We start from the raw sequence: 57671 nt of genomic DNA, 5'->3' as shown, positions 1-57671 counted from the left end.
TAGCCCGACCAGAATCAGAAGAAAATGTCACTGATATAGAGCCTAGTTCACCATAGTAAGCGGAATTTCTGCTTTCAGAATCAACACCACTGTCACAGGAAGTAAAAACTGCCCCCGCAAATACAAGAAGAGAAGCAAAAGGCAGGAAAAAAACTTTTTTAAGATTTAACGATTTCATTTTTTATTATTACTCCAAAACAAATTACTTTTACTGAGGGTCAAGAACTGCAAATCCGTTTGCCGGAGCCTCAAGCTTATATGAGCCGCTCACACTTACTGTCGAAGTATTCAATGTGCCGCTACCATCGCTTGTGTAAAGTGTATAAGTGCCTGCTGGAAGTCCACTGAATGAATAGCTTCCGGCACTACCTTTATGATTCAAAATAACTGCGGCAGTTTTTCCGTTCCAAGTGCGGGTAAATGCCGCAGGAATTGTATCAATGCTGACATTATTCTGAGCACCTTTCTGTATACACTCACTTGCATGATAAACTTTGTTTAAGACTTTAAGATGCTTGTACATTGAAGGTTTATTCTGCTTAACATAATTGATTCCGACATCACCAAGCATCCAGCGAGAAACAACATCATCCTTGTTTGTTGAAGGATGAGTTCCGCTCCATGAATACATTGCCTCAGTTCCGTAATATACGATTGGTACGCCACGGAAAAGATAGATGTAATTGAGCGCGTTTTTGTATTTTTCTTCAGAGAAAAGACCTTCACATCTGTAGCAGTCATGGTTATCTACAAACATTGCCGTCTTTGTATATTCGTCTTCTGTCATGCAGTCAAACTGAACATCCCCCTGAGAAAGAACATTATTGTAAACAGCCCCGATAGAATCTGCTCCATTAAAGACCTTCTGCATGTTTCCAGGATAATCAAGGCAGCTCAAATGCATATCAAGCATATGAAGTGAGTCAGTTTTATCTTCTGAATGGCGGGCAACGGCATCATAGCGACCGCACCACGCTTCACCAATCATATAGAAGTAATCATTTCCTTTTTCTTTTGCGTAATTGTACATCGCATCAGCAAATTCACCGGCAAACTCGTTCGGAATATATGCCATTGTATCGATTCGGAATGCGTCAACTCCGGCATCGATGAATTTCTTGTAAACATTAATGAGATGATGGCGACTATCCTTGCCATCTTCGCCCAAATGACCGAAGTCAATCAAATCAGCACACTGACCAAATCCATAATATGAATAGAATCCATTTTTAGAAGGAGTTGAACCTTCCGGGACCTCTTCATAATAAGGGTCAAGAATCTTCCATGCCCATTCTTTTCCATCCATGATTGTCTGAACAGGATTAGAAGCCCACAAAGTTGGAGCAGAACCAGCACCATGATTTCCGTGATTGATAACGATATCCTGCATTACGCGGATTCCTTTTGCATGGCAGGCATCGATAAATGCCTTGTAGTCAGCCCAGCCGTCACTGTCTTTTCCGCTTGAATGAAGATGCGGGTCAATCTTGTCAAAATCATATCCCCAGTAACCATGGAAAGCACTTGCCTGATAAGGATCGCCACCGCTACTTCCGTCATAGAAATAGCGGCCTTCCGGCTGTTTGACGCTCGGTGTAATCCAGATTGCAGTGAATCCCATGTCGGCAATGTAATCAAGATTATCAATGATTCCCTTAAAATCTCCACCGTGGTAGTAGCTTAGAACGCCTGTTTTATCTTCGCTATAATCGTACAGCTGACTTTCACCCTTAGGAAGATATTCGTCACCCCAGATATTGTTGTTTGTCTTGTCACCGTCTGCAAAGCGGTCAGTCATCATAAAGTAAACCGTCTCTTCTCGGAAATCGCGGTGAGTAAAACTTCCTTTCGGATTGATTGTAATTGTCTTAACTGCAACATCAGTGTCGCCCTCGTTGTCAGTAACTGTGAGTGTAACCGTATATTTTCCGCTTGCGGTGTAAGTGTGGCTCAAATTTTTGCCGCTTTCTGTTGAACCGTCACCAAAATTCCATTCATATGATTCAATCGTGCCGTTTTTGTCATAAGAAGAAGCCGCAGAGAAGGATTTTGCAATTTCTGCAGTGCCCTCATCCCCTGTAGAAATGACCGCCACAGGAGGAATATTCTTATTGCTTGTTGAAATTGTGATTTCAGAGGTTGAAGAAACATTATCCGCGCCATCATAAACTTTTGCGGTAAGAACATGAGTTCCATTTGAAAGAAGACTTGTATCAGCTTTGTAAACAGAAAGCCCCGCCGTTTCGCCCAAAAGAACTCCGTCAGCATAATACTCAATTTTAGTGATTCCGCTCTCATCTTCCGCATTAACAAAAAGATAAACGCTTCCAGAAACTTCCTCTCCGCCCAAAGGACTTACCCAGCTTACGAATGGTGACACAGCATCATTCACTGCAGAACCAGACCATTTTCCGTTTTCATAAGTCCATGTTCCGGCCGTGCGCTTCATGTCAGCAGTCTGGCTTCCACTCCAGTCAGCTTTTGTCTTAAAAAGAAGATTTATTGAAGTGTAATTCAATGTGCCCGTATACCAGCCTTCTCCCCTTTCAGAATCAGCCGAAAGCTCATAAAGTTTTCCGCCCTCGCCGTCTTCCCAGTACCAGACATACTTGTAATTTTTTACATGAAGTACAATCTGAGTTGCCTCACTGCCATTTAAGCCGATTACATAATCACTTTTATCTTTAAGACCTTCAATTCCTCCGGCCTTATAATCGTATGCAATCTGTGCTGAATTAATCCGGTCAGGACTTACGGTTTCATCAATTTTGGAAACGATTCCATTTTTATCCGAAGAAGAAATTTGTGAAATCGGGTAAGCGAGCTCCTGAAGATAGAAGAAAACATTTGCCAGTGGAGTTGTTGCTTTGCTCACTTCGACAGAATTTGCACCCGATGTAATATCAAGCACCTTGCGAATAACGATTGCATTCTCATCCAAAATGCTGGAGTCGGATTCAGAAGTGTATGCATAAACCGTAACAACACGATTTTTACCGGCAGGAATTCCGTTAATCGTAAGAGAAGATGCTTTTCCGTCTGCAACAGACTGGAATGAAGAGGCAGGTTCGCTCCCCTTTTCAATTCCCGTGCCAGAAACAAAGGCTTTTGCAAATTTTATTGAAGAAACATTAACAGAGCGTGCAGAAGAAGCAATGGTCAATGAACCGAATCCATCATAATTTTCAGAAGATTTTTCAGAAATGCCGACAGAACATGACAAAAAGAAGAAAGACGAAAGAATCGCAATGAGCGACTTTCCACGCAATTTAAGAACTTTTTTCATATTTCAATTCTATGAGGAAGATTTATCATTTCGCAAAAAAAAATTATTTAAAAAGTCAATTATGTGAAAATTTTACTAAAAAATGTGAAATTCAGACATCACAAAGGAATCAAGAACATAAAAAAAAACCGGACAGCAAGTGCCATCCGGTAAACTTATTTTAGTGCAATACGGAGAAAAAGAGGAGAAAAATCCGCATCACATTAGTTCAATTTATATCGGCCAGTAGAAATTGTGTGACCGTCATTGTAAACATCGAACCAGATTTCCTTGTTTCGGTTTAAGTCAAGTGCCTCATAGAATTCCTTGAGGTTTGAAATCTTTTTATCGTTTACAGCAGTGATTACATCACCATTCTGGATTCTGAGTGCAGCAGCTGGAGATTTTTCAAGCACATTCGAAACGGCAACACCCTGAATCTTGTCCTCAAGTTTAAGGCTTTCACGGAGTTTCTTATTGAGCGGAGAAGCAATGAAACCTGGCCAAAGTTTTGCATTGTCACTTGAAACAGCTTCAGTTCTCTCTTCAATCTTTACGGTAAGCGTAATTTTACTGCCACCACGAATTACGACAAAATCAGCATTTTTACCGGCAGGAAGATATGCAACTTCACGGACAAGCTCACTCTGAGAGTTTACATCCTTGCCGTTGATTGCAACAATAAAGTCACCTGCCTGCATTCCGCCTTTGGCAGCAGGAGAATTCAAGAATACCTGAGAAGCAAAGGCACCTTTCTGACCTTTTACACCAAGTTCCTTTTTATAATCATCTGTAACATCGACAAGCGAGATTCCAAGCCAACCGTAAGTGATTTTTCCATTAGAAATGAAGTCATCGATTGCCTTTTTGACAGAGTTGATTGGAAGGGCAAAGCCAAGTCCAACGCTTCCACCAGAACCAGATGCAATCCATGTATTGATTCCGATAACTTCACCGTAAATATTTACAAGCGGACCGCCGGAATTTCCCTGATTGATTGCCGCATCAGTCTGAATGAAATCGTTCATGTTGCCAATCTGATCACCGCTTCGGCCTGTAGCACTTACTATGCCCTGGGTAACTGACTGTCTGTAACCGAGAGGGGCACCCATTGCAAGACAGATGTCGCCAGTCTGAACTTTGTCAGAATCGCCCAGTGTTGCAACGATGACATTCTCTGCGTTTTTCGCATCAAATGAAACAAGCGCGATGTCCTGTCTTTCGTCTGCGCCAACCAGTTTTCCTTCAAATTCCTGGCCGTCATTGAGTTTTACAGTGATGTTTGTTGCTTTACCGGCCACATGATTGTTCGTGAGAACATAAACAGTATCGCCGTTGCGCTTTACGATTACGCCGGAACCAAGACCTTTCTGCTCATATTCCCGCTTTTTGTTTCTTGATTCAGAATCTCGTTCAGCATTCGGATTTCCGAAGAAAAAGTCAAAAGGCCAGTCTTCAAAAGGATTCATCGCCTGAACTTCTTTTTTCTCTGTAACATCGATTTCAACAACAGAAGGAAGAACGCCAGATGAGATTGAGCGGAATGAATTCTGCAATGCTTCGATTACTTTGAGTGAATCAGAAGAGATTGTAACAGCAGGCTTTGAAGTGTCGGCGAATGCAGTTGCGGCACTTCCTTCAACCTGAACGCGAGTGCAGGAAAGAGAAACTGCGGCAAACGCAAAAGCACAAGCCGCACCTCCTGCAAGGAATCTTTTTGTGATTTTTTTCATATTTAAGCCTCCAAACCGTAATTTCACCAGGAAATCCACGGTTTAATCATTTGCATTTTCTATTATATAAATGACGGAGGCTATTTAAAAGTTACAGAAATTTGTTTTTATAAATTGGTGTTCCCCATGCTCCGCATGGGTCGCTATGTCCGCACTTCGCTACCGCTCATTGCCGCAAGCGGCAACTTCGGTGCTCCCAGCGCTAACACACTAAATCATCACAGGCAGTGAGGACTTCGGTGTGGTCGTGGAAGACAGCTACCGTATGCTCCTCATGGCAGCTCCATTTGTGGTCTGCAGTGAGAACAGTCCAGCCGTCGCTTGCCAAATCGACATCACCAGTTCCAAGGTTAATCATCGGTTCAATTGCAAGAACCATTCCAGCCTGAATTCTTGGATTAGGACCGCCTTCCGGAAGATTAGGAATGCTCGGATCCTCATGAACATCAAGACCGACACCATGACCACAGTAATCATAGACAACACCATAGCCGTATCGCCCGTGAGCAACATCATATACAGCGTTTGAGATGTCGCGGATTCTGTTTCCAGCCACGCAAGCCGCAATTCCTGCTGTAAGACTTTCACGAGTTGCCTGTACAAGACGACGGATTTCAGGTTTTACATTTCCGACCATGACAGTGTGAGTAGAATCCGAAATATAACCGTCAAGGTCAATTCCAATATCAAGCGAAACAATATCGCCGTCATGAATAATCCTCTTTCGTGAAGGGATTCCGTGAATTACCTCGTTGTTGATGCTGATACATGCAGCCCCAGGGAAATCTTCATGATACCAGGCTGGGGTTCCGCCAATGCTTTTGATGAATTTTACGCACAAATCATCAACTTCCTTTGTACTCATGCCGGCATGAACCTGCGGCACGACTTCCCTGAACAAATCTGCAAGGGCATGGCAAGACCGCCTGATACCCTCGATTTCCTTTTCATTCTTCAAACGAATCATAAAATCTATATCTCCTTGACTGTTTCTCCGTTCACAAAACATCCTGTTTTGTTCACTCCGACAGAATTTTCTTTCAGAAAATTCTGTCCTGTCTCTTTCGCCGCATCCGTGCGGCGCATTACCTCACAAGTCTAAGTGCTTCTTCTTCACAGATTCGGGCTGTGCTATCATCGCCCATTCTTCTGTAGGCAGCGGCCATTTTCCGCAAAAAAATTGCATCCGCGCTCTTTCCGAAGCCAAGCTCCAGTGCCCGCTCCCAGCAATCAAGAGCAAGCTCATCCGGGATTTTTCCTTCGAGATGATTTTTGAGTACGCTTGCGGCCAGTTCCATCACCTCAGGGAAGAAAAGCCTAAAATAAGCATAGCTGTACTCCATTCTAATTATCTGCTCCAAAAGAATGAAGGCATCATAATATTCCTGACGCAAAACAAGCTCCTCGCAAAGAATGAATCCATAGTCCATAAAATCTTCACGGGTGAACCACTTTGCAAGCCTGAAACCTGCATGATTCATACTCATCCTTTTGAATTCTGCCACAGCATCGTCCTCACGATTGTGCATGAGGTCAAAAAAAATCAGCTTTGAGCGGCTTTCTTCGTCAGTGCGAGCCGAAAGCCACTTTCTATAATCAAAAGAATTTACAGAACGATTGTACCGGCTCTGGGCACGGTGCATGAAGTAAGACTCATCGAACAAAGAGCGCTGCTTGACATCAGACAAAATCTCATAAGCCTTAACAAGCTCCCGAAATTCCTCTGTCGTTGCAGAATCTTGAGACGCATCTGGATGTAAAAGTTTCGCTTTTTGACGGTAAGCACGCTTGATTTCTGCCGCTGTGGCATCATGGCGTACACCGAGAATCTTATAACAATCTTCCATATACAGTGTACTCGTCGTCAATTTCGGCGTTCGCTTCCTTCATGAAAGCCTCGTCAACTTCAAGGAATCTTCCGCCGGTGTTTTCCATGCAGGAATCCGAAAATTCTTTATATTCAGGAAATTTTTCAGCAATCTTTTTGATTTCGCAGGCGGCAATTTTAGAGAAAGCGTTTGCTCCTTCTGGCCTCAAATGACTGTTATCCCCTCGCCCCTGAGGAAAATTTTCGTATTCGTTTGAATCAAAATTCATATAGAATCTGCGACTTCCCTCAAATCCTTTTTGAGCAAGAAAATCAAGCGTAAGGGCATTCATGTCGATGCAAGGAACACTTTCGGCAACGGCCGTTTCGATTATAGCAGCAGCATATTCGCCATGAGAATTTTTGGGTTTATCATCCTCAAACATGCGACGGGCCATTGGTGTAAGAAGAATCGGCTTAACGCCTTTTGAGCGAAGTTCACGCACAAAATACGAAAGATTCTTTCTAAAAGCTCCGTCTTTTCCGGGGTCAGTATGCCTTGCAGGATCATCTTTTTCGTCATTATGACCGAATTGAATCATGGCAAAATCACCAGATTCAGCCCAAGCCATGGCAGACATAAAACGCCCTTCATCAATGAATGACTTTGTGCTTCTGCCGTTACGGGCAAAATTCAGCCAGACAGTATCCGCCGGGAAAAACCGTGCCAGTTCCTGTACCCAGCCTGTCTGCGGAAAAGTTGAGAAGTCATTATACTGCATTATACTGTCGCCGAGACATAAAACGCGCATATTACTCTACTGTTACTGATTTTGCGAGATTTCGCGGCTTGTCAGGATCATTTCCACGCAGAATTGAACAATAATATGCGAAAAGCTGTGCAGGAATGATTGAAAGCATAGAAGCAAGTTCTGGCTCAGAATCAGGAATTGTGATTACAGAATCACAGCAATTATTGAATGCACCTGTTTTGTCGAGTGTAATTGCCATTGTGACAGCACCACGGCTTTTTACTTCAACGATGTTTGAAGCAAGTTTTTCATAAAGTGACGGTTCAGTCGCAATTGCAACGACGAGAGTATCAGAATCAACGAGTGCGATTGGTCCGTGTTTAAGCTCACCGGCGGCAAAAGCCTCACAGTGCATGTAGCTGACTTCCTTGAGTTTGAGTGCACTTTCCAAAGAAGAAGCCGAATCAAAAAGACGACCAATATAGAAGATTTTTGATTTATTAAACTGGCGTGAAGCGAATTTCTGGATTTCAGTCTGATTATCAACGATTTCCTGTGCTTTTGAGGGAATTTCGACTATACCAGAAAGCAATTTTTCATATTCAGAAGATGAAAGATTGCCGCGTTCCTTGCCAAGTTTGAGTGCAAGAAGATAAATGCACATGAGCTGTGTAGTGTAAGCTTTTGTTGAAGCAACGGCGATTTCAGGCCCTGCCCAAGTGTAGATTACCTCATCAGCTTCGCGGCTTACAGTTGAACCGACACAGTTTGTGATTGCGATGACCTTTGCGCCAGCCTGTTTTGCAAGGCGAAGGGCTGCCAAAGTGTCAGCTGTTTCACCAGACTGAGAGATGACGATGAAAATGTCGTTTTTGTTGAGAATTGGATTTCGATAGCGGAATTCAGAGGCAACATCAACGGCAACAGGAATTCTTGCAAATTTTTCGAATGCGTATTTTCCGACAACGCCGGCATGATATGCGGTACCACAGGCTGTAATAACGATTCTTCCGGCCTGCTTCCAGTCTTCACCAAAATCAATTTCATCGAACTGAATGTCTACAGGTTTTTCGCCATCAAAAACGATTCGTGGACGAAGAGTGTCAGTGAGGGCTTTTGGCTGCTCATGGATTTCTTTGAGCATAAAGTGTGCGTATCCGCCCTTTTCTGCACTTGCCATATCCCACTCAACATGTGAAGGCTCGCGAACAACTTTATTGCCAGTTGCGTCGAACAAATCAACATGGTCATCGTAAAGAACTGCAAGCTCATTCTGATTGAGGTAATAGACATCGCGAGTATATTCAAGAACTGCCGGAACATCCGAAGCAATGAAATTTTCATTTTTGCCCAGGCCGACGATGAGAGGGCTTTCTTTGCGGGCAGCAATCAGGCGGTCAGGATATTTTGTACAGACGACGCCAAGAGCATAACTGCCTTCAAGTCGATGCAAAGTCTCCAAAACGGCCTTAAACAACTCGCCTGTCTTTTCGTAGAAATAATTGATTAAATGAGCGATAACTTCGGTGTCAGTCTGACTTTTGAAAACAATTCCCTGATCCTGAAGCCAGGCCTTGAGTTTTGCGTAATTTTCGATGATGCCGTTGTGGACGACAGCAATTGTGCCAGAAACATTTGTATGCGGATGAGAATTGATATCACTTGGTTCACCGTGAGTTGCCCATCTGGTGTGACCGATTCCGACAGAGCCTTTGATTACTTCATCAGCAATTTTTTCTTCGAGAAATTTCAATGCACCTTTAGATTTGCGCACAAGAATTTCATTAGAATCTTCTGAAAGAACGGCAATTCCGGCCGAATCGTAACCACGATATTCAAGTTTTTTGAGTCCGTTAATCAAAACAGGGGTCGCCTGTCTAGAACCTACATACCCAACGATTCCACACATACATTTTACCTCGATTTTTGGGAACAAGTCAGTTTATGGCAATAAAAAAAGCCATCGAAATACGATGGCTAAATAATACTAAAAAATCAAATATTAAACAATCGAATCAAGAACTTTGACTACATCATTGTCATAAAGATTCGGTTTAGATTCAAGTTCCTGAATAGCGGATTCTTTGTCTTGAATCTGTTTGTAATTGCGGCGGCTGATAAGCGAGTTGTAGCTTTCTGCAACATGGATAAGCCGTGCAATCTGAGGAATGGCATCCCCGGCAAGACCTTTGTAACCGGAACCGTCCATATTCTCATGATGATACTTTGCAGCATCTTCAAAAATATCCCAGTATTTTCTCGGAACAAAACCAAGATACTGTTCATACTGATTTACATGCTCACGAAGAATTTCTCTCTGCTCGTCAGTCAAGTTTTCTGCCTCAAGAATCTCTTCTGGAACTGCAAGGAAGCCTGCATCGTAAACCATTGAAGCCGCAAAATAAATCATTGATGAATTCTGATTTAAGCCAAGCTGCATTGCAAGCTTATAAACAAGCTCACTGACATTCTTTGAATTGTTCTTTCGCTTTGTGACGGCATCAATTTCGCTTCCAAGCTTTTCACAATCAATTACAAGCTGCTTCAATTCTGCCTTTTCATCGTCAGTCATTTCTGGAGCAGGAAGAGCATCAACTCCCCAGCGAGAACTTCCGGCTGACTTCAAGCCCATGCCTCCAAAATCGGTAATGCCTCCAAGGAGAAGCTGATTATTGGTCTGCTGCATTCCGGCAATCAGTTTAAGAGTTGAATCAAGCTGAGCCGTCTGCATTGCAGAAGCACGGGCAGAAACACGGATTCCAACAACAACAAGAATGAATACGATGACAAAAATAAGCGCACCGAGCATGACAAGAATCCAGATTGTTTTATTGCTGGTTCTGCTGATTTCCTTCATTGTATTGTTAGTTGTTTCAGAAACTTCGCGGACAGCTTCGGCTGTTTTTTCGCCAGCAGATTCAAGGCCCTGTCTGATAGCCTCTTTCATTTCCTCGTTGCCAGCCTGCTGAGTAGCCGCAAAACTTTCCATCATTTCTTTAGTTTGTGCCTGCTGCTTTGCATCACGGGCAGCCTCTTTTATATCTGCCTGCATCTGCTGAATCATACGGACATATTTTTGAATCTGCGGATCATCAGAAAGTTTTGGATAAGTCTGAAGATTCATTATGACATCATTAAAAAGAGTGAAATCTTTTGTTTTTGTCATTTTATCAAGCAACTTTGTGTAAATTTGAGTTGCGAGAAGATAGACATTTCCAGGAACTTCATCACGCTCAGACAATTTAAGGGTAGCATTGATTGTTTTGAACGCTTCCTCGTACTGCATTGCAGAATACTGATCGTCAGCCCGCTGCAAGAAACGCTTTGTAAGATCAGATGTTGAAGACTGAGCAAAAACGATTCCAACAGAAAATACACAGAGCAAGACTTGCAGAAGATTTTTTTTAATTTGGTTTTGAATCATTTTACTTTGTAACATTTCCAACTCCAATTGCAAATGTGATTTTTGTTCTATTTTCCATGCCGCCAACATTCCTCATTACGAGCAAATCCTGGAAGCCAAATTCGACACCGACTTTTGTTTTATCATTGACAGCCATTGGCAAAAGAATGGAACCGCCGAATTCCATTGCAGAATTTATGTCTTCGTATGCCAGATGACCTAAGTCGTAGTCATAGAAAGCCCGGATTACAGCCTCTCCCACAGGAACATTTTCAAAAGCAGCACCAATTACTGGTGATATGAAAGTATCTGTAGAACCTGTTCTGTCGCGGTCATTTGAAGCAAGGATGTGAGCTGCAAGACCAGCACGAACAAACAGGTATTTGCTTAAATCAGCAAAGGCGAATTCTGGAACAAAACGACCTGACATGAAGAATTCCTGAGGTGCAGCCTGAGCTTCCGGTAGGCCGCTTGAATTGAGCTTTGCCTCGCCTTCAAGCCCGCCCGAAGTAGAGAAGGTCACGATATGAGCATCAGCAAAGAGGTCAGCACCGATAATGAATCGTTCTGACGGCCGGAAAACATTTGCTCCTAAAGCAAGACCGTATTTAAGGCTGGAATAGTCAGGCTCTGAGACTTTCTGATAGACAAAATCTGCAAGTCCAAGTTTGACAGTCCAAATCCATGAAGAAAAAGAAGCCTTCTGTTCGTTGACATAAACTTCCTGGCCAGAAGCTGTACTGACAACATGATAGTTTCCACGGCTTTCGAGCTGAGCCTTTGATTTGGCATTTCGGGCCGCAATGCGTTCCTCTTCAAGTCTTTTGCGGTTTTCAGCTGCCTGCTGGGCAGCCTGCTGATTTAGGATAGCTTTATCAATGTAAGAATACAATTCAACGGCATCAAAATTTTCGATATTGTTATCGATGACGGCAAGAGAAGTCTGACGAGCGAATTCCAGATTATCAGTGATGATGAGCTGACGCGTTTTTTTGAGCGTATAATTCTCAATCAATTGATAATTTGGAGAAGACTTGTTATCGGAGAGAACTTTTGAGATTGCATCAATAGACCTGCCGGCAATCGCCATGTCTATTCGTTTGAATGCTTCACCTACATCCTCAGAAGACTGTCCGAAAACAGAAAAAGTACAGGAAACAGCTAAAACAGCAGCCATGACCGTACGGATTTTTTTAGTTCGGTTCACAATAAGTTCCTCTCTTTGAAGTGAATTCTATTGTAGCAGACAAAAAATGATTTCGCAATCAAGATTTGTATTTTTCAGCTACTTTCCAACACAGAAATGCTCGAAAATTGATCCAAGCACATCGTCTGGCGTTACATCACCGGTAACTTCACCAAGTGCATCAAGGGAATCTTCCAAATCCTGGACAACAGCATCAAGAGCGTAATCTTCACTTAAGAACAGTGCATGACGCACGCTTTCAAGTGCCCGCTCAACGCTGTCTTTCTGACGCTGTGAGCCAAGCCCCGTAATGTTTCGCTCACTGCTTTCACCAGCTGAAAGAGCCTTGCGGACAGCCTCACTAAGTTCTCCAAGTCCTATTCCTTTTTTTGCGGCAATATGAACCTGGGGGATAGAAAGCGACGGCAAATCCGACTCTCCCTTCAAATCGCATTTATTCCATACAAGAATCAGCGGAATGGATTTTTTTGATTCATCCATACCGAATCTTACATGCTCAGTTATGAAAGCCTTGTCATCTTCTGTCAGCCCGGCATTTGAATCGACAAGGTAAAGAATCAGGTCAGCTTCCTCACTTAAATCATGAGTCCGCTCAACTCCGACAGCCTCAATAACATCATCTGTCTGCCGTAAACCTGCCGTATCAAAAAGCCTTGCCGGAATTCCTGAAAAATCAATCCAGCTTTCGATAAAATCTCTGGTCGTGCCTTCAATATCGCTTACAATCGCACGGTCTTCTTTGAGAAGGGCGTTAAAAAGTGATGATTTTCCGGCATTTGTCCGGCCACAAAGAACAACCCTCGCACCGTCCTGATAGATTTTCTCGCTCTTCCATGAAGCAGCAAGTTCTTCAAGCACTTTTTCGGCCTTTTTAAGTTCAGAAGAATCAAAGGAATCCGCAATTGTTTCCTCATCTTCAGGATACTCAATTTCAACCTCAATAGCCGCCAGAGTATCAATGATATGTTTTTTTACTTCATCAATCGTTGCGTAAAGATTTCCGGCAAGTCTTCCTGCAGCCCTGCTCTGCCCCGCATCCGTTTTTGAATCGATTATCTCGCGAACAGCCTCAGCTTTTGTCAAATCAGTTTTGCCATTGATGTAAGCCCTGAAAGTGAATTCTCCCCTTTCAGCCGCACGGAATCCACTATTTAATAGAAGATTATAGACAGACTGAACGACATGAACCCCGCCGTGACATGAAATCTCAATCATATCTTCGCCAGTAAAAGACTTCGGAGCGCGGAAAACAGAAACAAGAACCTCATCAATTCTTTCACAACTGCTAATTGCTAATTGCTCACTGCTAACTTTCTGAACCCATCCGTAAACGATTGTGTTTCCGTTTGCTTCAAGCAGGGCTTTTGGCCTTGAGAAGATTTTTGAGAATAGTTCAATGCAGTTTTTACCTGAACAACGCACGATTCCAAGCGCACCAGGCGCTAAAGCAGTTGCAATCGCTGCAATCGGTTCTTCAGGCGTATATTTTAAGTTCGTCATTTAACTTTCCGAGTACGCTTCCCAAAGTTTTGTAATATCACTCAACTTAGGGAAACTGTTTTTTTCTTTACTTCGGTCACGGACTTCCTGTTCACGGATTGAATCCCAAGCCGCAGTATCATCAACAGTCTGTGTGGTTCTTGTCTGGTCATCATTCATAAGAATGCTGTCCTTTTTTGAAGGGCCGGAAAGAGCAGGTTTTCTGTATCTTGAATCTGCCTCATAAGACGGTCCAGGATACTTTTCATCGCCAACATCAGGGGAAATGTCATCGTAACGGCACATTCCGTTCCAATACATATAGCCTCGGTTCACGCTGTCACGAACGCCGTAAACCTGCTGCGTTACATAGTTTTTATTATACCATGCGCGGTCATAGCTTACATTCAGATAAAAGGCCTGAACCCACGGTCTGATAATCAACTTATTACGGCCAATCACGGTGTTTCGGTATGTTCCATAGTAGTACACACGATACGGCCGTTCGCTCACAGGCGCATAACTCAAAAAGGTCTGCTCAAAATGGCTCGGATAGAACATCGGGCAGACGACATCAACATATTCTGCAAGAAGCTCTACATCCTGACCGGTTCGCGTGCCTGAACGGTACCAGCCGTTTGCACCGTAGATGTCGATTCCAATCGGTGCATCAATATTTGCCCGTGCATATCGGAGGAATGAAACAAGAGCGCTTTCCTTGTCCATTCCGTCGCTTTTCCATCTGAACTGGGCGTTTGCCATGTTCTTTCCGTCTGTCGGAAAACGAATATAGTCAAACTGAATCTCATCAAATCCGCGTGCAATCAATTCCTGAGCGATGTGCACATTATATTCCCAGACTTCCGGTGAATAAGGATCGACCCAGTTTTCATCATAATAGAGAGTTTTTGTCTCGCCGGTTTCATTTCCTTCTTCATCCTTCACTTTTTCGTAGCCGGAAATTCCAATCCACGGTTTTGAAAGACTTCTATCCCAGACCGCGTACTGTTTTTTTCCGTAGTTCGCAAGATTTTTGTCCTTAAAAGTGACGATTCGCGCAATGAGATAAATTCCCTGCTCTTTCATCATTGGAACAAAGGTATCAATGTCTATTCTGTATTTTGAAATATAGCCTTTTTCGCGGATAAGCGGATCATTTGCTTCAAAGCGAATTCCGCCGTAATCATCTTTCATGTCGATGACCATTGCATTGAGTTTGTTATCCTTAATGATTTTCTTATACTGCTCGATTCCTGATTTCGTCATGACTTTGTGAGCCTGAACATAAACTGCCTTCTTATCAAGTGCCTTTGAAGCGTACTTGTTGTTCACATCATCAGGATACAAAAGCCAGAGTTCCCCCAGTGTCAGGCCGCTTTTTTTCTCATCAGAATTTGGAATCCATGCACTGTAAAGAGTGTCGTCGTTTCCGAGACAGTTAAAGCCTGATTTCCATCGGTCATACTCGGCAGGAAGGGAATCAGTAGTTTTTGTTGCCGGATTATAAGCTGCGACTTCACCAGTCTTTGTATACAGAAGTTTTGTTCCATCCCAGAAAAGAGCGTCAATCGTTTCAACAGGCTCTTTTCCTGCATACAGAAGCTCTCCTCTTTCCTTTGACCAGTCAAATCGATAGATTCTAGGAAGGTAGCTCTGCGAAACGAAAACTTCTGTCACAGGGAAGCCGTTCGCATCAGAAAAAACAACAGGAAGGATGTCAGAAATTTCATCAGGATAAGTCTGAGTCTTCATGTTCTCAAAGCCGCCGTTACAGTCTTTCCATGCGATTTTTTTTGCAAGTGGCATGCAGTATGAGAATCCGAAAATTGTATGTGCCATGAAAACAACAAGGTCTGTCTGAGGAGGAACAGCCGGGGTGACAGTTCCGTCTGCGTTTGTGACCGCCGGTTTTTCCGTTCCGATTCGTCTCATGTCACAGACGGCAACTGCCTTGATTCCTGAGGTTGTTGCAGAAGTTGAACCTATTGATTTCCAGTTCATTCCGCCGTCATAAGTAATGTAGACATCATCTTTTGTTGCAGTTACGAGAATATCAGGATTTGTCGGATGAACGGCAAGATCTTTGAGTTGTGCCGGCTGCTTTAGGAAGAATGTCTTCGTGCCATCCCACTGTTTAATAGTAAGAAATGGAAGCCCTTCATTCCTGAAATCAAATACATTCAAATCAGCTGATGAGATAATTCCTTCTGATGTAAGGAAATACCATCGAACTTTAGAATTTGTCCGATCCTCCGCGCGCACGATTTTTGAAACCTTGCCACCCTGCCAGAGAGGAATTGCCGTTTTGCTCGCATTGATTTTATAAAGGCCAGTCTCGCTTCCTGCAAGAATAAAGCCAGAAGATACTTCCCCTGCCTTTTCCGGGCCGTTTTCGGGCAGCCTGTAGATTGAAGTGTCCTCGGTTTGAGCCGTAGCTATACATGAGCTTAAAGAAAAAATCAAAAAAATCGAAAATAATATGCGCATATCTATGTTATCGGATTTTTTTTGACGCGAATTCACAAAATCATCACTTGAATTCAGACTTTTTTTGGTGGATAATAGAGATATGTTCGAAAATCACTTGTCAAAGAAGGAATGTGCTTTCCGAGCAGCCGTAATAAAAAAGATTTCATGCCTTTTAATTTCAGGAGTCATTCATGTCAAAAAAATCCAGCAAAAATCAGAAAAACACTAAAATCAACAAAAAAGTGCTTTTAATTGCCCTGGCATCCTTTTTAATAATCGCTTCTGTTCTTTTATTCATTATTTTTTCACCATCAAGAACATACACCGTAGCCTTCTATAAAGTTGAGGATGTGCAGAGACATGGAATCACCGCGACCATAAAGAAAATCGCAGAAGAAAAGAAATTTGCTGTCGAATTCATTCAGTACAACTCAGACAAATCTCTCGAAGAACAGGTTCCGATTGCTAAAAAACCGGCGCTTGTAATCACCACTTCAGGTTTTGCAGTCGATGAAGCAATCGACAAAGCTTCGTTCAGGTCGGCTGTTCCGGCAGATTTTATTCAGGGCATGACTTCATCAATGCGTTCGGCTATCAAACAGGAAGACGGCAAAATTCAGGCTCTTCCTTTCCTTTCAAGCCATTATGAAGTTGACATTGATCTTGCAGAATTCCGAAATTCAAATACAAAACAAATCAACACATGGAAAGATGTTGAAAAATTCATGAGGGAACAAAAACGCAAGCAGGACGCACCGATGGTTTTCGCTGGCGGCAATCCCGATGATTTCCTTGATTTTGCCGGAGCTTTTGCAGAATCACTTGACGGTGCACCATCATACGGCGATGCAGTTCAAATCCTCAAAAATAATAAAAAGAATTTCAATCCTGTGAGAACAGCAATTCAGCTTTGTGACGAGCCTGATTCACCGCTTGCAACTACAGTAAAACAGCTCAAATCATGGTACAAGTCGGGCTTCATTCATCCAGGCGTTTTCTCTTTCCAGACCAATGATGTTGAGGCATTCGCTTCAAGCCGCCTGTCGAGCGTTCTTTTCATGTCATTTGAAAATCACCGCCAGGTTGCACAGAAAACAATTTCCCGCTATACATCAATTTATTTTCCGTCAGAAAACCCGGCAAACACCCGTGTTTTTACAGGAAAAAGCTATTTCGCAGTTCCGCTCACTTCTTCAGAAAAAACAAGAATTCTTCTTCCGGAGCTTTTGAGCACAAGTAATCAGGAAGCACTGAGCCGCTCAACACAAGTTGCACCAGTTCTTGCACAGAGCAGAATCCCGGACAAGCAGGCCGATGATGCTCGTTATTGGATTGCTGCCACAACTGCCCCGCTCGCAGGTCTTTCAAACGAAGTTTACCTTACAAAACAGCAGAAAATCGCACTCGCAGCAGAAATTGCAAGCAGAATTAAAAATTAGCATGATATGCCGGAAATTTGTTCTTTCGCTGATTTTTCTCATTTTTCCGCTTTTCGCCTTTGCGTATGAAAAAGTGCCTGTTACGATAAACTTCAAGGGCGGCGGAGAACTCTACACTTTTTTTTATTGTTTCAACGAACATTCCGATGGGAAAAAAGCGGCTGAAGAACTTTTTAACTTCAAGCACTATGACAACCTGGCAGCGAGCAAACGAAAAAAGATGATGCCGGTTCCAATCGGAACAAATGTCGGCTACTACACCTATGCGATTTTCTGTTACGGCTATGAATTCTGGCTTTTTGAGAACAAAAACGGCTATCTTTGGGGCGTAGGAGCAATGCTTGACTACCCGCTAGGTTTTTCAAATTAAAGAAAGCTGTGCCGAAATAAAAATTATGATAAAAAGGGTGAATGCACTGGCAAGAGTTGTCCACACGACAAGCTGACCTGCAAGTTCCGCATCACTTCCCATTTCAGCAGACATTGGCACGGTAGAAACTGCAAGCGGCGTGCCATATAAAGCAATGAGGGCAGGAAATTCAATCGAAGAAAAACCGAGTTTTACTGCAAAATAAAGGCAGACAACCGGACAAATGACGGTTCTTGCAAGCACCCCCACAATAATCTTATGTTTAAGCCTTGAAACCGCGCTGAAAGTAAAATTTCCGCCCAAAGCAATAAGTGCAACAGGACTTGCGCACTGAGCAAGCATTGAAACCGCTTTGTAAACGAATGGCAGGGATTTTTTAACTGTAAAGAGTTTTTCGCCGTCACTTCCATACGGAATCAAAAGTCTGATTAAAAGACAGAAAAGGCCGGTCGCAACGCCAATAATAAGAGGATTCGTCGCAATTTTCTTTAATATTGAAAAAACGCTTATTTTTTTTGCAGGATTCCCATTTTCATCATCAACAAAAATCGAAAGTGCAATTATTGCAAGAACATTAAAAAACGGAATCGATACGGAAGAAAGAATTGATGCGGCGACGACAGGCTGTGGATCTCCCGAAGAAATCGACATGGCAAGCGAAATCCCGATAATCGCAAAATTCGAGCGGTAAGCACATTGAAGCATAACGCCTTTCTGCAAGGCATCTTTCACAAAAAAATGAACAAAAACAAGTGCCAGAAGAAAAAAAATCAAAATCGAGACGACGGCATACAGACAAAGCTTTCCATAAGCGGCAATATCCGAAATCTGCTCAACATTATAAACATTGAAAAAAAGCAGACATGGAAGACAACAACGGAAACAAAGCTTATTCAAAAGCGGAAAAAACTTTTCATCAAAAAGATGTATTTGTTTCAGAAAATACCCGACAGAAATCACCGCCACAATCGGCATGACAGCGTTCATTGTGAAAAGCAGGTTGTCAATAAAAAATCGTCCGTCTTCCATAATTCTTTTATTTTAATCAGTAAAGAAGCCTATTCAATTTGCTTCCATTTATCAATAAATTCAAGCATGAACTGCTGAACATTGCTGAACCACTTTTTCTGGAAAGCACAGGCTTCCACACCAATGTAGCGGAAATGCCAGCATTCCCACATGTAGCCGGTTACATCCTCATAGCCTTTGGGAAAAGAAAGACTCCAGCCATAATCTGCGGCATGATTATAAACCCACTTCCCCATTTCAGTATCGCCCCAGTCATCAGTGATTGAGCCGAAATCTACGGCAGTTCCAAGCTGATGCTGACTGGTTCCTGGGCGTGCAGAATATCGTTCAGCAAGCTCAAGGCCATCCTGGGAAACATATCGCTTAAAAAGCCTGTCCTGATAGGAATATGAGCGGTAAGTAGAAGAAACCATCAATTTAATTCCGTCAGCAAGGGCAGCACGGGAAAGATTTTCCAAGGCAGCATAACCTTCAGGTCGAAGTGAAAGGTCATTCCGGCTTACATTCCACAAATCGTTATTTTTTACGGATTTTAAATCTTTTGGAACATAATCAGAACCGACATTATGCTTTTTGTCAATGAGATAAAGCAAATCAAGTTCATCATTGCGGTGAAGTTTTTCTTCAGCTGCTAAAACTTTATGCAAATCAGAAAGAAATTCTTCTGGATTTCCATTTGGAATGGCATTTTTACAACGCTCACTCATCGAAGAAAGGACAGTTCTAAGTTTTTCGATTTCAGGATTTGCAGGCTGAACAGGCTCAACCGATTTTTGCGGAGCCTTGTTGGTCTGAGCTAGTGCAATTTTTTCTTTGCAGGAAAAAAACAAAACAGAAGACAATAAGACAAATAAAACTTTTTTCATAATATTTTCGTAAATCAAACTTGGGGCATTACGAGGAAAAGCCTCTGCAGACGGAGGCTTCCCCAGAAAATCTTTCAATTTTCAAGTTTTCGTTTACTGAACTTCCGTTACTGCGTGAATAATATCAAAAACATCGTAAAAACCGGTTTCTTCAAGCGCAATTCTGGCCGGGGCCGACGGATTCATCATGTAAAAACGATGCCCGCAATCTTCGCCGTCATTGAATGTAGCCATCATAAGACCGACACCAACGGAATCAATTGCTTCAACGCGCTCCAAGTCAACCACGATATTTGACTTTTTGATGTTTTCATCAAGTTTTTCTGCAAGTTCAGTAATCGTATAAGTGTTCATTACGCCTGAAACTTCATAAATGATATAGTTTGAACCTTCTTTTTCAACAATTGAAAGCTGTTCCATAAAAATCTCCTGTTAAGCTTTAAGCATTTTCAAAGTAAAGATACTTACATCGTCATCAAGTTCCTTTGAAAGGAAGTCGAGCAACATATTGTAAGAAGAACCAATCATGCTCTGTGCTGAAAGAGTTGTATTTTCAATGATTGATTTCTGCAAACGGTCTTTACCGAATGGTTCACCACGAAGTGATTTTGAGTCAAGCATACCGTCAGTACATGCAAAAAGAATATCGCCAGGATTAAGTTTTACTTTTTTGACCTTAATGTACGGAGAAATATCTTTTACGAAGCCCAAAACATGACCTTCACCCTGAATTTCCATGACGTTATTGTAAGCCCTGTTGTAGAGGAACAAAGCTGGGACAGCACAGTTAATATAGTAGACAGTATTTTCTGTGAAATCGATAAGGGCAAAAACACCCTCAAAGAATGTACCACGCGGAAGATTGAAGCGGATGAACTGATTTACCTTTTCAACAAGGAGTTTAAAATCCTTTGTTTCCTGAAGGTATGTTCGGATAACGGACTTAACGATTACCATGCTCATTGAAGCAGCAATACCCTTACCCGAAAGGTCACCCATTACAAAAATATGACGGTCTTCAGAAAGTTTAATTAAGTCAATGAATTCACCACCGATGTTATGCGCGTGAACCATCATTGTGCCTGAATCATATCTCTTATTGCGGATTGGATCCATGTTGCCCTGAATAGATTCGATAATCTGAGCAGACATTTTAATTTCTCGGTTTACGACACCGACAATAGATTCGTTACCGATGTTCTTCATGTAATAACCGAATACGAAGAAGTATGAGTAAAGCTTTGTAAATACCTCACGGTCATAACTTGTGTAAACGTTATCACCCGCTTTTACACCAAGAATAATGACACCAAGAATGTGACGGCCTTCGTTCAAAATGATGAATGCTTCAGAACCGCTGTCATGGAAGAATTTGAATATTTCCTGACGGATTTCCGGAGCATAATAACTTGTCGAAAGGTCACTTCGGAAGAGGATTCGTTTATTCTGGTTTAAGAGCGTATCAAAAAACTTAGTTTTGGTAGGGAAAGTCAGTTTCTTTTCTTCTGGCAAATCATAAACAGACTCAATTTCTTCACTACCATTATCAACAAGGATACGCATGAAAGACATACCAATGTTTTTTGTAAAAATTGACTGCATGTTTCGGACAATTTTTTCTGGGTCGTCAGAAAAGTCGAATTTTGAAAGGTCTTCCTCGAACAAGGCAGCATATCGCAATGAGCGGAAACCTGACCGCCTGTTAAAGACTTTCAAAATCTGGTATGAAACAGCAACCACGGCAGTTATGAGGAGAGCCATGAAGAAGAAGAACGAGAATCCGTGATGAGAACTTCGTGACCACAAAAACGCGAATCCGAAACCGATTATGCTCGACGGCAAGATAAAACAGATGATACCTTTAAGGAAGAAACCAAGTATTGAATAGAAGTCATAAAGGAAGTCAACGATTGTAGCCCGGGCGATAATCCACTGCGCAAGAACAAAAGGCACAAGAACAAGTGCGGAGAACATTGCAACTCGTCTGTATGCGATATGGATAAATGCCAATGCAAACCATGCCGCTACAAGAGCAAGGGCATTAAGAATTGATTTCTGATGGTCAAGCCTTCCGATACGGTTCTCTGCACGAAGAAGCATAAAAAGGACAGAAAAGAACGGAAGGAATACAAAAACAACAGCATTATATAACTGCAGCCAGTTGTATGGGAACATGACGGCAAGATCATCCATGAAAAGAGACCGTGACTCGATTCGGATTCCGACGAAATTTGTAATTACAACACCTGTAAAATGGAAGAAAACCGCCCAAATACACCATATTGAACCAGCAAGAGAAAGTACCTGTGCGATGAATTTCTTTTCCAAAGCAGGATAGAAAATGTAATAAGCAGATAAGTTAACTGAATAAACTCCGAAAAGAATATAGGTAAGATCTACGAAAAATGTTGCAAGCCTTTCTGGAGCACCAACAGCAGCAATAAGAGTGAGGCCCATTGAACCACAGGCAAGCGCAAGATAAACATTCAGCGAAATAGCCGGATTCTTTCCTTCATTGCCTGTTTTTGCATCAACAAAGATTGCGAGCCATGTCAAAAATAGAGCAAAAGCAATATTAATTAACGCGTAAATCATCTATTCTACCTACCTTTGAACTTTTGCGACGAGCATAGTCAAGTCATCATGAAGCCTTGTATCTGCATTGTAACTCAGAACAAGATTGACAATATCATTGACGAAATCCTGAGGGTCTTTTGAAGCACTCGCCTTAATTGTGTCAGTGAACAGCTCTGTATCACCAAGCTCCACTTTATCAGCGTTCATTACCTCAGAAACACCGTCCGAAGCCATCATAATCAAATCGCCAGAGAAAAGACGCTGCTCAGAAACCTGAACATCCCCCGGCTCAATAGGAATAATTCCAACAACGGAACAGTTTGAAGAAAGAGATTTGATTCGATATCCATCAGGAGAACGGGTAACAACAATCGGGTCAGACATTGAAGCGTTTACATAAGTAATTTTCATTTTTTCAGTGTCAACGATTCCAATGAAAAGAACGGTGTATTTATCCTGAAGATGCATACCTTTGATAGCCGCATCGACCGCGATAATCATACCGACCAGATCTTCTTTATTTTCCTTGATTTTTACGGTATTGATAACCAAGCCCATGACGAGAGCCGCAGCAAGACCTTTACCAGAAACATCGCCTAACATAAGAAGGGTTTTATTTTCATCAATCGGAAGAACAGTGTAATAGTCACCAGAAACATTGATGAGCGGGCGGAAATATGCACCAAGCTTCATGTTCTTGATTTCCGGGAGTTTTTTAGGAATGAATGAGCGCTGAGCATCAGCAAGCTGCTGCCATTCTGTTGAAAGTTCAGAAATTTCAGAAAGGCTTGAAATGATTCGTGAACGGCTTTGGAAACGAACAAATTCCTCGTACAGTTTTTCATAAATTTCTGTATCGAAAAGATAAGTGTAGCGGTTGAAAACATAGAAATGCTCACCGTCACTGGCAAAGAAAAATCCACGGGCTTTATTTCGATTTTCTACGAGACCGAGATTGTCACCGATGAAGTTAATCGGATCATGCCATGCAACATCGTAGTTCAGATCCAGTTTGGTGAGGATTTTCGGATCATTTGTGAATCTATTTGGACTATTATATAGAATATAGTTTGCATTTCGGTCCACATAAAGAACAGAACAATCCGCATCAAGTTCTAGAACTTCAGAAACAGCGTTCGTAAAATCTTCAAGAGAATAGCAGAAACGAAGTCTGTCGATGAATTTCGTAAGGAAGAAAGTCGCACCAGAATTCATTGATTTTTTTTCAATTTTACCGCGTGCGTGATCAAAAATCGTAACACTCGTAAAAAGCAGAATAGCAAAAAGAATGGAAGTTACAATAATTGGGAAAAGATTGGAATATGTCTTGTAGTCCGTCAATTTTGTCTGCGGAGCAAGGTTAATCGCAATAAAAATGAACGCAAGTGCAGCAATAAAGTTTATTGTAATCAAAGCAATGCGCCTTTGAGTCTTGTACATAAAGCCCCCTTATCTCTATATTATCGGCAGAAAAACCGGATTTCTCTATTTAAATGGTAAAAGACTAATATTCGTTGCTTGGAATGTTCTGTTCAGAACGAGAATCCCCGCCAAAATCACGGCGAGAAGAAGAATCACGCTCCCTTTTTGAAAAAGAGCCTCGTCTGAAATCATTTCTTCGGAAATTTGACCTTCCACGGCCCTCACCGCTTCTCTCCCCTCTTTCGCGGTAAGAATGATCAGGTCTGTATTCATCATCCTGATTTTCTGAATCCCCATGTCTTGGACGGAAAGTGTCATCGCGGTGGAAAGAAGACTTTCTGTATTCATCACGATTAGAATCATCACGCTCATCATGATTAAAACGCCCTCTTCTTGGACGGAATCCATCTTTATCAGAAAATTTTCGTTCACCAGCTGGTCTGAATCCTTTTTCAACAGCTACAGTTACGCGGATTCTTCGTCCGTCTACTTCCTTGCCGTTCATGCCGCCAATTCCACGCTCTCCCATGATTTCAGTTGCCATTTCAACAAAAGCAAAACCTTTTGACTGCTGCGTAAAGCGGTCTTTCATAATCTGAACAGAAACGACATCACCATAATTTGAAAAACACTCTCGCAAAGTGTCTTCAGTAGTGTTGTAGCTCAAGTTGCCAACATAAAGTTTCATATAATCCTCTAAAAAATAAAGTCCCACTATTATATCACGAATATAAATTTTTTGGTATAATATTTTCTATGATTAAAGCAGAAATTACAGATTCAGAATTACTCGCTCACATGGACAGTATTCATAAAGACGAAATGACGATTTTCGTTATGGCAGACGGAGAATTTCGCGGCGCTTTCTTCAACGGAACGAAACTTGTAAACCAGATGAGGGCTCAGCATAACCTCGGAATTTTAGAAACAATGGTGCTTGGTCAGGCAATGCTCTGTGCGGCCCTTCTGATTCCAATGATGAAAGGACGGGAACACATCACCTTCCGCTATGACACAAACGGACCGGCAGCAGGATTTTCCGTTGAGGCAGATTCCACAGGCTATGTCCGGGGATTTTTGTTCCAGAATCAGATTCCGGTCGAAAAACCTCTTGAAAACTGGGATTTAGCTCCATTTTTTGGTGACGGCACGCTAACAATCTCACGGCTTGGAGAAGGAATGAAAGAGCCTCAGATTGGCACGGTCGAAATCATGCACAAGAACATCGCAAAAGACCTTGCATGGTACTTTTTACAGAGTGAACAGATTCACACAGCTTTCAACACGAGCATTCAGTTTGACGAAAAAGGCCGTGTAATCGGTGCGGGCGGAATGTTTTTGCAGAAAATGCCGTCTGAAGGCGGAAAACGCGTAAAAAGCAATCAGAATGAACTTTCTCAGCTGAGCGAAGATGAACTGACTCAGAAAGTCGAGAACGCGTTCAAGGCAATGCCCTCAATCGGAAAATGGTTCAGCGATGGCGGCGACATGGAAGATGTAATTTACGGTCTTTTCAGGGAATTCGAACCAAAGGCAGTTCTTAACCGCGATGTGATTTTTGACTGCCCATGCAGCGAGGAAAATTTCATCGCACACATAAAGCACTTGCCGGCCCAGGAACTCAACGACATCATCAAAAACGATCCGGCTCCCATTGAAGTAGTATGCCACTGCTGCGGAAGCCGATATAAAATCAAAAAAGAACAGCTTAAATAGTTAGCAGTTAGCAGTTAGCAGTTAGCAGTTAGCAGTTAGCAGTTAGCAGTTAGCAATAAAAAAATCACCTCAGTCATGCCATTACAAACGCGTGACTGAGGTGAAATTTTATAAACCACGAAATTCTCTCTGTGAACTCCGTGCCCTTTGAAGTGTCGAATTTTTATTTCACAAACTCTTTTTTCAAGAAATCAAGGTCGAGTTCTGGATAAAGAACGAACTTGCTCAAAAGGGTCTGAACTCGCTTTGATGCGGCTTCTTTTACGGCCGGATCAAGTTCAATCTTGCCTTTTGCAGGTTTTCCTTCTTTTGTGAGGCCTGGTTTTGTTCCTTTGAGAACCTGATCGATGATTGAAGCAACTTCCTTCATTTCATTCTCACCCATTCCCAGAGTTGTAAGGGCGGGAGTTCCCAAGCGCAATCCAGATGTCCACCATGCACCATTTTTATCATAAGGAAGAGCATTTGCGTTTACAGTAACGCCGCACTCGAACATTGCAGCTTCAGCCTGTTTTCCAGTCAATCCGTAAGAAGTGACATCGGCGAGCATGAGGTGATTGTCAGTGCCGTCTGTTTGCAAGCGAACGCCCAAATCCTGCAAGGCTTTAGCAAGTGCCTGTGCATTTTTGACGACTTTCTGAGCATATTCCTGATAAGCAGGAGTATTTGCTTCTTTAAAAGCGATTGCTTTTGCAGCCATGACATGAGGAAGAGGACCACCCAAAACCATAGGGCATCCCTTGTTTACATAGTCAACGAATTCTTTTTTGCAGAGAATCATAGCACCACGCGGACCACGAAGAGTCTTGTGGGTTGTTGTGGTTACGATGTCAGCCCATTTTACAGGATCGTAATCGCCAGTGAAGACTTTACCGGCTACCAAACCTGCGAAGTGAGCCATATCTACCATAAGAACAGCTCCGCATTTGTCCGCAATCTCACGGAATCGTTTGAAATTGATTTTTCGCGGATATGCAGAATATCCTGTAAGAAGAATGAGAGGCTTAACTTCCATTGCCTGCTTTTCGATTGCATCGTAATCCAAAAGGCCTGTATCTTTATCTACACCATAAGGATGACTTTCAAACATGCGGGCAGAAACATTCATTTTATAACCATGAGTAAGATGACCACCGCAAGAATAATCCAATCCCATGAGTTTCTGATTTCCAAAACGCTTTCGGAGTTCGGCAAACTGCTCTGCAGTCAGGTCGTTCAAAGATTTTACGCCAAGTTCCTCAAGAGTCGGTGTTTCAACCTTTGCAGAAAGAATTGCCCAATAAGCCACGAGATTTGTGTCTGCACCAGAATGCGGCTGAACATAAGCATAATCAGCCCCGAAAAGGTCTTCTGCTTCTCTTGCAGCTTCCATTTCAACAGCATCAACATTCACACAGCCACCGTAATAACGATGCTCCGGATATCCTTCTGCATATTTGTCAGTAAGAAGGTTGCCCATAGCAGACTGAACAGCAAGCGAACAATAGTTCTCAGAAGCAATCAGTTTGAGGTGACTTCGCTGATTCTGAATCTCATTTACGACACTGGCTGCAATCTTAGGATTTACGGAAGCAACCTGCTGTAAATTAGAAACATAAGCGCACATTGCGGCAGTCGGCTTGTTGCCGCAAGAAGAAAGGTAATTTTCCAATGGCGTAGACATAATTTTCTCCCAAGTGTTATTTTTAATAGAAACAATTTTATCGAAAAGAACAGATTATTTCAATTATCAATGCCGGTAAAGATATGGACATCTCTGTAGCTTTTCATGGACAAAACTGTTATTATAGTCATATGAAACTCACAAGATTCAAATCACTCTTTATCATTACAGCTTGTTCAGCCTTTTTGGCAGCCTGCACCACTATTCCAAAAGAAATTCCAGAGGAACTCACAGCACAGGAACTCATTCAAAAAGGCCAGACTGAATTTGAAAACGGACATTATCAGGCCGCAATTTGTTATTACAATGCAGTCACTGAGCGCTACGCAGATTCTCCACCGCTTTACCTCGAAGCATATTATGAAATCGGGCATCTTTACATGCGCCAGAAGAAATACAGCAAGGCAGAACCGATTTTTCAGGATATCCTCGATTTGTACGCAAATTCTCAGCCTGGAACCTTGCCTGGTTCATATCAAAAGCTCGCACAGCTTGAAATGGACAAAATCAAAGAAAAAAAATAACAGGTCTGCTCGGAAACTGTGGTCATCTTGCGACTAACGGTTTCCGCTCCTCCTTCTAATCCCTGATAAAAAAAGTGTCGGTATGGTAAAAATCTCTTCTTTTTGATAGAATAACCTACCAATTTTGGAGATTAAAAATGACTGACACGAACATCGCTGACATAGATTCTTCGCCTTACGATTTTCGTTATGAAGAAAAAGGCTTTTACCGAAACAAAACAGGCCTCACCCCAGAAATAGTTGCAAAACTTTCTGACGACAAAAACGATCCCGAGTGGATGCGTGAATTCCGCCAGAATGCCCTCAAAATCTACAATGAACTTCGCGTTCCTGAATGGGGCCCCGATATCAGTGGCCTTAATATAGAAGAAATTGCAACATATGTCCGCCCGAACACAAAAATGCAGGGCAAATGGGAAGATGTTCCAGAAGACATCAAAGACACATTCGAAAAACTCGGCATTCCTGAAGCAGAACGCACAAGCCTTGCAGGGGTTGGTGCTCAATACGATTCAGAACTTGTCTATCACAACTTGCAGGATGAAGTAGCAAAACAGGGCGTTATCTACACTGATTTTGAAAGTTCTTTGCGCGGTCCGTATGCCGACATGGTAAAAGAGCATTTCATGCAGCTCGTAAAGCCAAACGACCATAAATTTGCTGCCCTTCACGGTGCAGTCTGGTCCGGCGGTTCATTTGTATATGTACCAAAGGGCGTAAAGGTCGAAATTCCATTGCAGTCATATTTCCGTCTCAATGCAAAAGGCGCAGGTCAGTTTGAGCATACGCTCATTATCGTTGATGAAGGTGCCGACCTCCACTTCATCGAAGGCTGTTCCGCACCAAAATACAATGTTGCCAATCTTCATGCCGGATGTGTAGAACTTTATGTAAAAAAAGGCGCACATCTCCGCTATTCAACGGTTGAAAACTGGTCAAAAAACATGTACAACCTCAACACTAAGCGTGCAAGGGTTGAAGAAGGCGGCTCAATCGAGTGGGTTTCAGGCTCTTTTGGCTCTCATATTTCATATCTATACCCGCAGAGCGATTTGATTGGCAGAGCGGCCCGTGCAGAATTCACTGGAGTCACTTTTGCAGGAGCTGGGCAAAATCTTGACACCGGCGCAAAAATGGTTCATCTGGCCCCGGACACAACAAGCGTAATCACAACGAAATCCCTCTCAAAAAGCGGCGGAATTTCCACATACAGAAGCGCAATTTACATCGGAAAAGAAGCAAAAGGGAGCAAGGCAAGCGTCTCTTGTGAAAGCCTCATGCTTGACAACAAATCCCGGAGCGATACCGTTCCTGCCATGGACATTCACACCGATGACTGCGATGTTGGCCATGAAGCAAAAATCGGGCGTATTTCAAACGATGCGGTATTCTATCTCATGAGCCGCGGAATCAGCGAAGAAGAAGCAAGAACAATGATAGTCTCAGGCTTCGCGAACCCGGTATCAAAAGAGCTTCCGCTTGAATATGCCGTTGAGATGAACAATCTTATCCGTTTGGAAATGAAAGGTTCTTTGTAATTAGGAATTAAACATATGACAGAAACACTGAAATTTACTGAAATAAATAAAATCCCTTGTCTCACCTGGAACTGGCTCAAAATGAATCATGCGTCTCTTGAGCTTGACGCCGATTCACAAATCATTTCTGAAAAAAAAGAAATAAATGCGGTCAAAAAAGGCGAGATAATCCATATTCCGTTAACCTTTGAAGACGGCAAACGCTACGAACATGAGCACATCATCACCGCAGAAGAAGGGGCCGAAGTCACCGTAATTTTGGACTACACTTCCCTTCCAAAGGCAGCAGGATTTTCTTCAATAAAAACACAGCTCATCGCAAAACCGTACTCAAAGATTCATCTTGTGAAAGTCCAGCTTCTGGGTGAAAATTTCATCCAGATTGACGACACAACCGGAGTATGTGACGAAAGTGCAAAAATCGAAGTCACGCAGATTGAGCTTGGCGCCTCAAAAGTCTACGCTCAGGTAAAAAATGAACTGAACGGATATTCTTCCAAATTCAAGTCCGATACAGCCTACATCTGTAAAAGCACGCAGCTTCTGGACATGAACTATCTTGTAAATCACTACGGCCCCAAAACCGATACAAAAATGCTCGTAAAAGGCGTTGTTGACGACAATGCGCTCAAAGTTTACAGAGGCACAATCGATTTCAAAAATGGCTGTACTGATGCCACAGGCGATGAGCAGGAAGAAACCCTTCTGATGAGCAAAAATGCCGTAAACAAGTCAATTCCAATGATTTTGTGCGACGAAGAAAATGTAAGCGGAACCCACGGAGCCACCTTAGGCCGTCTCGGTTCAGATGAGCTTTTCTACATGCAGTCACGAGGAATAAGCGAAGAAGAAGCCAAAAAGATGATGATGAAAGCCAAAATTTTAAGCGTCGCAAGCCTTATTCCAAACGAGGATGTCCGCTCAAAGATAGAAGCTTTCTTGAACTAAAAGAAAAGCCGAGTTCTGCAAATGCAAAACCCGGCTTTTTCATTCTATAACTATAGAACCGCCTAAAAAGACTTAGACTTTCAGCAATGCACTATTTTGTGTATGCCTTCCATGTTGTCTCAACCAATGTATCGACATCAGAATATTTTGGTTCCCAGCCCAAAAGTTCTTTTGCAAGATCGTATTTTGCATAAAGACTTGCAGGATCACCTGGTCTGCGTGGAGCTTCAGCGGCAGGAATTGGTTTTCCTGTGATTTTGCGGGCTGCCTCGATAATCTCTTTGACAGTTGTGCCTTTTTCGGTTCCGAGGTTCAATTTCAATGATTTGCCGTTCTTTGTGATGTAATCCAATGCCATTACATGAGCGCGTGCAAGGTCTGTTACATGGATGTAATCACGGATACAAGTACCGTCGCGGGTATCGTAATCTGTACCGAAGATTTTAAGTTCACGCTGACCGAGAGCTGCTTCCATAACTCTAGGAAGAAGATTTTCAGGCTTCTGCTCAAGACCAGTGATAACACCTTCAGGATCGTAACCAGCCGCATTGAAATAGCGGAGAGCTGCGAATTTGAGGCCGCGAAGCTTATCATACCATTCCATGAAGCGTTCGATTTCAAGTTTTGTGAAACCATAGTAATTAATCGGATTCTGAGGATGCTTTTCATCCATAGGCAGATACTGAGGCTCGCCAAAAGTTGCCGCACTTGACGAGAAAATCATAATTTTACAGTTGTGTTTTACAGCGGCATTCATGATGTTGAGAGTACCAGTGATATTGTTGATTGAATATTTTTCTGGTTCGACCATGCTTTCACCGGCAGCCTTGAATGCCGCAAGATGTACAAAAGCGTCAAAACCGCGTGCAAAAGCCAAATCCAAATCACGCTCAAGCAAAATGTTTCCATAGATGAATTCGTTTTCTTTAAAAAGATTTTCACGCAATCCGCTTGAAAGATTATCAAAAACCGTGACAGTATGACCTTTTGCCATCAGTTCCTTTACGACATGGCTTCCAATGTAGCCAGCACCACCAATTACCAATACCTTCATATTAACTCCTATCAGGTTTTATTATATCATTGATTCAAAATAAATGTCACGCACGCACGAAAGCCTTATGATTTAAACAAATCAATTTCATTTCCGATTGCAAGCACTGACTTTCGCATGAGATCTGAAAGGCCAGCAAGGCGGGAACCAGTTTTGCTGATTTCCTGAGCGCCATTAGACATTTCGCTCATACTTTCTTTGATTACGCCAGTAGATTCCTGAAGATTGTGAATTTCATCAAGAATAAGACGGTTTCCTTCTGCCATTTCGTGGCTTGCTGTTCGAACTTCGCTGGTTCCGTCGTTCATGACTTTGAGTGAATCTACAATCTGCTGACTTCCGACCTGCTGTTCTTCCATTGCGGCCCTTATCTGACGGACAAGCTGGTCTGTGTTAATAATCTGATCGTTCACTTCCTTGAAACTCTGGCTGCTTACTTTTGAAGACTCGACCACAGCTGCAATAGTTGACTGAATTTTATTAAGCTCACCGGTAATTTTCTTTGACTGAACTGATGATGTCTCTGAGAGCTTACGGATTTCATCTGCAACAACAGCAAAGCCCTTTCCCGCTTCGCCAGCATGAGCCGCCTCAATTGCCGCATTCATTGCAAGAAGATTGGTCTGACTTGCGACATCCTCAATTGCTTTGTTTGCATCCTGCAATGTGCGAGACTGCTCTGAAACAAAGCGAATCTGCTCTTCGACCTTTTTCTGCTGCTCAACCCCAGTTTCGGCATTATGAGCAAGCTGTTCAAAAGTATTCGCCATTCGCGTTACCGAAGAATTAACCGAAGAAATGTTTCCAATCATCTGCTCAACAGCACTTGAAGCCTGTGAAACCCCTTTAGACTGATTTTCAATCATCCGTTCAAGAGAGTTGATATTTTCTGCGATTTCCGCAACGGCCGCTGAAGTCTGAGAAACGGCATTCGCCTGAGAATTCATCTGCTCACCGACGCCATCGATATTCGTAATGATTTCCTGAATAGAAGAAGAAACTTCCTGTACGCTGTCCTGCAAATCATTTTCAGCATATCCTAACTCATCGCGGGAAGTTTTGATTTGAGAAACAATATTCTGCAATTTTTCAACGAATTTATTGAAACCACCGACCATGCTTCCGATTTCATCTTTTGTCGTAACTTTTATGCGTTTGGTCAAATCAGCATTTCCAGAAGCAATTTCGTTAACGGCAGTGTCAACCGTATGGATTGGTCTGATAATTGGAAGAGTCATGACGAAAGCGACCAGAATCGCTGCGGCAAGAACCACAAGCAGGATAATGACAACAAGCGTGATACTCTTGTAAATCGGTGCGGTAAGCTCTTTAAGCGGCCCGATTGAAACAAAAGTCCAGCCAGTTTCATCAGAAATCTTCTGTGCCATAAAATAGATGCCGTTTTTCGAATCAAGATTAAAGAAAACACTTCCTGAAGTGATTGAATTTCTGAATGAAGAGGCAGATGGATATTCAGAGTAAAAATTTGACGCAAGAAGCTTTTTGGCATCAGGATTTGTAAGATAATTTCCGTTTGAATCAAGAATAAAAGATTCACCTGATTTTGAAAGCTGCGTTCCCGAAATCAAATGCGTCAAATCACCAAGAAGAATATCGACTGCAACAACCCCGCATACAGAACCGTCTACAGAAACTGAACGAGCAACCGTGGTACAAGGTTCGTTTGTCGTCGCATCAACATAAGGATCAGTAACAACTGGCTGAGCAGCCTTGATACCCTTTGAGTACCATTCGCGGGAAGGCTTGTCATAATCAGCATCAGGAATCCATTCATCGCTCGAATAGAAAATTCCGCCCTCACCCATTGGAAGTGTATCTGTATAATAGAGACAGTACAACGCCTCGTCATCTTTAATTACCTGTGCAAAAGACTCAATGGTCTCCCTTTCCTCAATTTCATGCGATGTTACAAAAACCGCCATATCATTTACGATTGTGGCAGGTTTTTGCAAAAATGAGCGGATTTTTGAAGTGGCCTGAGAAACCTGAGCTTCGGCGCTCCCGGAAACATTCTCTTCGATTGAAGACATTTGCATGGTAACAAGCGGAACTGAAATCAGCGCGCTCGCAAGAATGACCACGGCAAGATTTGAAAAAATTATTTTATGTTTGATACTAAGCATTAGTGACGCTCCGATATTAATAAAATTTAACATCATTATACAGTCACTTTTTTCAATCAGCAAGAAAAAAAATAATCAGCTTTAATGTCGAGTTTTGTGACACCGACATTCACCCTGATAACAACGCTTTTTCTATCTTCCGCGGTCGCTCTTATTGTCCGGAACGATTATTGCGTCTATCATTATGCCTTTTTGTTCGGCCTGCTTTGCGACAAGCTCTTTCGTGAATTTTCCGCTTCCTCTGGGGCGTGGATGAGGCTCAGCGTCTCCAATCAAAATGATTTTTCTCTCGGCATCATCACGCCACTTGTAGTATTCAACAGATGCGAACAAAGCCTCGTAGACAGCTTCAGGAATATCACCACCCTCAGTGCCATAAATATAGAATCCGTTCAGATTTTTCTTAAAGACTTCAACATCTTCGGTAAATTCAAATTTTTTGACCGGAAGATTCATCCATTTGTAAGTGTCGCCGTAATCCCTGTATAAAAGAAGACCAAGCCGTAAATCCTTAAATTCCTTGAGTTTTTCAATAAGCATTGGAACCCATACAGTCCTCAAAGTCTGAATATCATCTTTCATACTGCCGGTAGAATCGATTGCAAAAACGACATCTGCCTTGTCCTTGTTTTTGATTCTATCAAGAGATGCCATTATGTCATCAGGCAAACTTGCAGGTCCCTTCGAATAAACCATTTCACCGCCGCCAAAAGCCGCAATATTCTTAAAGCTCTCAACAGCGACCGGATTGTAATCATCGGTAAGGATTATAACAGGCTCCGGCAAAGGCTCTGGTTCAGGCAATTCCATTTTCGCCGGTTCAGGAATCACTTCTTCCTTTACCTCAACGACCTCTTTTACAGGAATTTTTCCCAAATCAAACATATACGCATTGTCAGCATAACTTCCAGAATAATCACCATATTTCTTTTCAAATGTACGGATGTTGATGAAAGTTCCCCTTCCGATTTTTACAGAACCATTTCTTGTCCATGGATAGCCGTAAGCGATTTCTCCTGGAATGTAAATATGGAATGCGAGTCCGAACTCCTCATCTTTTTCAGCGGTCGAATCAATCAATGAATATTTTGCATATTTTGAATCAAGGATTTTTCCGTTGAGATAGCGGATTTCATCACCGTTTATCGTGTTGTATTCAATCGCCCGGTAAGCATAATTATCTTCTTTGCCCTCCGGATCTTTTGTCGTTTCGACAAGCATCACCGACTCGACGCCACTTTTCTTTCTTATATATAGGTGATATCCACCAACGGTCGAGAAATCACTTCCTGAATCATAGACAAGTCTAAGGTCTTCAGGATGAATCAAAATGTCTTCTGCAGCGAAAATTGATGCGAAAGAGAAAACTGCCAAAAAAATAAAAAGGACACATTTCTTCATATTCAAACAATCGGCATAAAAGAATATTGAAATTAGACAAAAGTATGATATAATGAGAAGAATGAACGAGCAGAAAACGGAATTCACAGCTGTGGATATAAATGATTTTTTCGACTCAAATGAGCAGCCTCCCAGCGCTGAAATAGACACTGGTATCGTTGTCTTCACCGAGCATCAAAGGCAGCTTGTACACACAATGCGTGATATGCTCGCAGGTGAAAACGCAAGTCAGCTTGAACCTTTAAACAAGCGTATTGATGATTTAAAAAAACTCGCCATCGCAATCGCGACCTTCCCTTCACTTTTGGAACGGGCAGATTTAACAGGCGGCACACGCACTCCAGACTCACTCATTGATTCACTAATCAATTCAAACCGAGAGGGCGATACAACACTTCAGCTTCCTTCAAAGGCAACTCTGGGCAAAGGCTTTCTTGTTGCAAAACTGCATACTTTCTCTTCTCTCGAAAAAATCGCACGGAAAGCAAATCTTGAGCCGAGCTTCACGCAAAAAATTCACGATGAGACAATTTCAATGATGTTCCTCCTTCTTGCAGAGGATGTCTATCTCAATCTTATCCGTGACACAAGTCTTACAATCGAAAACCGCCGTCAGCTTGCACTGGCCCTTCTCCTTTTGTGGGAGCATCGTGCTGACCAGAACATTTATGATATTTCTCCGGTTCTCCAGTCAGTCTGGAACGCCCGCAGAAGGCTTGCTCCCGCATTCGGAACAATGATGGGTACGAGCGAACTGATTATGATTTCATTCCAGCTTGACGAGCAATGGTCGCAGTTCATCAAGACAAAACTCGGGGAACAGGGCGTAAATCAGGCAATGGAAGAATTCCTTTTCGGAATCTCATACGAGCAAATCACCAAACTAAAGCTCATGCTCCGTGAACGAGGGATTGCCGCAATCGGCCGCGATGAAGTTTCAACCTTCCTCGGAACAGACATCAAAACAAATGTAAGTGAAGATTACCGTGATTTCTTCCAGCAATACTCTCTCCGCCGCGACAATGCACGAGCCAGAAAGCGACTTGATTTACCAGGACCTCATAAAACGCTCGAAGACTACTTCATCAGTTTCGTAATGGAAATGAACCGCGAAAAACAAGAAAAAGATCTCCATAAACACGAGAATTTTTCAGAAAACAAGGCCGTTATCGCTTGATTCTTTTTATAAAATCTGATAAATTCACGGAACTTACGGATTCTTCGGTGGTGAGGAGGTGAAAACGAATGGCAACAATCTTGGTTGAAGAAACAGAGAACCTTGAAAAAGCAATCAAACGCTTCAAGAGAATGGTTGAAAAAGAAGGTATCATCCGCGAATACAAAAAGCGTGAATACTACGAAAAACCATCTACTATCCTTAACCGCAAGAACAAAACTCTTCAGCGCAAAATGATGAAGAAAACTCGCAAATCTCACGATTCACGAGCATCTTACTAAGGATTTTCGGCCTCTGCTTTGCAGGGGCTTTTTTATTTATGATTTCAAAAAGACTTAAATTTCCCAAAAACGACTCAACAAAAGCATTTCTTAATTTTTTCATTGCAATTTCGGTATTACAGATTTTTATTCTCGCGTCCTGCGGAACAAACCACGCAATCGTTCCGTCAAGTGAATATGCAGATAGAGCCGAAAATCTTTACATTCCAGCCGAAAACGAACTTAGCTGGCAAAAAATCGAAAACTGCGACTTTGCAGAATATTTTTTCTATGAAAACAAAAGTTATCCGGTCCGCTACCATTGTGTCAAAATCGATTTAAACAAAGAAGTTTCAATAACAACTTTTCCTCAGTCAGAAAAAGATTTCGTACACAAAAACGGTAAAAATTTGAATTACTTTACCGGGCTGAGAGCGGCCAAATTTTCAAAGAAATTCAAATCAAAAATTACCATAAATGCGGCACCTTTCGGCGGAAAAAACGGAAAATGGGATTCCATTGCAAAAATCACTTCACCAAGAAGAATATGCGGCATTCATGTGGTCAATAAAGAAGAACTTGCGCCCCCAATCGACCGGTACAGTGCGCTATGCTTTTCCAAAGATGAAAATGGCTGGACTGCAAAAATAATCAAAAATCAGAAAGATACGGATTTTACAGAATTTGACTTCGCTTTCGGCGGATTTTTCACGATTCTCAGTTCAGATCAAAAAGAAGAATTCTCATGGAAAAGCAACGATTCCCGCACTGCAGCTGGCATCACTTCTGACGGCAAAACACTTTTCCTGCTCGTCGTTGAGGGTGAACGCTGGTCAAAAAGTCATGGTCTTTCATATCAGGAATGCGCAGACATAATGCACGCTCTTGGCGCAGAAACTGCAATGCAGATGGACGGAGGCGGCTCATCCTCTCTTTTCATAAATCAAAAAAATGCCCTTTCTTATCCAGCGCTCAGAAAAAATGCAGTCTTTATAGGATTTTATTGACGACAAGCCTTTTATAAGCTATTATTAAGGTTATGGGAATTGCGACTAGCCAACAACTTACAAAATATTATGACCAATACCGGGACACAGAAATCACTTTCACAAAAGACATTATCCGTGCCCTCGGACTCGACCCTCGTCAAGTCTATGTTAAATGTAACGGCGGTCAGTGGCCATGCATCATAAATTCAACATCATTTCAGCACGCCAAAATTATCGTCGGAACAAAAGGCGGAGCTTTTCAGGCACTCGCATCAAAGGGGGGGCCCACAGCAAACCTTCGTTTTTGCTTCAACGAACAGGAAGGTGACGGTATCATCACTTTTCTGGTATCTTCACGAGTCGGTGAAATCCGTCCGTACATGAATTCCAAAGACCTCGTAATTGTTACGCTTCAGTTTACCGCTCGTCCGCCAGATGATTTAATCGAAATCTGTGGCCGCCTTCTTGAGGCAAATGCAAATGCAATCCGCCGCCGAGAAGAGCGCATTCCAATCAATGACGACAGCAAACGCAAGCTCAATCTTGTCAAAGAAGAATGTAATGTCATCGTTCAGAGCGTTCCACGCCACTGTGTTGTCCGTGATATTTCTTTTTCTGGCGCAAGAATCATCCTTATCGGTCTTTCACAATATCTTGCAGGAAAAGAAGCCATCCTTCGTCTTGAATTCGACGAACCGGCAGAAATTCTTTCAATCAAAGGCACTGTTGTTTCCGCTGATTTAATTCCGGGCAGAAAGGACATCTGCATTGCAAGCCTCAAATTTGATGAAAGTTCTCTTCCACTTTCATTCAAAATGCACCTGAACACTTATCTCACTTCCGTACGAAAAATTCAGCTTTCAGCTTCAGAGCAAATTGCACAGCAAAAAGAAGCTCAGGCAGAACAGATTGCAGCAAAGGCAAATCAGCAGGAAAAAGCAGAACCAGAAAGCAAGGAAGCTCCTCAACCAGCAGCACCTCAGCCGACTGAACCACAAGCTCCTGAAGTACAGGCATAAATTTCAGGCTTTTATTCTATTTTCAACACTCACTTTTTACAGGAGACTTTATGACCCCAATCTCTCCATTGGACTCAGTTTATTTTATCAACATCCCGGAAGGTTTTTCTCTTTCTGACAAAGCTTTTCATCTCGACACCACGATTCCGCTTCCGGTGCAAAAAAAAGACAGTGATGCGCCGGGAACTTTTGACATGGCTTCGCTTACAGAAGAGCAGATTCTTGCAGGCTTACTCACAATCATGGCCTACGACAGCAGGAATGAGCATATTCTCTATTACCGCTCGATTTTAAAGCATGCACGACCGAACCTCAAAAAGGAACTCGGCGAAGCAGCTATTCTTAAAGCAAAAAACGAAGATTTTGAACTTGCTGAAGAAATTTTCCGTGCTCTAAGAGGTTTTGACCCAGAGGACATGACAATCACCCTCAATATGGCGCTTTTCTTTGATCAGCGGGCTGATTCCTACAGACGCTCAGGCCTGCACGAAGACGCAGATGCCTATGATGAAGATGCTGCAAATTATTACAGGGAAGCTCTTGATGCAGAACCGGCACTCCCAGATGCTTTTTTCAATGCAGGTTTCTTCTATTTAAAGCAGCATAACTATAAAGAAGCAAAAGACATTTTCGAAACCTATCTTGCACTCACTTGTGACCTTAAAGACGAAGATTTAGGCGAAAACGGAATCTACAAAAAGAACCGTGCCCAGGAGATTCTTGATAATATCGCAAATCGCAACATGGATGACGACCATTTCAAGGCAGCATACGACCTGATTAACAGGGGTGAAGAAGAAAAAGGTCTTGAAGAAATCCGAAAATTCATTGAAAAGAACCCGAATGTCTGGAACGCATGGTTCATGCTTGGCTGGGGAATGAGAAAGCTAGGCCGTTTCGAAGAAGCAAAGATGGCATTTGAAAAGGCTCTCACTCTTGATGGCGGTGACACAAGTGACACTTACAATGAGCTTTCAATCTGTCTGCTCGAAAGCGGTGACCTTAAAGGCGCCAAAAAACTTCTCGAAAAGGCATTAGTCAAAGACAGCGAAAACACAAAAATCATCTCAAATTTGGGCTATCTGGCACTCAAAGAAGGAAACCCGTCGCTTGCGGCAGGCTATTTCCAGACCGTGCTTGAAATCGATCCGGATGACAAAATCGCCGCTCTTGAACTAAGCAAACTGGATGTTTAAAAATCTAAGCGCAATCTGTCCCCGACTTTGACATTCACTTTTTCGTACCAGCCTTGCGGAACTTCAAGTGCATAAAGAACTTCAGTGCTGCTTGTGACATTCGCAAGGCTGTACGGTGTCATGTCCAGAATATCACGAATTTTACCGTTTTTATCGATATAGGCAATTGAAAGCGGATGAGGCGTGTTTTTCATCCAAAAATCAAGAATCTGCTCTTCCTCAAAGATAAAAAGCATTCCTGTTCCATCAGGGATTTTCTGCCTGAACATAAAGCCGTTACGCCTTTCTTCAAAAGTCGATGCGATTTCAGCTTTGACAGCGACTTCCTGACCATCAGAATTTATCAGAATGAGTTTTTTAACCGGCAACTTTGACTTTGCCGCACAAGAAAAAAGCAGGATACATGAAATAAAAAGTGATAAAATTAAGGATTTTCGAATCATAAAATTCAACTCTGTGTTCATTTGAAGTTAACTGTGCAAAGCGTTCTACAGCGAATCCAAAAAGTCGTCTTTTGCCTTTTCAACAGTTGTTTTTTCAACATTTGAGGAATTCTTTTTGCTGTCAAAAGCCTTTGCGTCAACATATTTGAGGGTGAGAGGTTTTTCAAGAGACATGATTACATTTCCGTCACGCCAGACTGATTTTTTGGGAGAAAGTTCATCAGGATTGCCATATTTTTCGCAAAGCTTTGAAAAGACGGAATAATGGTCAACTTTGGTGCGGTCAAGATTAAGCGTAATGATGTAAAGTTTTTCTTCGGCAAACTGAAACCAGCATCTCTCCAAAAACGAATAGCCGCTCTGAGAACCATCTGTTTCAATCAAAAACTGGCCGTCTGAAGGAGAGAGCGAAACATCGCGGTCACCACGATAGCCAAACTGAAAGTCATTTTTGAGGGCCTTCTTTAAATCATCGATATTCATTCCAAGTTTTGCAGAAGAATATCCGTTTGGAAGGGAAAAAGCATTCAGACAGAGAAAAAAAGCAAAAAAACTGAATAAAATCTTTTTCATTACTGATTCTGACTCTGCCTTGCAAGCTGATTACGATAGAATTCTGCCTGTTTGATGAGTTCCATCGTATCAGGAATGAGAATTCTGCCTTTTTCGACTTTTACAACCGGGGTCGTCATGAATTTAGCCAAATAAAGAGACTGAGTGCTCTTTGGCAGACCACACATAGTGGCAATGTCTTCCGGAGTAAAATTACTCATAAACTGAGAGCCTTTGCCTACATTGATACGCATTTTTTCAAGCTGAAGTGCAAGCATATCAGTCATCTGGGCAACTGGATTTGCCTGAAGAAGAGTATTGGCAAGCTGACGCTGCATAGACCAGAGCCTTTCTGAAAGAGTGGTCGTGAGGCGGTCAACCATTTGAGCCTGAGTAGAAACCATCTGATTGAAGTTCTGCATGTTAATTGACATGAGAACGCAGTCTTCGGTGGCAATTGCGTTTGCAGAACGCGGTTTTCGCTCAAGAAGAGCCATTTCTCCGAACATATCACCCGGTTTAAGCATGGCCAGAGTGATTTCAGTGCCGTCAACGACCTTGGAAATTTTTATTGAGCCAGCCTTGATGATGAACATGTCCGGTCCGTTCTGCGCTTCAGAGAAAACCATTGAACCGCGCGGATATTTACGGATTAAGTCCTGACTTGGCTCGATATAGGGCGCATTTACTTTTGGTTTGAGGACGGCAATTCGTTTGAGCGCTTTCTGAGCATTTTCGCCCGTCTTTTTCATTTTGATGTATTGATAATAAGCAAAAAATGCAATGTCGTACTGATTCTGAGTGTCAAAATAATAGCCGACATTATAAAGCTGTTCGTAATCATCCCTGGAAGTGGCGCTCTGAGTCTGCTGCATGAGCTTTTCATTGACAATACGCATTCGGTTTGCAAAAGTTCGGATGATTTTTAGAGCAACAGCAGTGTTTTTTTCGATAAGTTCGATATACTGTTCACGCTGAACGGCAATGCAGACGACATCAGAAATGGCGACACAGGTTTCAATCTGCGCACGGCGAGCCATACATGAAATGACACCAACAAAGTCACCGGGGCCAAGAACAACAGGCTGAGTTCCGGGAACATCGTTTTGATGGCTGAGTTTTACATGCCCACTCTGAATAATATAAAAGCGGTCTGGGTTTTCTTTACCCTCGACCAAAACATAAGTGTCTTTCTTGAAGTTAACAAATGATAATTGAAGCACTTTTTATATCCGCCTTCTAAACATTATAACGAAAAAACTAAAAATTGTCTCTATTTTTATATCGGCAAATCAAAAATCTTGCTTCACAAATCTTCGCTAAGAAACAAACAGAATTTCATTTTCCAGAACGATTCCTGTTTTTTCCAAAACGATTTTTTTAACCTCATCGGAAAGTTTTTTTATATCAGAAGCAGTTGCTTTGCGCTCAGGATTGACAATAAAATTCCCGTGCCACGGCGCAATCTGCGCCCCGCCAACTGCGAAACCTTTTAAGCCGCATTCGTCAATCACTTTGCCCGCAATGATTCCGTGAGCCGCGTCATTTTTGAAGGCCGAACCCGAACTTGGTGCGCGAAAATGCCCCTTTTCCCTGCGGTCGCTCATACATTTTTCAGATTTTTCGGAATCGAACCCGTTTTTGACAGAAAATTTTGCGGAAAGGATTACTTTAGAAATTAGCAATGAGCAATGAGCAGTTAGCAATTGGAACGGGGATTTCTTGTAGCCCCAGTCGGAATCAACTTTCTCGTATTCATGAATCTTTCCGTCATTCAAATCAAAATATCGCACGCTAATCAAATTATCGCACGCACTGAGTCCGAAGCAGGTCGCGTTCATAAAAAGCGCGCCACCAACAGTTCCGCTGAGCCCCGTAAAAGCCTCAAATCCGCCAAGATTATTCTTCTTGCAAAAAGAAAGCACGCTGCCCCACGATGAGCCAGCCGAAACACAAATCTGCGTGCATCCGTGTTTATCCGCGTTAAAAAAACTTATGGAATTTATCTTGCGGGTAGAAATCACCGCATCAAGACCGTTGTCGCTGATTATCACATTCGAGCCGCCACCCAAAACAAAAAAACTCTTTATCTGCGAGTCTCCGCGTACATCCGCGTCTAACGCTTTTATCGCAAAAATAAGGCTCTCTTCATTCTCCGGCTCAAGGAAAATTCTGGCCGTTCCGCCGACATTCATCGTGGTATGCTTCGAAAGATTTTCGTTCTGCTTTACGCTGCCGGTAAAATCTTCACTCTCATTGAAAAATTGTGCGATTTGGTCTATAGTTTTCATTAAGAATATTATAGAAAGAAATAGGAATTTTAGAAATATGGCTTTACGACTTTTCAATACAATGGGACGCACGATGCAGGAATTTGAGCCGATTCAGGCTGGACATGTCGGTTTTTATGGCTGCGGTCCGACTGTTTACAATTATGCGCATATCGGCAATCTCCGTGCGTATGTATTCCTTGACATCCTCGACAAAACACTTTCTTACCTTGGATACGACATCAAGCATGTAATGAACATCACCGATGTTGGCCACCTCACTGGCGATTCAGACGATGGTGACGACAAAATGGTCAAAACTGCCGAAGAGCGACACCAGAGCGTCCTTGAGGTCGCAAAATATTACACAGATGCGTTCATGAAGGACATCGATGCCCTCAATATCCGCCACCCGGATGTAATCTGTAAGGCCACCGAGCATATCAGCGAGATGATTGAGCTCATCAAGCAGCTTGAGGCAAACGGTCACACTTACATGGCTGGCGGCAACCTCTACTATGACATTTCAACTTATGCTGATTACGGAAAACTTGCTAACCTCGACCTTTCAAAACTCATAGCAGGTAAAGGAAAGCGAAAGGAAGTCGTAATCGATGAAAACAAACGAAACCCAGGCGATTTCGTGCTTTGGTTCACAAAATCTAAGTTCGAAAATCAGGCAATGACCTGGGATTCTCCATGGGGTCGCGGTTATCCGGGCTGGCACATCGAGTGTTCTGCAATGAGCATGAAGTATCTCGGCAAGCACATTGATATTCACACCGGTGGAATCGACCATGTTCCGGTTCACCACACAAACGAAATCGCACAGAGCGAGGGAAGTTTTGATGAGGCAGAACGCGCAAAAGGTCCGTGGGTAAAATACTGGATGCATAATGAATTTTTGATTCTCGAAGGCGGCAAAATGAGCAAATCTTCGGGTCACTTCATTACGCTGCAAACAGATTTGCCGGCAGAAAAAGGCTTTTCTCTCACAAGCAAGGGATATGCACCTCTCGACTACCGTTTCTTCCTGCTCGGCGGTCACTACAGAAAGCCGCTCATTTTCTCAATGGACGCACTTGAATCTGCAAAGAATGGCCGTGCGGCTTTGAACGAACGAGTGGCAAAACTCGTCAAAAAAGCAAAAGAAGAAGAGAAAATCGAGCTTACAAAAGAAAACTATGAAGGAATTCTCAGCAAGATAGCCTCTTCTATAGAAGAAAGTGAAAATCTCAAGCGATTCCGCGAAGGTCTTGAAAATGACCTGGCAACTCCAGTTGCTCTCTCAGCATTGCAGAAGGCCTCTAACGGCAAAAATCAAAAGGCAAGCGAGGCTCTTGCAGACATTTTCAAAATGGACAAAGTGATTTCGCTTTCAGTCATTGAAAACGCAATAAAACTCGCAGAAAAACAGGCTGAAGAAGCAAACGCTCATCTTGACGACCACGCAGGAGACCCGGAAGCAGCAGAAATCACTGCACTTGTAGCAGAGAGAACTGCCGCCAAAAAAGCAAAAGACTTCGCAAAAGCCGACCAGATCCGAAATGATTTGGCAGCCCGCGGAATCACGATTATCGATACTCCGCAAGGCCCGACATGGAAACGCGGATAGTCTAAAAAAAATAAGAATTTTGTAACTTAACGACATCATCATTGTTAATAAGGCGAGGAAGGGAAAATGCCGGTTGAACAGATTCATAGAACATATGCAGCTAGTGATCCGGCTGATTTCAGGGCGATTTACAACGAGACATTCGCACTGCTCTACCGGGTAGCGTGGCGTGTTGTAAATGATGAGGAAGTTGCAGAAGACCTTGTCCACGACTCTTACATCAAGGCGAGCGAAAAGAAAATGGTCTTTCCAAGCCTTGACGATGCAAAATTCTGGCTCATCCGTGTCGTAAAGAACGCGAGTCTCAATTATGCAAAGCGTAAAACCCGTGAGGCAAAGGCCTATCACAAAGTCCTCTACGAAAGCAAAAAATCTTCCGAAAGCGCAGACACAAACCTGCTCAAAGAAGACGCTAAGCGAATCGCACTCGAAGCCTTGAACAAACTCCCCAAGGGCTTGCGTGAAGTCCTGATTCTTCGCGAATACGGAGACCTCAACTACAAGGAAATCGGCAAGGTGCTCGGCATAACAGAAGGCAATGTAAAAATCCGCATGTTCCGTGCGCGTGAGCAGCTTGAAAAGATATTGGAGGCTGATGATGTCTACATCTCTTGAAAAAGATTTGCACTCTGTTTACATCGATGGTGAAATGCCGGAGAATTTTGTTTCTCAATACGAACAGCTCATTTCTCAGAATGAAAGCGGTAAAGCTGACCTCGAAAAAATGCAAAAGCTGCATGAAATTTTCAGGGAAGATTCCGAGTCCATTACAAAAAAAATCCGTGAGCCGTCCTCTGATTCCGCAGGCACTTTTTTGGAAGAAAGTTTTGAACGCTTGCAGACAAAAATGCGTTATGCCAAAAACATCTCTTTCGCACGCACTTCAAATTCAGAGTCTTCATCATTTATAACTCCATTCGCAAAATATGCGGCCAGTTTCATGGCGGCTGCGGCAGTATTTGCAGTCGTATTCGTTCCAATTCACTACAATTCACTTAATTCTGCAAAAGAAACGGCTGTTGCGGCAATTTCTATCATGAAAGAAAAGAGCATTGAGCCAATCGCAAAAACCGAAGTTGTAGTTGACGGAAACATAAATCCAAAAGGGCTCGCAGTAGGTTCTGCAAAAGTTCCTGACAGCACAAAACAGACTGTAACCGAAGCTTCTTCTTCAACTGTACAGACAGTCGAACAGAAGACCGTTTACGCAACAAGTCTTGCGTCAAATTACGGTGGAAAGCGCGGCTTCTTGCCTCATTCTGCAATCGGCCAGCGTTTCAGGGAAAAACTTACTGCCGTAGACCCGTTTATTCCTGATTTTTCTTCATCATCCATCACGATTCCTATTCCAAATTTCCACGAAATCGACAATAATCTTGAGATGATGAATAATCAGCAGGAGTAATTTTCATTGTCTCAGAAAAACGACAGTCCAAAAATCAAAAACATATTTTCTCTTCTTTTCAGAAAATATTCTTTTTTTCGTACGCTTTTGTACATTCTTATAGTCGCCATTGCACTCGCAGTTATTTCAGTAGCAACGGTTAAGTCAAAAAAAATTCCGACGATTGACTCTGTGATTCCGGTCGTAGGAACCGCAGGCGACACAATGGTAATCAGAGGCTCCAATTTTGGTTCCGTCCGTGGCACAAATTATGTTGAAATCGGCGGAAACAGAATCACAGCAAGCGGTTATGTCAACTGGACAGAAAATCTGATAAAACTGGTTCTTCCGGCAAATGTTCAGGACGGGCTTGTCATTGTCGTCACTCAGTCAGGCAAGTCAAAACCGGGATTTTTTGCAAACGAAGCAGGCATTCCTGTTGCAGTTCAGCAGAACACAAAAACAACACAGCCTGTAATCAACTCTATCACACCATCAACTGCAAGTTACGGCACATTGATTACAATCAGCGGTTCAGATTTTGGAACGGCACGAGGCGCAAGCAAAGTTGTATTCACCGCGAATGCCGAAAATTCTTCTTTGGGCAGCGGTCAGGGCGAATTGACGGCTGATTTTGACTTCAGCGTAATTCCGGCGAGCGAAAGTGATTTTGACTACGAATTCTGGAGCGATTCAGAAATCCGCGTCAGAGTCCCGGATGGAGCTGCCACCGGAAATGTTTTTGTCGAAACCGAAAAAGGCAAAAGCAATTCTGTAAGCGAAGAAATAAAACTCGCGGCAGGAACGAAATCCTACAAATCACGAAAAACTTATATCCTTCAGCTGAACGCCGACATCGATTCCCTCGATACAAAAAACGGCACGAACATTACGCTCAGATTTCCACGCCCGATTGTTACTTCATGGCAGCCAATGGTCGAACTTACGGAATGTTCTCCAGATGCAGTTATTCAAGATTATAAAAACACTGTAATTCATCAGATTGAGCTACAGAAAGCAAGTTCAAAAAGCGAAAAAATTCGTTTCAACCACAATTTCGTTGTTTCGGCATATTCCGTTCAGACTCAAATCAACGAAAAAGCCGTAAAGCCCTACTCTCAGGCAACAAAGTCCAGAGTTCTGTATAAAAAATCGGTCATGGCGGATTCATTGATTAAAAGCAATGATGAAAACCTTGTCGCATTTGCAAAAGAAATCGTCGGAAAGGAGCAGAATCCTTACCGGCAGGCAAAACTCATCTACAAATATCTTCTTGAAAACTACAAATTGACGGATTCGCCGCGCAAACCAGAAGCATCTCCAATGGACTTAATCAAAAGCAAAAAGGGTGACGCCTATGATTTCGCGATTTTTTACACAAGCCTTCTCCGCTCGCTGTCAATTCCCGCTGAACCACTGGCCGGTATTCTCGTTGATTCTGACATGAAGACACAGAATCACTGGTGGACAGAGTTTTATATAGAAGGATTTGGCTGGATTCCTGTTGATACAGCCCTTGGAGCCGGCATGAAATACAAATCGTTCAGACCGGTAGAAAATACAGCAGAATTTTATTTCGGCAACCTTGATTCACAGCATATTGCGTTCTCAAAAGGCTGGAATGAAATCAAGCAGACAATTTCTCAAAACAGTAAAATTGTCTATCGTCCAAAATCGTATGCCCTGCAGTCAATCTGGGAAGAATCCAGTGAAGGAAAAGTTAACTACAGCTCCCTCTGGAACGCTCCCGTTGTACTGGGTTTATATTAATAATTAGAAACGCGGAATCAGGAGTCAGGAATTGTAAGGGGGAAGTCTCCCCCTACGGTCGCACTTCGTTGCGCCCTACCCTCTCGCCTAAGGGGCTCTGCCCCTTAAAATCCCTGTTTTCTGCATGGAGGAATTTATGAACACAAAAGTTTTATCTGTCGGCGGGTCAATTGTTGCCCCGGAATATCCAGACACTGAATTCGTTTCACGCTTTGTTGCCATGGTAAAAGATTTTTTAGCAAAAAATCCTGAAGACCGTCTGATTCTTGTTGTCGGTGGCGGCGGTCCTGCTCGCATTTATCAGAAAGCCTTCCGTGCAGTCACAGGAACTCCAGAAAACGCTGGCGGAGATGCAGCTGACTGGATTGGAATCATGGCAACACGCCTTAATGCGCAGTTCGTAAAGGCAAGCTTCGAAGACTTGTGTAAAGAAGCCGTTGTCACAGATCCGACAGCCCCATTGGAATTCACAGGAAAAATCCTTGTGGCAGCAGGCTGGAAACCAGGTTTCTCAACAGATAACGATGCCGTTCTTCTTGCTGAAAAATTCAATGCTGACACGGTAGTAAACTTGAGCAATATCGAAAAGGTTTACACAGACGACCCAAGAAAAAATCCTGACGCAAAACCACTTGATGAAATTTCATGGGCTGATTTCAGAAAAATGGTCGGTGATGAGTGGGTTCCTGGCAAAAACTGTCCTTTCGATCCGATTGCAAGCAAAAAGGCCGAAAGCATGGGTCTCAAAGTAATCTGTGCGGGCGGCAAAAATATCGAAAACATTCGTGCCATCCTCGACAACAAGGAATATGTCGGCACTACAATAAAATAATTAGCAATGTGCAATTAAAAATTACAACGGGACATTGGTCGCTATCGCTTCCTCGTCCCGCTTCCATAATTACTCATTACTAATTACTCATTACTAATTACTCATTTCTAATTACTCATTTCTAATTTTTAATTAGTCATTTCTAATTCTCTTAGCAAGTTTTCCAGTTTTGTTCCATACTCTGGGTCGGTGGCCCAGTGTCCAGCAAGGTCATGTACTGTGCGGGCAAATTTTGTCTTATGCGGCCAGCTGTAGCGAGGGTCAACACATTCCTGTTTCAGTTCAACTTCTGCAGTGGTAGCGTATGCCTGAAGATGCTGAATATGTGCACGCACACCGATTTCTTCACTTTCAAAATACAATCCGGGATGTTCTGCATCCATTGCGCCAAGTCCGCAGAAATTATTCATTTCCGGCAAAACAAGATTCCCGAATCCAAGAAAGCCCGTTTCATGACACATCTGCACAAAAGCAACATCCGAATTGATTCCTTCAATAGCAGCTTCTTTCACATACAATCGGGCAAGACGCTCTACTTTATTCCTGTCAGGAAAACCTGGCTTGTGATTCATAAAAAACGCGGTAAGCTGTTTTGAATCCTTTAGTCCTTTTCCCAAAAGCTCGTCAGAACATTTTTCTTTTTCTGGCAAAGTCATGCAAGAAAAGAAAGCAAAAGCAAGTAAAATCAGTGAAATTTTATACAATAATCGTTTCATGCATAAATTATCGGATTTTTTTAGAACTTTTTTCGTCAGAGATTGCCGAAACTTACTTTTCTTTTGCTATATATAGTCAGGAGAAAAAAAAATGAACAAAACGGTAAAATTTCCTGATTTGGAAAAACTTTCAGACGAAAACAGAATTGAAATCCGGGAGCTTACAATACAGCATGGACTGAGTTTTCCAAGCGACGAGGAACTTATAATGCTGATTTTGGGGAGCGGCACAAAACAGACTCCGATAAAAGAACTTGCCAGACAGGTGCTGGGCATAGTCATGTCATCAAACAGCGACAACCTCGTGGACAATCTGATGAAAATCAACGGGATGGGAAAGAGCAAGGCGCTCATGATTGCGGCGGCCCTTGAATTCGGAAAACGGATAAACAGGAATCCGCAGATAAGCCTGTCTTCGCCCGCCGACATAATTCCCTACATACAGAGCTACGCAATGCAAAAACAAGAGCACTTCCTTTGCGTCACCCTGAACGGCGCAAGAGAAATCATTTCTATAAGAGTGATTTGTACAGGCTCGAACAACATGGCCATAATCCGCCCGATTGAAGTCTTTTCCGAAGCGATAAAGGAACATGCTTCGGCAATCGTGATAAGCCACAACCATCCGAACGGGAATCCGACCCCATCAGACGCGGACATAAAAACGACATTAAGAATCTATCAGGCGGCAGAACTGCTTGGAATCACCATGCTCGACCACATAATAATCTGCAGGACAGGCTATTTCAGTTTTCTGGAAAAAGGAATTTTAGAAGAAGAGAAGCTCTATGATTTATTGTAAGATTATGATTTATGCGTTATCATTATAGATATGAAATATACAAAATTTTTTATCTTAGGTCTAATTTCAATCGCTTCGTTCTCACCAGCTTTCGCTCAGAATACTAAAGACTATGGTCTTGAGCAGGAAGCACCGGGAAGCGAATCATCGGAAGCATTCGAATATATTCCTCTGCTTGAACCAGAAGAAATTGCTGACATTGATTCATCGCGCACAAAAGCTACAATCAAAACAAATGTCAAAAAAAGCACTATCTATCTCAACGGAAACTTGCAGGGAAAAACACCGCTCAACATTCAGAATCTTGTAGAGGGATTCTATCTTCTCCATGTTGAATGCAAAGGCTATCTTCCAAAAGAAAATTTCATTTACATTCAGCGCGGAAAGGCAAGAACTTTCTACATTGAACTCGAACCAACAGAAGAAACCTTGAAAAAGCAGGCTGAAAAAGAAGCCGCTGCAGAAAGAAAGAATAAAGCATCAGAAGCATCAGAAGCTTCAGAGCAGAGCACAGCTCCTGCATCAGAAACCACTTCAACTACGGCAGAAGATACTTCAGTCGGAGATGCAAAATGAAACTCTACTCCCGCTCACAGCTCGTAAAATCTTCCCTTCTGGGAGTGCTTGCCGGTGTCGTAATCGCACTGGCTTCAACCGCCTATTTTTCTTTGAACACTAAATCACAGGAAAATAGCGGGACCTCTTCAGAATCAGGAAAAAGCGAAGTTTCAGAATCCGAAGACACCTTATCAGTTTCTGAAAAAAACATGTTTATGAGCGGAGAAGTTTCATCTCTGGCAAAAACAAGCACTGTTTCCGGCAATTCAAGCCGTTTTATTGAAGAAAAGCCTGTTACAGTCGCAAAATCATACGATTCAGCTTACACTCAGGATGAACAGCAAAACATATTCGTCTATGAAAAATGCAATGAAGCGGTCGTGAACATCACCACACAGGTCATGGGAATCAACTGGTTTCTGGAGCCTGTCGTTCAGGAAGGCGGTTCAGGTTCAGGCTCAATCATTGACAAAAGAGGCTATGTCGTCACGAATGTTCATGTAATCTCAAATGCAAGCAAAATCAATATTTCGCTGCATGACGGCACTTCATACGAAGGAACAGTCATCGGCAAAGACGCAGAAAGCGATATTGCCGTAATCAAATTCAATCCGCCAGACAATGTTACGCTCAAAACAATTGATTTCGGGGATTCAAACAACCTCAAAGTCGGACAGAAAGTAATTGCTATCGGAAACCCTTTTGCCTTAGAGCGAACGATGACCACTGGAATCATTTCCGGATTGGGCCGTCCGATTCAGGAAAGCAAGAATGTCATAATCAGAAACATGATTCAGACTGACGCGGCAATCAACCCAGGAAATTCAGGCGGTCCCCTTCTCGACACAAACGGCAAAATGGTCGGCATCAACACAATGATTATCTCAAATTCAGGAAGTTCTGCAGGCGTCGGATTTGCAGTTCCTGTCAGCACAGCCCGCCGGGTCGTGGACGATTTAATCAAATACCGCAAAGTCAACCGTGGAATTCTCAAAATCACCCCTGTTCAGATGACTTCATCAATTGCCCGCTACGCAGGTCTTTCAATCAATACAGGCATTCTCGTAAGCTCTGTCGAACGCGGCTCTTCAACCGAAAAATCAGGCATTTTGGGCGGCACAGAGCAGGTTCAGTACGGCAGCCGCTTTAATCCCACAACAATCTATCTCGGCGGCGACATCATCACAGGAATCGACAATATTTCTGTACGCACTTATGCAGACTACACAAGTGCCCTTGAAGCAAAACGACCGGGCGACACAGTTACAGTAACTGTCTTTAGAAACAATGAATACAAAAAGCTTAAAGTAACACTCGACGGAAAAGACTCTCAGCAAAGCCATGAAAATGTCCAAAGCGAAACTCTCTAGAATTATCTTCCTGCTTGCGGCAATTCAGGCCATGCCTGTTCAAGTCCATGCAAAACCAATAATTTTTCCAATGCATGGACTTATGGTTGCCTCAAAAAAACCGGTTCCAATTGAAATGGATTGGGATGACAACAACTTTATCAATGCAAATCCAAAAGTCTACAACCACAAAATCGCACGCCTGGCAGCAATATTTTCAACAATTGCATATGTCCACGCAGATGAACGGCCGAACACAAACGAACTGCTCAAAAGCTATCGCCTTTTAGGCTTCAACGAAAGCAACATCTACTGGAACTACAATCTGGACTACAATCACCCGATGAACCAGAACAACCAGGCGGCCTACAGCTTTGCGTTCAAGGATATACAGACACCATCAGGCACAAAAAAGCTCGTATTTCTCATCATAAGGGGCACTCCGCTCAGCGCAAACGAATGGCTTTCAAACCTGAACATCAGCGATTCAACCAAAAAGGACATCAAGGTACACGAGGGTTTCCTTTCCACCTGCGAGATAATCAAACAGGATTTTTACAAATTCCTTCAAGACAATGCAATTTCCAAAAGCGACTCCTATTTCCTGATTTCAGGGCATTCCCGTGGAGCCGCAATCGCAAACCTGCTCGGTTCAATTTTCTATGATGACAAAGTAATCACGAGCGACAAAATGTTCGTCTATACTTTCGCAAGTCCGAATGTCAGCCAGGAAGACAGAACCCAAAACGACGAGTACAAATTCATCTGGAACATCGTGAATGCAGAAGATGCCGTTCCAACCGTGCCGCCAAACAGGAACAAATGGAATTGGAAGAAATTCGGCAATACAAGGGTTATCGCCAACTATTGGAACAGCGATCCAGAAACTTACCTGAACGACTACCTTCCAAGGATGAACAAATATTATAAAAAATTGCTTCTCCGCGAATATGCACCGTTCAAAAGCGGCCCTTTCTTTCAGTCGCAGGCCTCAAGGATTCTCACGGGCTACACCCCGGATGTAAAAACCTACTACAGATTCGGCCTTCATTTTATCTCAGCGACAGCACTCAAACTTGCCTTCAGAAGCGAGCCAAAAAGTGAAAATATTATCTCAGAAGAAGATTCCCAAGCCCAAGGCATCACCGCATCAGAAAGCTCGCAGCAATCAGCAGAATCTGCCGAATCCGAAGAAAAAGCTGAAGCCATGCAGCTTCCATTCGTTTTGAGACCGATACAAAGCTATGTGAACAACCACACCGACAACGGCTTTGACTATGCTCTTAATGCCGCCGTTGATATGCACGCCTGTGAAGCATATCTTTCATGGATGCTCGCACTCGAAGAAAACGAGATTTTCGCAAGTCTCGGAAGCTCCCAGATTGTCATTGACGGAGCGCTTGACTGCGCAATTTATGATGATGACGGCAATATGCTTGCACGAATCGTCAACGGAATGCCGGAAATCTTCACAATCACTCCGCCAGTCGGAATAATGCCGCTTCCCTACAAGAATGTGCTCGGTTTCCCCGGAAACAAAAACCTCAATATCATCGTGCACAAAGACAGCCTGATTCCAACAATCGTCGGCTATAAAATCGAACACTATGACGCAGCCGGAACACTTCTGGAACGAAGTGAAAAATCGCATTTTTACCCGCACACAAATCTTTCTGTCAAATTTTCAGCCGGAAAGTCAACTCTCGAAGAAAATCAGCTCACTTTCGAAAAACTTTCCCGTAAAGAAGCAAAACCACTCGTAAAAAAATACAAACTGAACGACAATTTCAAATTCCGAATTCAGCCTGAAATCGAAGCGACTTTCGGAAGCACCTTTGCCATGGGAGCACGAATCGGCGCACCGGTATTCTACGGCACAGTCCTTGGCGAACTTCGCTCAACAAAATCATACGGACTGGCAAGCGGAATCGGTCACCAGCACATCCTTTACGGCCGGGTTCTGTTCGATTCTGAACTCTTCGCCCGCTATCTGTGGACAAAAAATGACGAGGACAAAAAAGTTTTTGACATAGTTCCGCAGGCACGGTTCACATTGGCCTACAAACCGCTCAGACGAGCACACTACTTTGCAGGAGTTGTTTTTGACATGAACATCGACGGTTTCAACGACACAGCCTTTTCGACCTCCGCACGAAAATCGTATTTCTCAAAAATCAGGCTGAACGAAAAGCTCTCTTTGCAGCCGGCAATTCAAATCGGAGCGAGGTTCTAAAATCATGCAAAACAACAATAAAATCATGATTCTATGCAAAGTCGTTGACAATTTCGGCGACATCGGAGTAGTTTACAGACTCGCACGCTCACTCAGCGATTTGCGCCCAGAACTCGAACTCACGCTCGTGGTGAGCAATCTCGAAAGCTTTCACAAAATGGCCAGCGCGATTGACCCAAATAAGCAAATTCAGGATTTCAAGTACAAAAATTCAACCTGGAAAATCATCGACTGGAATTTAAAAACGAAACGCAACGCCGACCTGCTCACCCCTTCCAACTTTCCGTTTTCCATTATCCTTGAATGCTTCCAATGCGGGCGGCCTGACTGGCTTGAAAACCTTCTTTTTTCCGACGATTTTACCGAAACGGTTCAAATTCTGAACATTGATTATCTCACCGCCGAAGATTACGCCGAGGACTTTCATCTTCTCAAATCCGGAACCCGAAAAGCAAACATAAAGAAGCGCTTTTTCATGCCTGGATTCACCGAAAAAACGGGCGGCCTTGTGATTAATGAAGTGCCCTCATTTGACGCTAAAAATCCGGGGGCTTCGGCTAAAGCCGCCGCGCTTTCCGCACTTCCGCTTTCGCTCCATTCCTCCGTTCGCGCTGCTCACTCCGGAACGCCTTCCGGCGGTGCTCCAATCGCTAGCCCGTCGTCTTTCAACATTTTCTTCTTTGCCTATGAAGATGACTGTACAGCAGTCGTACAAGGCATCTCTCAATTTCAGGAAACAATTTGCGAAACAGAACAAGATTTTTCGGTCACCGTATTTGTCGCTGACGGAAAATCTTCAATTCCATTCGAAAACGCATGGAAAAAAATCAACTCGCCGTTCAAAATTGAAAAGATTCCATTTTTACAGCAAGAAGAATTCGATTTTTTCATAAATCAGATGGATTTTCTTTTTGTCCGTGGAGAAGATTCGCTTGCAAGAGCGGCCCTTTCAGGCCTCCCTTATATATGGCAGGCCTACAAACAGGATGAAAATTATCAGCTGGTGAAAGTAAATGCACTTCTTGACCAGATGGAAAGCTATTTTTCAGAAAATGATTTCCGTGAAATCAAATCATTCTGGCAAAGCTATAACGACTATGAAAATCCGACAGATTCAGACTCCCTCACCAAAATGCTGATTTCAAGCAGAAATCAAAAAAACACCGAAGGCTTCAGAAGATTTTCCCAAAAACTCCACAAGAACGGAAATCTAGCAGAACATCTTCTGGCCTTCATCGACAGTTTATAATCTCAGGCTTAGTATGCGGAATCCAAACCGCCCTGCTTAACCTGAAAGTGAGCGAACTCCATTGAGAAGCTTGCTCTTCCCTGTGTTACAGAACGCAGATTTGTTGAGAAGCCGAACATCTTTGCCATAGGTGCGATACAGTGAACGATTTCACCGCTTGCCTTTGAATCCTGCCCCTGAATCATACCGCCACGCTGCGTAATCTGGCTGATTGCGTCACCAACGAACTCAAGCGGACAAGAAATATCAACATTCATCACTGGCTCAAGAATCTGCGGAACAGCCTTGTTTGCCGCCTCGTCAAAAACCTGTGCTGCACAGGCCGTGAATGCAAATGGTGTGCCCGTAAGCTCATTGTAATCGATTTTTGTGACAGTAACGCCGACATCAGCACAAGGATATCCGTATTTGATACCAGAAGCAAAGGAATTTTCGATTCCGTTTTTGATTGCATCGTAAATCTCATCAGGAATATTTGCGTCATGCACATCGCAAGAATAAGTGTTTCCAACGCCCTGCTCGTTCTGACGAATTTTGATTGTAAGACCGGCAGTATTGTCTTTTCCAGCAAGGTTCTTTTCCCATGTTGAAGAAACTTCGGCTTCGTTTGTGACCGATTCACGGTAAGTTACCTGTGGAGCACCGACATTTGCCTTTACGCCGAAATCGTCCTTCATGCGGGTAACGAGAACATCAAGGTGAAGCTCACCCATACCACTGATGATAAGCTGGCCAGTTTCGGCATCTTCATGGCTCGTAAAGGTTGGATCCTCGCGGCTCATGATTGCAAGTGTATCAACAAGCTTGTCTTTGTCGCTCAAAGTCTCCGGCTCAATTGCGATTGAAATTACCGGCTCAGGGAATTTAAGGCTTTCAAGAAGAATCGGCATTCCTTCGCTTCCCAAAGTGTCGCCTGTCTGAGAGATTTTGAGACCAACGAAAACAGCAATGTCACCTGCTGAAACAGAATCCATCTGCTCCATGTGATTTGCGTTTACGCGCAAGATTCGGTTGATTCGCTCACGCTTTTTCTTTCCAACATTGAGTGCCTGACTTCCGGCTGTGAATTTTCCAGAATAAACACGAACGAATGCGAGAGCGCCCATCTCGCGGTCCTGCTGAATTTTGAACACGAGACCGAGAGGCATTTTCTTTTCATCGCATGGGATTTCAACTTCTTCTTCACGGTCTTTTTTAACATGAAGGCCTTTTGCGGCCGGAACATCAGTCGGACACGGAAGATAATCGATTACGGCATCAATCAAAGGCTGAACCCCCTTGTTGCGGCGAGCAGAACCACACAAACACGGAACAAAAGTGCGGTCAATCGTGCCACGGCGGATTACAGCCTTGAGCTGCTCATTGGTGATTTCACCACCTTCGAGATAAATCATTCCAAGCTCATCATCGTTTGAAGCAACTTCATCAACGAGCTTTGCCCGCCATTCTTCAGCTAAATCCTTGTATTTATCAGAAATATCTGATTCAGTGAAAGTTTCACCTTCATCATCAGGATTCCAGCGAATTTCTTTCATTGTGAGAAGGTCGATTACGCCTTCAAAATCTTCGCCCTGCCCCATCGGAACCTGAAGTGCGAGTGTATTAACGCCAAATTTCTGTTTTACATCGTTAATTGAATAGAAGAAATCCGCACCGATTCGGTCCATTTTGTTGACAAAGCAGAGTCGAGGAACAGAGAATTCATCAGCCTGTTTCCAGACAGTTTCGGTCTGCGGCTGAACGCCGTCTACAGCACAGATTACGGCAACGGCACCGTCAAGAACGCGAAGGCTTCGCTCAACTTCGGCAGTAAAGTCAACATGTCCCGGAGTGTCGATGATGTTGATTGTATAGCCTTTCCAGTCAGTCGTGATTGCAGCTGAAGCGATTGTAATACCGCGCTCCTGTTCCTGCTTCATGAAGTCCATTGTAGCCGCACCGTCATCAATTTCGCCGATACGGTGAATTTTACCAGTATAATAAAGAATTCGTTCAGTTGTGGTTGTTTTTCCAGCATCAATATGCGCCATGATTCCGATATTGCGCATTTTCTGTAAGTTAAGTGCCATAATTCGCCTCACAATTTTTAGACGCAGATGAACGCAGATGGACACAGATTATAAGTATCTCAGCTGAAAGCTATCAAATTAAACGAAAATCGCCCCCAGAATAATAACTTTATCTGCGTTTATCAGCGAAAATCCGCGTCAAATAATCTCTAAAGTCAAAAAAAAAGGAACATCGAGCTGATGTTCCTTAAATGTGAGCTATGATGGATTCGAACCATCGACAGCCGCCTTAAAAGGGCGGTGCTCTACCTACTGAGCTAATAGCCCAACTTCAACACATGAAACTTTAATGAGCTATGATGGATTCGAACCATCGACAGCCGCCTTAAAAGGGCGGTGCTCTACCTACTGAGCTAATAGCCCATGTGTTCATTGCTGAATG

At 42.9% G+C, this 57671-nt stretch carries 48 protein-coding genes and 2 tRNA genes (1 of these 50 running past the window's edge); 21 read left to right on the top strand and 29 right to left on the bottom strand.

From position 1 onward, the window contains the following. From Q0Q74_RS07110 to Q0Q74_RS07060, 11 genes are all read right to left on the bottom strand, one after another. Window positions 1-178, bottom strand: the 5' end (the start) of a protein-coding gene (locus Q0Q74_RS07110; RefSeq protein ID WP_294429647.1) for an alpha-amylase family glycosyl hydrolase. The gene continues 2807 nt to the left of window position 1, outside the view; only the first 178 of its 2985 coding nucleotides appear in the window; its start codon is at window positions 176-178; its stop codon lies off the left edge, out of view. A gap of 30 nt (window positions 179-208) precedes the next feature. After that, window positions 209-3286 (bottom strand): alpha-amylase family glycosyl hydrolase, encoded by a 3078-nt coding sequence (locus Q0Q74_RS07105; RefSeq protein ID WP_294429646.1) that lies wholly within the window; start codon window positions 3284-3286, stop codon window positions 209-211. A gap of 203 nt (window positions 3287-3489) precedes the next feature. Next, entirely contained in the window at window positions 3490-4998 is a 1509-nt protein-coding gene (locus Q0Q74_RS07100; protein ID WP_294429645.1) for a Do family serine endopeptidase, read from the bottom strand. Between the two features lie 202 nt (window positions 4999-5200). Next, window positions 5201-5965, bottom strand: a complete 765-nt coding sequence (gene map, locus Q0Q74_RS07095; RefSeq protein ID WP_294429644.1) for a type I methionyl aminopeptidase — start codon at window positions 5963-5965, stop codon at window positions 5201-5203. Between the two features lie 118 nt (window positions 5966-6083). Beyond that, entirely contained in the window at window positions 6084-6845 is a 762-nt protein-coding gene (locus tag Q0Q74_RS07090; RefSeq protein WP_294429643.1) for a J domain-containing protein, read from the bottom strand. Beyond that, window positions 6829-7617 carry a rhamnogalacturonan acetylesterase gene (locus Q0Q74_RS07085; protein WP_294429642.1) on the bottom strand — a complete coding sequence of 263 codons (789 nt, stop codon included), beginning with the start codon at window positions 7615-7617 and terminating at the stop codon, window positions 6829-6831. Before Q0Q74_RS07085 ends, Q0Q74_RS07090 begins: the two co-directional genes overlap by 17 nt. 1 nt (window position 7618) lies before the next feature. Beyond that, window positions 7619-9466: a glutamine--fructose-6-phosphate transaminase (isomerizing) gene (gene glmS / locus Q0Q74_RS07080; RefSeq protein WP_294429641.1), complete on the bottom strand. Its 1848-nt coding sequence runs from the start codon at window positions 9464-9466 to the stop codon at window positions 7619-7621. Between the two features lie 93 nt (window positions 9467-9559). Continuing rightward, window positions 9560-10996, bottom strand: coding sequence for an HD domain-containing phosphohydrolase (locus Q0Q74_RS07075; RefSeq protein ID WP_294429640.1), 1437 nt, complete (start codon window positions 10994-10996; stop codon window positions 9560-9562). Next, window positions 10983-12167, bottom strand: a complete 1185-nt coding sequence (locus Q0Q74_RS07070; RefSeq protein WP_294429638.1) for a hypothetical protein — start codon at window positions 12165-12167, stop codon at window positions 10983-10985. The genes Q0Q74_RS07075 and Q0Q74_RS07070 overlap by 14 nt, the downstream gene beginning before the upstream one ends. 78 nt (window positions 12168-12245) lie before the next feature. Then, window positions 12246-13667 (bottom strand): tRNA uridine-5-carboxymethylaminomethyl(34) synthesis GTPase MnmE, encoded by a 1422-nt coding sequence (gene mnmE / locus Q0Q74_RS07065; RefSeq protein ID WP_294429637.1) that lies wholly within the window; start codon window positions 13665-13667, stop codon window positions 12246-12248. Beyond that, window positions 13668-16109: a putative glycoside hydrolase gene (locus tag Q0Q74_RS07060; RefSeq protein WP_294429636.1), complete on the bottom strand. Its 2442-nt coding sequence runs from the start codon at window positions 16107-16109 to the stop codon at window positions 13668-13670. Window positions 16110-16306: 197 nt separating this feature from the next. Here Q0Q74_RS07060 and Q0Q74_RS07055 point away from each other — a divergent pair, with 197 nt between their 5' ends. After that, window positions 16307-17554, top strand: a complete 1248-nt coding sequence (locus Q0Q74_RS07055; protein WP_294429634.1) for a hypothetical protein — start codon at window positions 16307-16309, stop codon at window positions 17552-17554. Between the two features lies 1 nt (window position 17555). Continuing rightward, complete coding sequence (locus Q0Q74_RS07050; protein WP_294429633.1) at window positions 17556-17924, top strand: hypothetical protein; 369 nt, start codon at window positions 17556-17558, stop codon at window positions 17922-17924. On the opposite strand, the gene Q0Q74_RS07045 is transcribed toward Q0Q74_RS07050, so the two are convergent. The 6 genes from Q0Q74_RS07045 to Q0Q74_RS14205 all read right to left on the bottom strand — a co-directional run bounded on the left by Q0Q74_RS07045 (window position 17916) and on the right by Q0Q74_RS14205 (window position 24506). Continuing rightward, a complete protein-coding gene (locus Q0Q74_RS07045; RefSeq protein WP_294429632.1) occupies window positions 17916-18953 on the bottom strand; it encodes an AEC family transporter in 1038 nt (345 codons plus the stop codon). The genes Q0Q74_RS07050 and Q0Q74_RS07045 overlap by 9 nt on opposite strands. 29 nt (window positions 18954-18982) lie before the next feature. Continuing rightward, complete coding sequence (locus tag Q0Q74_RS07040; RefSeq protein ID WP_294429630.1) at window positions 18983-19819, bottom strand: M15 family metallopeptidase; 837 nt, start codon at window positions 19817-19819, stop codon at window positions 18983-18985. A gap of 93 nt (window positions 19820-19912) precedes the next feature. After that, window positions 19913-20239, bottom strand: coding sequence for an STAS domain-containing protein (locus tag Q0Q74_RS07035; RefSeq protein WP_294429628.1), 327 nt, complete (start codon window positions 20237-20239; stop codon window positions 19913-19915). A 12-nt stretch (window positions 20240-20251) separates the two neighbouring features. Beyond that, on the bottom strand, window positions 20252-22414 hold the full coding sequence (locus tag Q0Q74_RS07030) for a PP2C family protein-serine/threonine phosphatase (RefSeq protein WP_294429625.1): 2163 nt from the start codon (window positions 22412-22414) through the stop codon (window positions 20252-20254). A 9-nt stretch (window positions 22415-22423) separates the two neighbouring features. Next, on the bottom strand, window positions 22424-23836 hold the full coding sequence (locus Q0Q74_RS07025; RefSeq protein ID WP_294429624.1) for a PP2C family protein-serine/threonine phosphatase: 1413 nt from the start codon (window positions 23834-23836) through the stop codon (window positions 22424-22426). A gap of 64 nt (window positions 23837-23900) precedes the next feature. Continuing rightward, the gene (locus Q0Q74_RS14205; protein ID WP_367268332.1) at window positions 23901-24506 is read right to left on the bottom strand and encodes a hypothetical protein; all 606 of its coding nucleotides are present in this window, start codon (window positions 24504-24506) and stop codon (window positions 23901-23903) included. Between the two features lie 68 nt (window positions 24507-24574). Between Q0Q74_RS14205 and Q0Q74_RS07015 the strand changes: the two genes are divergently transcribed. Beyond that, window positions 24575-25534, top strand: a complete 960-nt coding sequence (locus Q0Q74_RS07015) for an Hsp33 family molecular chaperone HslO (RefSeq protein ID WP_294429623.1) — start codon at window positions 24575-24577, stop codon at window positions 25532-25534. Window positions 25535-25697: 163 nt separating this feature from the next. Here Q0Q74_RS07015 and Q0Q74_RS07010 read toward each other — a convergent pair whose 3' ends face one another. Next, entirely contained in the window at window positions 25698-27197 is a 1500-nt protein-coding gene (locus Q0Q74_RS07010; RefSeq protein WP_294429622.1) for a glycine hydroxymethyltransferase, read from the bottom strand. A 131-nt stretch (window positions 27198-27328) separates the two neighbouring features. Here Q0Q74_RS07010 and Q0Q74_RS07005 point away from each other — a divergent pair, with 131 nt between their 5' ends. From Q0Q74_RS07005 to Q0Q74_RS06995, 3 genes are all read left to right on the top strand, one after another. After that, entirely contained in the window at window positions 27329-27721 is a 393-nt protein-coding gene (locus Q0Q74_RS07005) for a tetratricopeptide repeat protein (RefSeq protein WP_294429619.1), read from the top strand. Window positions 27722-27858: 137 nt separating this feature from the next. Further along, window positions 27859-29259, top strand: coding sequence for a Fe-S cluster assembly protein SufB (gene sufB / locus Q0Q74_RS07000; RefSeq protein WP_294429618.1), 1401 nt, complete (start codon window positions 27859-27861; stop codon window positions 29257-29259). A gap of 15 nt (window positions 29260-29274) precedes the next feature. Continuing rightward, window positions 29275-30207, top strand: coding sequence for a SufD family Fe-S cluster assembly protein (locus Q0Q74_RS06995; RefSeq protein WP_294429617.1), 933 nt, complete (start codon window positions 29275-29277; stop codon window positions 30205-30207). Window positions 30208-30298: 91 nt separating this feature from the next. Here the strand turns inward: Q0Q74_RS06995 and galE are convergent, their stop codons facing one another. The 3 genes from galE to Q0Q74_RS06980 all read right to left on the bottom strand — a co-directional run bounded on the left by galE (window position 30299) and on the right by Q0Q74_RS06980 (window position 34806). After that, window positions 30299-31261 (bottom strand): UDP-glucose 4-epimerase GalE, encoded by a 963-nt coding sequence (gene galE, locus Q0Q74_RS06990; RefSeq protein ID WP_294429615.1) that lies wholly within the window; start codon window positions 31259-31261, stop codon window positions 30299-30301. Between the two features lie 65 nt (window positions 31262-31326). Further along, the gene (locus tag Q0Q74_RS06985) at window positions 31327-33405 is read right to left on the bottom strand and encodes a methyl-accepting chemotaxis protein (protein WP_294429614.1); all 2079 of its coding nucleotides are present in this window, start codon (window positions 33403-33405) and stop codon (window positions 31327-31329) included. A gap of 132 nt (window positions 33406-33537) precedes the next feature. Then, window positions 33538-34806 carry a vWA domain-containing protein gene (locus tag Q0Q74_RS06980; protein WP_294429613.1) on the bottom strand — a complete coding sequence of 423 codons (1269 nt, stop codon included), beginning with the start codon at window positions 34804-34806 and terminating at the stop codon, window positions 33538-33540. Between the two features lie 61 nt (window positions 34807-34867). Between Q0Q74_RS06980 and Q0Q74_RS06975 the strand changes: the two genes are divergently transcribed. From Q0Q74_RS06975 to Q0Q74_RS06955, 5 genes are all read left to right on the top strand, one after another. Beyond that, the gene (locus tag Q0Q74_RS06975; protein ID WP_294429612.1) at window positions 34868-35983 is read left to right on the top strand and encodes a hypothetical protein; all 1116 of its coding nucleotides are present in this window, start codon (window positions 34868-34870) and stop codon (window positions 35981-35983) included. Between the two features lie 68 nt (window positions 35984-36051). Continuing rightward, window positions 36052-36264 carry a 30S ribosomal protein S21 gene (rpsU, locus tag Q0Q74_RS06970; protein WP_294429611.1) on the top strand — a complete coding sequence of 71 codons (213 nt, stop codon included), beginning with the start codon at window positions 36052-36054 and terminating at the stop codon, window positions 36262-36264. Between the two features lie 38 nt (window positions 36265-36302). Continuing rightward, window positions 36303-37250 (top strand): phosphodiester glycosidase family protein, encoded by a 948-nt coding sequence (locus tag Q0Q74_RS06965; protein ID WP_294429610.1) that lies wholly within the window; start codon window positions 36303-36305, stop codon window positions 37248-37250. Between the two features lie 32 nt (window positions 37251-37282). After that, complete coding sequence (locus tag Q0Q74_RS06960) at window positions 37283-38251, top strand: PilZ domain-containing protein (RefSeq protein WP_294429609.1); 969 nt, start codon at window positions 37283-37285, stop codon at window positions 38249-38251. A 50-nt stretch (window positions 38252-38301) separates the two neighbouring features. After that, a complete protein-coding gene (locus Q0Q74_RS06955) occupies window positions 38302-39447 on the top strand; it encodes a tetratricopeptide repeat protein (RefSeq protein WP_294429608.1) in 1146 nt (381 codons plus the stop codon). Here the strand turns inward: Q0Q74_RS06955 and Q0Q74_RS06950 are convergent. From Q0Q74_RS06950 to murB, 4 genes are all read right to left on the bottom strand, one after another. Continuing rightward, the gene (locus tag Q0Q74_RS06950) at window positions 39444-39890 is read right to left on the bottom strand and encodes a DUF192 domain-containing protein (protein WP_294429607.1); all 447 of its coding nucleotides are present in this window, start codon (window positions 39888-39890) and stop codon (window positions 39444-39446) included. The genes Q0Q74_RS06955 and Q0Q74_RS06950 overlap by 4 nt on opposite strands. A 45-nt stretch (window positions 39891-39935) precedes the next feature. Continuing rightward, on the bottom strand, window positions 39936-40463 hold the full coding sequence (locus Q0Q74_RS06945) for a hypothetical protein (RefSeq protein ID WP_294429606.1): 528 nt from the start codon (window positions 40461-40463) through the stop codon (window positions 39936-39938). Further along, complete coding sequence (locus tag Q0Q74_RS06940) at window positions 40463-41665, bottom strand: cyclic nucleotide-binding domain-containing protein (RefSeq protein ID WP_294429603.1); 1203 nt, start codon at window positions 41663-41665, stop codon at window positions 40463-40465. Before Q0Q74_RS06940 ends, Q0Q74_RS06945 begins: the two co-directional genes overlap by 1 nt. Window positions 41666-41761: 96 nt before the next feature. After that, window positions 41762-42733: a UDP-N-acetylmuramate dehydrogenase gene (murB, locus tag Q0Q74_RS06935; RefSeq protein ID WP_294429602.1), complete on the bottom strand. Its 972-nt coding sequence runs from the start codon at window positions 42731-42733 to the stop codon at window positions 41762-41764. A 37-nt stretch (window positions 42734-42770) separates the two neighbouring features. On the opposite strand from murB, the gene cysS reads away from it, so the two are divergent. The 5 genes from cysS to pyrH all read left to right on the top strand — a co-directional run bounded on the left by cysS (window position 42771) and on the right by pyrH (window position 48313). Further along, window positions 42771-44327, top strand: coding sequence for a cysteine--tRNA ligase (cysS, locus tag Q0Q74_RS06930; protein ID WP_294429600.1), 1557 nt, complete (start codon window positions 42771-42773; stop codon window positions 44325-44327). Between the two features lie 66 nt (window positions 44328-44393). Beyond that, complete coding sequence (locus tag Q0Q74_RS06925) at window positions 44394-44942, top strand: RNA polymerase sigma factor (protein WP_294429599.1); 549 nt, start codon at window positions 44394-44396, stop codon at window positions 44940-44942. Beyond that, complete coding sequence (locus Q0Q74_RS06920; protein ID WP_294429598.1) at window positions 44926-45732, top strand: hypothetical protein; 807 nt, start codon at window positions 44926-44928, stop codon at window positions 45730-45732. The genes Q0Q74_RS06925 and Q0Q74_RS06920 overlap by 17 nt, the downstream gene beginning before the upstream one ends. A 6-nt stretch (window positions 45733-45738) precedes the next feature. Further along, a complete protein-coding gene (locus Q0Q74_RS06915; RefSeq protein WP_294429597.1) occupies window positions 45739-47481 on the top strand; it encodes a transglutaminase domain-containing protein in 1743 nt (580 codons plus the stop codon). 136 nt (window positions 47482-47617) lie between these two features. Next, a complete protein-coding gene (pyrH, locus tag Q0Q74_RS06910) occupies window positions 47618-48313 on the top strand; it encodes a UMP kinase (protein WP_294429596.1) in 696 nt (231 codons plus the stop codon). A 128-nt stretch (window positions 48314-48441) separates the two neighbouring features. Here pyrH and Q0Q74_RS06905 read toward each other — a convergent pair whose 3' ends face one another. Further along, complete coding sequence (locus Q0Q74_RS06905; protein ID WP_294429595.1) at window positions 48442-49029, bottom strand: glucosaminidase domain-containing protein; 588 nt, start codon at window positions 49027-49029, stop codon at window positions 48442-48444. Window positions 49030-49120: 91 nt separating this feature from the next. Between Q0Q74_RS06905 and Q0Q74_RS06900 the strand changes: the two genes are divergently transcribed. Genes Q0Q74_RS06900 through earP form a run of 5 tightly spaced genes read left to right on the top strand, consistent with a single transcriptional unit; the run spans window position 49121 to window position 55220 of the window. Then, entirely contained in the window at window positions 49121-49831 is a 711-nt protein-coding gene (locus Q0Q74_RS06900) for a RadC family protein (RefSeq protein WP_294429594.1), read from the top strand. Between the two features lie 30 nt (window positions 49832-49861). Beyond that, complete coding sequence (locus Q0Q74_RS06895; protein ID WP_294429593.1) at window positions 49862-50407, top strand: PEGA domain-containing protein; 546 nt, start codon at window positions 49862-49864, stop codon at window positions 50405-50407. Then, window positions 50404-51759, top strand: coding sequence for a trypsin-like peptidase domain-containing protein (locus Q0Q74_RS06890; RefSeq protein WP_294429592.1), 1356 nt, complete (start codon window positions 50404-50406; stop codon window positions 51757-51759). The genes Q0Q74_RS06895 and Q0Q74_RS06890 overlap by 4 nt, the downstream gene beginning before the upstream one ends. Then, window positions 51737-53971, top strand: coding sequence for a lipase family protein (locus tag Q0Q74_RS06885; RefSeq protein WP_294429591.1), 2235 nt, complete (start codon window positions 51737-51739; stop codon window positions 53969-53971). The genes Q0Q74_RS06890 and Q0Q74_RS06885 overlap by 23 nt, the downstream gene beginning before the upstream one ends. Window positions 53972-53975: 4 nt before the next feature. Continuing rightward, a complete protein-coding gene (gene earP / locus Q0Q74_RS06880) occupies window positions 53976-55220 on the top strand; it encodes an elongation factor P maturation arginine rhamnosyltransferase EarP (protein WP_294429590.1) in 1245 nt (414 codons plus the stop codon). Between the two features lie 8 nt (window positions 55221-55228). Here earP and fusA read toward each other — a convergent pair whose 3' ends face one another. The 3 genes from fusA to Q0Q74_RS06865 all read right to left on the bottom strand — a co-directional run bounded on the left by fusA (window position 55229) and on the right by Q0Q74_RS06865 (window position 57652). Then, window positions 55229-57289 (bottom strand): elongation factor G, encoded by a 2061-nt coding sequence (gene fusA, locus Q0Q74_RS06875; protein WP_294429589.1) that lies wholly within the window; start codon window positions 57287-57289, stop codon window positions 55229-55231. Between the two features lie 194 nt (window positions 57290-57483). After that, window positions 57484-57556: transfer RNA gene (locus tag Q0Q74_RS06870), tRNA-Lys, on the bottom strand. Between the two features lie 23 nt (window positions 57557-57579). Continuing rightward, window positions 57580-57652, bottom strand: a tRNA-Lys gene (locus Q0Q74_RS06865). Window positions 57653-57671: the final 19 nt, after the last annotated feature.

Origin of the sequence: uncultured Treponema sp. (assembly GCF_946187725.1) — a bacterium.
Classification (GTDB): domain Bacteria; phylum Spirochaetota; class Spirochaetia; order Treponematales; family Treponemataceae; genus Treponema_D.
This window is presented reverse-complemented; position numbering and strand designations above follow the sequence as displayed.

Coding starts and splice junctions, on each gene's coding strand:
- Q0Q74_RS07025 (WP_294429624.1), bottom strand. CDS start 23,836: ATGTACAAGACTCAAAGGCGCATTGCTTTGATTACAATAAACTTTATT.
- Q0Q74_RS06920 (WP_294429598.1), top strand. CDS start 44,926: ATGTCTACATCTCTTGAAAAAGATTTGCACTCTGTTTACATCGATGGT.
- Q0Q74_RS07050 (WP_294429633.1), top strand. CDS start 17,556: ATGATATGCCGGAAATTTGTTCTTTCGCTGATTTTTCTCATTTTTCCG.
- galE (WP_294429615.1), bottom strand. CDS start 31,261: ATGAAGGTATTGGTAATTGGTGGTGCTGGCTACATTGGAAGCCATGTC.
- Q0Q74_RS07040 (WP_294429630.1), bottom strand. CDS start 19,819: ATGAAAAAAGTTTTATTTGTCTTATTGTCTTCTGTTTTGTTTTTTTCC.
- Q0Q74_RS07100 (WP_294429645.1), bottom strand. CDS start 4,998: ATGAAAAAAATCACAAAAAGATTCCTTGCAGGAGGTGCGGCTTGTGCT.
- Q0Q74_RS07030 (WP_294429625.1), bottom strand. CDS start 22,414: ATGATTTACGCGTTAATTAATATTGCTTTTGCTCTATTTTTGACATGG.
- Q0Q74_RS07015 (WP_294429623.1), top strand. CDS start 24,575: ATGATTAAAGCAGAAATTACAGATTCAGAATTACTCGCTCACATGGAC.
- Q0Q74_RS07085 (WP_294429642.1), bottom strand. CDS start 7,617: ATGCGCGTTTTATGTCTCGGCGACAGTATAATGCAGTATAATGACTTC.
- Q0Q74_RS06995 (WP_294429617.1), top strand. CDS start 29,275: ATGACAGAAACACTGAAATTTACTGAAATAAATAAAATCCCTTGTCTC.
- Q0Q74_RS06950 (WP_294429607.1), bottom strand. CDS start 39,890: ATGATTCGAAAATCCTTAATTTTATCACTTTTTATTTCATGTATCCTG.
- Q0Q74_RS06900 (WP_294429594.1), top strand. CDS start 49,121: ATGAACAAAACGGTAAAATTTCCTGATTTGGAAAAACTTTCAGACGAA.
- Q0Q74_RS06925 (WP_294429599.1), top strand. CDS start 44,394: ATGCCGGTTGAACAGATTCATAGAACATATGCAGCTAGTGATCCGGCT.
- mnmE (WP_294429637.1), bottom strand. CDS start 13,667: ATGACGAACTTAAAATATACGCCTGAAGAACCGATTGCAGCGATTGCA.
- earP (WP_294429590.1), top strand. CDS start 53,976: ATGCAAAACAACAATAAAATCATGATTCTATGCAAAGTCGTTGACAAT.
- Q0Q74_RS06905 (WP_294429595.1), bottom strand. CDS start 49,029: ATGAAACGATTATTGTATAAAATTTCACTGATTTTACTTGCTTTTGCT.
- Q0Q74_RS07010 (WP_294429622.1), bottom strand. CDS start 27,197: ATGTCTACGCCATTGGAAAATTACCTTTCTTCTTGCGGCAACAAGCCG.
- pyrH (WP_294429596.1), top strand. CDS start 47,618: ATGAACACAAAAGTTTTATCTGTCGGCGGGTCAATTGTTGCCCCGGAA.
- Q0Q74_RS06945 (WP_294429606.1), bottom strand. CDS start 40,463: ATGAAAAAGATTTTATTCAGTTTTTTTGCTTTTTTTCTCTGTCTGAAT.
- rpsU (WP_294429611.1), top strand. CDS start 36,052: ATGGCAACAATCTTGGTTGAAGAAACAGAGAACCTTGAAAAAGCAATC.
- Q0Q74_RS06980 (WP_294429613.1), bottom strand. CDS start 34,806: ATGAAGAAATGTGTCCTTTTTATTTTTTTGGCAGTTTTCTCTTTCGCA.
- glmS (WP_294429641.1), bottom strand. CDS start 9,466: ATGTGTGGAATCGTTGGGTATGTAGGTTCTAGACAGGCGACCCCTGTT.
- cysS (WP_294429600.1), top strand. CDS start 42,771: ATGGCTTTACGACTTTTCAATACAATGGGACGCACGATGCAGGAATTT.
- Q0Q74_RS07090 (WP_294429643.1), bottom strand. CDS start 6,845: ATGGAAGATTGTTATAAGATTCTCGGTGTACGCCATGATGCCACAGCG.
- Q0Q74_RS07105 (WP_294429646.1), bottom strand. CDS start 3,286: ATGAAAAAAGTTCTTAAATTGCGTGGAAAGTCGCTCATTGCGATTCTT.
- Q0Q74_RS07035 (WP_294429628.1), bottom strand. CDS start 20,239: ATGGAACAGCTTTCAATTGTTGAAAAAGAAGGTTCAAACTATATCATT.
- map (WP_294429644.1), bottom strand. CDS start 5,965: ATGATTCGTTTGAAGAATGAAAAGGAAATCGAGGGTATCAGGCGGTCT.
- Q0Q74_RS07005 (WP_294429619.1), top strand. CDS start 27,329: ATGAAACTCACAAGATTCAAATCACTCTTTATCATTACAGCTTGTTCA.
- Q0Q74_RS06885 (WP_294429591.1), top strand. CDS start 51,737: ATGTCCAAAGCGAAACTCTCTAGAATTATCTTCCTGCTTGCGGCAATT.
- Q0Q74_RS06960 (WP_294429609.1), top strand. CDS start 37,283: ATGGGAATTGCGACTAGCCAACAACTTACAAAATATTATGACCAATAC.
- Q0Q74_RS06890 (WP_294429592.1), top strand. CDS start 50,404: ATGAAACTCTACTCCCGCTCACAGCTCGTAAAATCTTCCCTTCTGGGA.
- Q0Q74_RS14205 (WP_367268332.1), bottom strand. CDS start 24,506: ATGAAACTTTATGTTGGCAACTTGAGCTACAACACTACTGAAGACACT.
- Q0Q74_RS06895 (WP_294429593.1), top strand. CDS start 49,862: ATGAAATATACAAAATTTTTTATCTTAGGTCTAATTTCAATCGCTTCG.
- Q0Q74_RS07055 (WP_294429634.1), top strand. CDS start 16,307: ATGTCAAAAAAATCCAGCAAAAATCAGAAAAACACTAAAATCAACAAA.
- fusA (WP_294429589.1), bottom strand. CDS start 57,289: ATGGCACTTAACTTACAGAAAATGCGCAATATCGGAATCATGGCGCAT.
- Q0Q74_RS07045 (WP_294429632.1), bottom strand. CDS start 18,953: ATGGAAGACGGACGATTTTTTATTGACAACCTGCTTTTCACAATGAAC.
- Q0Q74_RS06955 (WP_294429608.1), top strand. CDS start 38,302: ATGACCCCAATCTCTCCATTGGACTCAGTTTATTTTATCAACATCCCG.
- murB (WP_294429602.1), bottom strand. CDS start 42,733: ATGAAAACTATAGACCAAATCGCACAATTTTTCAATGAGAGTGAAGAT.
- sufB (WP_294429618.1), top strand. CDS start 27,859: ATGACTGACACGAACATCGCTGACATAGATTCTTCGCCTTACGATTTT.
- Q0Q74_RS06975 (WP_294429612.1), top strand. CDS start 34,868: ATGAACGAGCAGAAAACGGAATTCACAGCTGTGGATATAAATGATTTT.
- Q0Q74_RS06985 (WP_294429614.1), bottom strand. CDS start 33,405: ATGCTTAGTATCAAACATAAAATAATTTTTTCAAATCTTGCCGTGGTC.
- Q0Q74_RS07075 (WP_294429640.1), bottom strand. CDS start 10,996: ATGTTACAAAGTAAAATGATTCAAAACCAAATTAAAAAAAATCTTCTG.
- Q0Q74_RS06965 (WP_294429610.1), top strand. CDS start 36,303: ATGATTTCAAAAAGACTTAAATTTCCCAAAAACGACTCAACAAAAGCA.